The 57,671-nt window shown below is 30.6% G+C and carries 51 protein-coding genes and 1 riboswitch (2 of these 52 cut by a window edge); of the genes, 48 read left to right on the forward strand and 3 right to left on the reverse strand.

From position 1 onward, the window contains the following. The 27 genes from rplQ to BSD9I1_RS17365 all read left to right on the forward strand — a co-directional run. Positions 1 to 299 carry the 3' portion of a 50S ribosomal protein L17 gene (rplQ, locus tag BSD9I1_RS17235; protein WP_035306503.1) on the forward strand. It extends 43 nt beyond the left edge of the window, so the window shows 299 of its 342 coding nt (coding positions 44-342); the start codon falls outside the window, past its left edge; it ends in the stop codon at positions 297 to 299. A gap of 70 nt (positions 300 to 369) precedes the next feature. Then, positions 370 to 1,215, forward strand: coding sequence for an energy-coupling factor transporter ATPase (locus BSD9I1_RS17240; RefSeq protein WP_186431347.1), 846 nt, complete (start codon positions 370 to 372; stop codon positions 1,213 to 1,215). Continuing rightward, positions 1,200 to 2,054 carry an energy-coupling factor transporter ATPase gene (locus tag BSD9I1_RS17245; protein ID WP_035306510.1) on the forward strand — a complete coding sequence of 285 codons (855 nt, stop codon included), beginning with the start codon at positions 1,200 to 1,202 and terminating at the stop codon, positions 2,052 to 2,054. The genes BSD9I1_RS17240 and BSD9I1_RS17245 overlap by 16 nt, the downstream gene beginning before the upstream one ends. Before the next feature lie 23 nt (positions 2,055 to 2,077). Next, positions 2,078 to 2,881 carry an energy-coupling factor transporter transmembrane protein EcfT gene (locus BSD9I1_RS17250; RefSeq protein ID WP_035306513.1) on the forward strand — a complete coding sequence of 268 codons (804 nt, stop codon included), beginning with the start codon at positions 2,078 to 2,080 and terminating at the stop codon, positions 2,879 to 2,881. Further along, complete coding sequence (gene truA / locus BSD9I1_RS17255; RefSeq protein ID WP_186431623.1) at positions 2,881 to 3,618, forward strand: tRNA pseudouridine(38-40) synthase TruA; 738 nt, start codon at positions 2,881 to 2,883, stop codon at positions 3,616 to 3,618. The genes BSD9I1_RS17250 and truA overlap by 1 nt, the downstream gene beginning before the upstream one ends. A gap of 146 nt (positions 3,619 to 3,764) precedes the next feature. Next, the gene (rplM, locus tag BSD9I1_RS17260) at positions 3,765 to 4,199 is read left to right on the forward strand and encodes a 50S ribosomal protein L13 (RefSeq protein ID WP_035306515.1); all 435 of its coding nucleotides are present in this window, start codon (positions 3,765 to 3,767) and stop codon (positions 4,197 to 4,199) included. A gap of 30 nt (positions 4,200 to 4,229) precedes the next feature. Beyond that, positions 4,230 to 4,622 carry a 30S ribosomal protein S9 gene (gene rpsI, locus BSD9I1_RS17265; protein ID WP_035306517.1) on the forward strand — a complete coding sequence of 131 codons (393 nt, stop codon included), beginning with the start codon at positions 4,230 to 4,232 and terminating at the stop codon, positions 4,620 to 4,622. Positions 4,623 to 4,750: 128 nt separating this feature from the next. Further along, positions 4,751 to 5,461: an N-acetylmuramoyl-L-alanine amidase CwlD gene (cwlD, locus tag BSD9I1_RS17270; RefSeq protein ID WP_186431348.1), complete on the forward strand. Its 711-nt coding sequence runs from the start codon at positions 4,751 to 4,753 to the stop codon at positions 5,459 to 5,461. 270 nt (positions 5,462 to 5,731) lie between these two features. Then, positions 5,732 to 6,709, forward strand: a complete 978-nt coding sequence (locus BSD9I1_RS17275) for a GntR family transcriptional regulator (protein ID WP_186431349.1) — start codon at positions 5,732 to 5,734, stop codon at positions 6,707 to 6,709. 61 nt (positions 6,710 to 6,770) lie between these two features. Next, the gene (gene mamA / locus BSD9I1_RS17280; protein ID WP_035306523.1) at positions 6,771 to 7,184 is read left to right on the forward strand and encodes a methylaspartate mutase subunit S; all 414 of its coding nucleotides are present in this window, start codon (positions 6,771 to 6,773) and stop codon (positions 7,182 to 7,184) included. A 55-nt stretch (positions 7,185 to 7,239) separates the two neighbouring features. Then, positions 7,240 to 8,628, forward strand: a complete 1,389-nt coding sequence (gene glmL, locus BSD9I1_RS17285) for a methylaspartate mutase accessory protein GlmL (protein WP_207653916.1) — start codon at positions 7,240 to 7,242, stop codon at positions 8,626 to 8,628. Between the two features lie 15 nt (positions 8,629 to 8,643). Then, the gene (locus BSD9I1_RS17290) at positions 8,644 to 10,092 is read left to right on the forward strand and encodes a methylaspartate mutase subunit E (RefSeq protein WP_035306527.1); all 1,449 of its coding nucleotides are present in this window, start codon (positions 8,644 to 8,646) and stop codon (positions 10,090 to 10,092) included. Positions 10,093 to 10,237: 145 nt separating this feature from the next. Beyond that, on the forward strand, positions 10,238 to 11,479 hold the full coding sequence (locus BSD9I1_RS17295) for a methylaspartate ammonia-lyase (protein ID WP_035306529.1): 1,242 nt from the start codon (positions 10,238 to 10,240) through the stop codon (positions 11,477 to 11,479). Positions 11,480 to 11,630: 151 nt separating this feature from the next. Next, positions 11,631 to 12,473, forward strand: a complete 843-nt coding sequence (locus tag BSD9I1_RS17300; protein ID WP_186431351.1) for a fumarate hydratase — start codon at positions 11,631 to 11,633, stop codon at positions 12,471 to 12,473. Positions 12,474 to 12,486: 13 nt separating this feature from the next. After that, on the forward strand, positions 12,487 to 13,044 hold the full coding sequence (locus BSD9I1_RS17305) for a Fe-S-containing hydro-lyase (RefSeq protein ID WP_186431352.1): 558 nt from the start codon (positions 12,487 to 12,489) through the stop codon (positions 13,042 to 13,044). A gap of 78 nt (positions 13,045 to 13,122) precedes the next feature. Next, on the forward strand, positions 13,123 to 13,386 hold the full coding sequence (gene citD / locus BSD9I1_RS17310) for a citrate lyase acyl carrier protein (RefSeq protein WP_186431353.1): 264 nt from the start codon (positions 13,123 to 13,125) through the stop codon (positions 13,384 to 13,386). Between the two features lie 40 nt (positions 13,387 to 13,426). After that, on the forward strand, positions 13,427 to 14,302 hold the full coding sequence (locus tag BSD9I1_RS17315; protein WP_035306538.1) for a CoA ester lyase: 876 nt from the start codon (positions 13,427 to 13,429) through the stop codon (positions 14,300 to 14,302). Positions 14,303 to 14,345: 43 nt separating this feature from the next. Beyond that, entirely contained in the window at positions 14,346 to 15,887 is a 1,542-nt protein-coding gene (gene citF / locus BSD9I1_RS17320) for a citrate lyase subunit alpha (RefSeq protein ID WP_186431354.1), read from the forward strand. A gap of 104 nt (positions 15,888 to 15,991) precedes the next feature. Then, complete coding sequence (citC, locus tag BSD9I1_RS17325; protein ID WP_306345889.1) at positions 15,992 to 17,038, forward strand: [citrate (pro-3S)-lyase] ligase; 1,047 nt, start codon at positions 15,992 to 15,994, stop codon at positions 17,036 to 17,038. 1 nt (position 17,039) lies between these two features. Next, positions 17,040 to 17,567 carry a citrate lyase holo-[acyl-carrier protein] synthase gene (gene citX, locus BSD9I1_RS17330; RefSeq protein ID WP_186431355.1) on the forward strand — a complete coding sequence of 176 codons (528 nt, stop codon included), beginning with the start codon at positions 17,040 to 17,042 and terminating at the stop codon, positions 17,565 to 17,567. Next, positions 17,560 to 18,474, forward strand: a complete 915-nt coding sequence (gene citG / locus BSD9I1_RS17335) for a triphosphoribosyl-dephospho-CoA synthase CitG (protein ID WP_186431356.1) — start codon at positions 17,560 to 17,562, stop codon at positions 18,472 to 18,474. The genes citX and citG overlap by 8 nt, the downstream gene beginning before the upstream one ends. 185 nt (positions 18,475 to 18,659) lie before the next feature. Then, entirely contained in the window at positions 18,660 to 19,367 is a 708-nt protein-coding gene (locus tag BSD9I1_RS17340; RefSeq protein ID WP_186431357.1) for a tetratricopeptide repeat protein, read from the forward strand. 123 nt (positions 19,368 to 19,490) lie between these two features. Further along, positions 19,491 to 20,048, forward strand: a complete 558-nt coding sequence (locus BSD9I1_RS17345) for an RNA polymerase sigma factor (RefSeq protein ID WP_186431358.1) — start codon at positions 19,491 to 19,493, stop codon at positions 20,046 to 20,048. Then, on the forward strand, positions 20,045 to 21,064 hold the full coding sequence (locus BSD9I1_RS17350) for a DUF4652 domain-containing protein (protein WP_186431359.1): 1,020 nt from the start codon (positions 20,045 to 20,047) through the stop codon (positions 21,062 to 21,064). Before BSD9I1_RS17345 ends, BSD9I1_RS17350 begins: the two co-directional genes overlap by 4 nt. An 85-nt stretch (positions 21,065 to 21,149) precedes the next feature. Then, a complete protein-coding gene (locus BSD9I1_RS17355; RefSeq protein ID WP_186431360.1) occupies positions 21,150 to 22,415 on the forward strand; it encodes a hypothetical protein in 1,266 nt (421 codons plus the stop codon). 103 nt (positions 22,416 to 22,518) lie between these two features. After that, positions 22,519 to 22,836 carry a thioredoxin gene (trxA, locus tag BSD9I1_RS17360; protein WP_186431361.1) on the forward strand — a complete coding sequence of 106 codons (318 nt, stop codon included), beginning with the start codon at positions 22,519 to 22,521 and terminating at the stop codon, positions 22,834 to 22,836. 28 nt (positions 22,837 to 22,864) lie between these two features. Beyond that, the gene (locus BSD9I1_RS17365) at positions 22,865 to 23,728 is read left to right on the forward strand and encodes an NAD(P)/FAD-dependent oxidoreductase (RefSeq protein ID WP_186431362.1); all 864 of its coding nucleotides are present in this window, start codon (positions 22,865 to 22,867) and stop codon (positions 23,726 to 23,728) included. A 73-nt stretch (positions 23,729 to 23,801) separates the two neighbouring features. On the opposite strand, the gene BSD9I1_RS17370 is transcribed toward BSD9I1_RS17365, so the two are convergent. Then, positions 23,802 to 24,329: a cell wall hydrolase gene (locus tag BSD9I1_RS17370; protein WP_035306558.1), complete on the reverse strand. Its 528-nt coding sequence runs from the start codon at positions 24,327 to 24,329 to the stop codon at positions 23,802 to 23,804. 3 nt (positions 24,330 to 24,332) lie between these two features. Then, positions 24,333 to 24,456, reverse strand: a riboswitch (cyclic di-AMP (ydaO/yuaA leader). 27 nt (positions 24,457 to 24,483) lie between these two features. Continuing rightward, positions 24,484 to 25,476, reverse strand: a complete 993-nt coding sequence (locus BSD9I1_RS17375; protein ID WP_186431363.1) for a hypothetical protein — start codon at positions 25,474 to 25,476, stop codon at positions 24,484 to 24,486. Between the two features lie 163 nt (positions 25,477 to 25,639). Between BSD9I1_RS17375 and cdaA the strand changes: the two genes are divergently transcribed. The 19 genes from cdaA to BSD9I1_RS17470 all read left to right on the forward strand — a co-directional run bounded on the left by cdaA (position 25,640) and on the right by BSD9I1_RS17470 (position 53,832). Then, positions 25,640 to 26,488, forward strand: a complete 849-nt coding sequence (gene cdaA / locus BSD9I1_RS17380; RefSeq protein WP_186431364.1) for a diadenylate cyclase CdaA — start codon at positions 25,640 to 25,642, stop codon at positions 26,486 to 26,488. Then, entirely contained in the window at positions 26,458 to 27,678 is a 1,221-nt protein-coding gene (locus BSD9I1_RS17385) for a YbbR-like domain-containing protein (RefSeq protein ID WP_035306564.1), read from the forward strand. Before cdaA ends, BSD9I1_RS17385 begins: the two co-directional genes overlap by 31 nt. After that, positions 27,668 to 29,266 carry an NAD(P)/FAD-dependent oxidoreductase gene (locus BSD9I1_RS17390; protein WP_186431365.1) on the forward strand — a complete coding sequence of 533 codons (1,599 nt, stop codon included), beginning with the start codon at positions 27,668 to 27,670 and terminating at the stop codon, positions 29,264 to 29,266. Before BSD9I1_RS17385 ends, BSD9I1_RS17390 begins: the two co-directional genes overlap by 11 nt. Before the next feature lie 188 nt (positions 29,267 to 29,454). Next, a complete protein-coding gene (gene ptb, locus BSD9I1_RS17395; protein WP_035306567.1) occupies positions 29,455 to 30,366 on the forward strand; it encodes a phosphate butyryltransferase in 912 nt (303 codons plus the stop codon). 30 nt (positions 30,367 to 30,396) lie between these two features. After that, positions 30,397 to 31,476 carry a butyrate kinase gene (gene buk, locus BSD9I1_RS17400; RefSeq protein WP_186431366.1) on the forward strand — a complete coding sequence of 360 codons (1,080 nt, stop codon included), beginning with the start codon at positions 30,397 to 30,399 and terminating at the stop codon, positions 31,474 to 31,476. A gap of 182 nt (positions 31,477 to 31,658) precedes the next feature. Then, on the forward strand, positions 31,659 to 33,008 hold the full coding sequence (gene glmM, locus BSD9I1_RS17405; RefSeq protein WP_186431367.1) for a phosphoglucosamine mutase: 1,350 nt from the start codon (positions 31,659 to 31,661) through the stop codon (positions 33,006 to 33,008). Positions 33,009 to 33,527: 519 nt separating this feature from the next. Continuing rightward, entirely contained in the window at positions 33,528 to 35,360 is a 1,833-nt protein-coding gene (gene glmS / locus BSD9I1_RS17410) for a glutamine--fructose-6-phosphate transaminase (isomerizing) (RefSeq protein WP_186431368.1), read from the forward strand. 333 nt (positions 35,361 to 35,693) lie between these two features. Next, positions 35,694 to 36,074, forward strand: a complete 381-nt coding sequence (locus BSD9I1_RS17415) for a hypothetical protein (RefSeq protein WP_186431369.1) — start codon at positions 35,694 to 35,696, stop codon at positions 36,072 to 36,074. 794 nt (positions 36,075 to 36,868) lie between these two features. After that, positions 36,869 to 38,416, forward strand: a complete 1,548-nt coding sequence (locus tag BSD9I1_RS17420) for a TnsD family Tn7-like transposition protein (RefSeq protein ID WP_186431370.1) — start codon at positions 36,869 to 36,871, stop codon at positions 38,414 to 38,416. A gap of 246 nt (positions 38,417 to 38,662) precedes the next feature. After that, positions 38,663 to 39,508, forward strand: a complete 846-nt coding sequence (locus BSD9I1_RS17425) for a TnsA endonuclease N-terminal domain-containing protein (RefSeq protein WP_186431371.1) — start codon at positions 38,663 to 38,665, stop codon at positions 39,506 to 39,508. A gap of 70 nt (positions 39,509 to 39,578) precedes the next feature. Beyond that, positions 39,579 to 41,684: a Mu transposase C-terminal domain-containing protein gene (locus BSD9I1_RS17430; RefSeq protein ID WP_186431372.1), complete on the forward strand. Its 2,106-nt coding sequence runs from the start codon at positions 39,579 to 39,581 to the stop codon at positions 41,682 to 41,684. Between the two features lie 4 nt (positions 41,685 to 41,688). Beyond that, positions 41,689 to 43,314 (forward strand): ATP-binding protein, encoded by a 1,626-nt coding sequence (locus BSD9I1_RS17435; protein ID WP_186431373.1) that lies wholly within the window; start codon positions 41,689 to 41,691, stop codon positions 43,312 to 43,314. A gap of 10 nt (positions 43,315 to 43,324) precedes the next feature. Then, positions 43,325 to 45,235 carry a TnsD family Tn7-like transposition protein gene (locus BSD9I1_RS17440; RefSeq protein WP_186431374.1) on the forward strand — a complete coding sequence of 637 codons (1,911 nt, stop codon included), beginning with the start codon at positions 43,325 to 43,327 and terminating at the stop codon, positions 45,233 to 45,235. A gap of 169 nt (positions 45,236 to 45,404) precedes the next feature. Next, positions 45,405 to 45,662, forward strand: coding sequence for a TIGR04540 family protein (locus tag BSD9I1_RS17445; protein ID WP_186431375.1), 258 nt, complete (start codon positions 45,405 to 45,407; stop codon positions 45,660 to 45,662). Between the two features lie 33 nt (positions 45,663 to 45,695). After that, entirely contained in the window at positions 45,696 to 47,639 is a 1,944-nt protein-coding gene (locus tag BSD9I1_RS17450; protein ID WP_186431376.1) for a site-specific DNA-methyltransferase, read from the forward strand. A 17-nt stretch (positions 47,640 to 47,656) separates the two neighbouring features. Beyond that, a complete protein-coding gene (locus BSD9I1_RS17455) occupies positions 47,657 to 50,578 on the forward strand; it encodes a type III restriction-modification system endonuclease (protein WP_186431377.1) in 2,922 nt (973 codons plus the stop codon). A 71-nt stretch (positions 50,579 to 50,649) separates the two neighbouring features. Beyond that, positions 50,650 to 51,174 (forward strand): hypothetical protein, encoded by a 525-nt coding sequence (locus BSD9I1_RS17460; RefSeq protein ID WP_186431378.1) that lies wholly within the window; start codon positions 50,650 to 50,652, stop codon positions 51,172 to 51,174. Positions 51,175 to 51,193: 19 nt separating this feature from the next. Further along, positions 51,194 to 51,817: a hypothetical protein gene (locus BSD9I1_RS17465; RefSeq protein WP_186431379.1), complete on the forward strand. Its 624-nt coding sequence runs from the start codon at positions 51,194 to 51,196 to the stop codon at positions 51,815 to 51,817. A 47-nt stretch (positions 51,818 to 51,864) separates the two neighbouring features. Further along, positions 51,865 to 53,832 carry a P-loop NTPase fold protein gene (locus BSD9I1_RS17470; protein ID WP_186431380.1) on the forward strand — a complete coding sequence of 656 codons (1,968 nt, stop codon included), beginning with the start codon at positions 51,865 to 51,867 and terminating at the stop codon, positions 53,830 to 53,832. A gap of 39 nt (positions 53,833 to 53,871) precedes the next feature. Here the strand turns inward: BSD9I1_RS17470 and BSD9I1_RS17475 are convergent, their stop codons facing one another. Continuing rightward, positions 53,872 to 54,120, reverse strand: a complete 249-nt coding sequence (locus BSD9I1_RS17475; RefSeq protein ID WP_186431381.1) for a hypothetical protein — start codon at positions 54,118 to 54,120, stop codon at positions 53,872 to 53,874. A 653-nt stretch (positions 54,121 to 54,773) separates the two neighbouring features. On the opposite strand from BSD9I1_RS17475, the gene BSD9I1_RS17480 reads away from it, so the two are divergent. Continuing rightward, positions 54,774 to 57,362, forward strand: coding sequence for a YhgE/Pip domain-containing protein (locus BSD9I1_RS17480; protein WP_186431382.1), 2,589 nt, complete (start codon positions 54,774 to 54,776; stop codon positions 57,360 to 57,362). A 23-nt stretch (positions 57,363 to 57,385) separates the two neighbouring features. Beyond that, on the forward strand, positions 57,386 to 57,671 hold the 5' portion of the coding sequence (locus tag BSD9I1_RS17485; RefSeq protein WP_186431383.1) for a hypothetical protein. Its footprint extends 893 nt past the window's final position; the window shows 286 of its 1,179 coding nt (coding positions 1-286); it begins with the start codon at positions 57,386 to 57,388; its stop codon lies off the right edge, out of view.

Raw genomic sequence — 57,671 nt, forward strand, 5'->3', positions numbered from 1 at the left:
GAGCTATGCTTAGAAATCTAGTTACTAGTTTCTTAAAAACTGGGAAAATAGAAACTACAGAAACTAGAGCAAAAGAAGCAAAAAACTTAGCTGAAAAAATGATCACTCTAGGAAAAAGAGGAGATCTTCATGCAAGAAGACAGGCACTTGCATTTATAACAGAAGAAGAAGTAGTTACAAACTTATTTGAAAATATAGCTCCTAAATATGCTGAAAGAAACGGTGGATATACTAGAATGTATAAAGTAGGTCCAAGAAGAGGCGATGGAGCTGAAATTGTTATATTAGAATTAGTATAGCAGCTTAGGGGATTAAGGAAATAGCTTAGTCCCCGTTTTAATATTTTGTTAACCACTACGAGGTGTTTAAATGAAAACAAAAATGATTGAATGTAGGGACGTAGTGTATAAGTATGAGGAACATGGTGAGGAAAAGGTTAAGATTGCTGTGAATCACGTAAGTTTAGAAATAACTAGAGGTGAATTTGTAGTAGTTTTAGGAAGAAATGGTTCTGGAAAGTCTACTTTGGCAAAACATTTAAATGCACTTTTAATTCCTACAGAAGGCAAAGTATATGTAAATGACTTAGATACATCAGTAGCAGAAGATATATGGAGTATACGAAATGCAGCAGGAATGGTATTTCAAAATCCTGATAATCAAATAGTGGCTACTATAGTAGAAGAAGATGTTGCCTTTGGACCTGAAAATTTAGGGGTAGATCCTACTGAAATACGTAATAGAGTAGATGACTCTTTAAAAAGGGTAAACATGTATGAATATCGAAAACATGCACCTCATTTATTATCTGGTGGTCAAAAACAACGAATAGCTATTGCAGGAGTGTTAGCTATGATGCCAAAATGCATCATTTTTGATGAGCCTACAGCTATGTTAGATCCATCAGGAAGAAGAGAAGTAGTAAGGACTATAAAAGAACTAAATAAGAAATATGGCATTACTATTATACTTATTACTCACTATATGGAAGAAGCAGTAGAAGCTGATAGAATAATTGTTATGGATTCAGGAAAGGTAATTGAAGAAGGATCGCCTAGGGAGATTTTTAGTAAAGTGGAAACTATGAAGAAAACAGGCCTTGATGTACCTCAAGTGACAGAATTAGCTTATGAACTTCAAAAAGAGGGAATACATATTAATTCAGATATACTAACTATTGATGAGATGGTGAATGTGTTATGCCAATTAAAATAGAAAACTTGACTCATATATATATGAAGGGGACTCCTTTTGAAAAGGTGGCCTTAGATAATGTTTCTATAGAAATAAATAATGGAGAATTTATAGCCCTTATAGGGCATACTGGTTCTGGGAAATCCACTCTTATACAACATATTAATGGTTTACTTAAGCCTAGCTCAGGAAATATAGTTGTAGATGATGTTAATATTACTGCTAAGGGCGTTAAGCTATCAGATATAAGGAAAAAGGTTGGATTGGTATTTCAATACCCAGAATATCAATTATTTGAAGAAACTATAGAAAAGGATATAGCATTTGGTCCCAAAAACTTAGGATTAAATGATGAAGAAGTAGTAAAAAGGGTCAAAAGAGCAATGAATATAGTTGGATTAGATTATGAAACCTATAAAGATAAGTCTCCATTTGAATTAAGTGGAGGCCAAAAAAGAAGAGTTGCAATAGCAGGGGTTGTAGCTATGGAACCTAAGGTTCTTATATTAGATGAACCCACAGCAGGTCTTGACCCAAAAGGTAGAGATGATATATTAGGAAATATAAAGGAACTCCATAATGAATATAACATGACTATTATATTAGTTTCACATAGTATGGAGGATGTAGCAAAATTGGCTACTAGAATACTAGTGATGGATAAAGGAAAATGTATCTTAAATGGGACACCTTCTAAAATATTTAAGGAAATAAATACTTTAGAAAGTGTAGGGCTAGGAGTTCCACAGGTAACTTATTTAGTACAAAGATTAAGAGAAAAAGGCTTCGACATATCTGAAGATGTATTTACTGTAGAACAAGCTAAAACAGAGATCCTAAAGGCTTTGAAGAAAAACTAAATTTTATTGTTAGGAGAATAGCTATGATTAAAGATATTACTTTAGGACAATATATTCCAGGTGATTCTTTTGTTCATAAATTAGATCCGAGAACAAAAATCCTGATATCTTTAATATATATAATTGATTTATTTATAGTTAATAATTTTAAAGGGTATGCTTTTATAGTCTTATTTACTGGAGCAGCAGTAATAGTATCAAAAGTTCCCTTTAAATACATATATAAGGGACTAAAACCTATATTTATATTAATACTGATTACTGCTTTATTAAATATATTTATGACTAGTGGAGGAAGGATTGTTTTTAAGTGGCATTTTATAACTATATATGAGCAAGGATTAAGATTGGCAGCATTTATGGTTATAAGGCTAATATTTTTAATTATAGGAACTTCACTTCTTACTCTTACTACTTCACCAATAGAGCTCACGGATGGGATAGAAAAATTATTAAATCCTTTCAAGAAAATAGGGCTACCAGCTCATGAGCTAGCAATGATGATGACTATAGCTTTAAGATTCATTCCTACTTTAATGGATGAAACGGATAAGATAATGAAGGCCCAGATGGCAAGGGGAGCAGACTTTGAGTCGGGTAACATTATCCAAAGGGCAAAAAGTCTTATTCCTCTTTTAGTACCGTTATTCATAAGTTCTTTTAGAAGGGCGGATGAGCTAGCTATGGCAATGGAAGCACGATGCTATAGAGGTGGAGAGGGTAGAACTAGAATGAAGCAATTAAAATTTTCTAAAAGAGATGTAGTAGCTTGTATAGTTATTATGCTATTAGTAGCTACATCCGTAGGAAGTAGATTTTGGGTATGATTAAAAATATAAAACTTACTATTGAGTATAACGGAACTAGTTTTTATGGATGGCAAAAACAACCTAATGCTAGAACTGTACAAGGTACAATAGAAGAATGCATAGCTAAAGTTACTCAAGAAGAAGTAGAGGTTATAGGATGTAGCCGTACGGATTCAGGAGTGCATGCTAAAAGATTTGTATGTAATTTTGCTACTAGTAGCAAAATACCAAGCGAAAAATTTAGTTATGCAATTAATAGAATACTTCCACCTGAAATCATAATATTAGAATCTGAGGAAGTTACCTTAGATTTCCATGCACGATTTAGCTGTAAAGGAAAGCGGTATGTATATAGTATATTAAGTAGAACATGGCCATCTCCTATTAAAAGGGATTTTACATATCATGTTAAAGATGAATTAGATATAGATAAGATGAATGAAGCTGCAAGGTATCTTATTGGGCGACATGATTTTGCATCCTTTAGAAATTTAGGGAGCAGTGTTCAATCTACCGTAAGAACAATTACAGAATTAAACATTATAAAAAATAATGAATTAATTGAAATTAAAGTTGCAGGAGATGGATTTTTATATAATATGGTTAGAATTATAAGTGGTACTCTGTTAGATGTAGGACTTAATAGAAAAGAACCAAAAGATATTAAAGTCATATTAGAGTCTAGAGATAGAAGGAATGCAGGAAGATCATTGCCTGCAGCAGGGTTATGTCTAGATGAAGTATTTTATTATTAGCATAAAATTTATTGACACACCAGGTACATTGTATTATAATAAATAATGTTTGTATCTTAACATAATAGTATAAGAGATCCACTAGCCCCGGGTCTTTATATAGAACGCATATAGTTGAGTGTTTATTAGTTCAAGGAGGGAAAAGGATGAAATCATACGTTGCAAAACCAGAACAAGTTGAAAGAAAATGGTATATAGTTGATGCTGCTGGCAAACCATTAGGTAGAGTTGCTAGCCAAGTTGCTTCAATATTAAGAGGTAAGAATAAGCCAGTATTTACACCACATGTAGATACAGGAGATTTCGTTATAATAATCAATTCAGAAAAGGTAGTATTAACAGGAAAGAAATTAGATCAGAAGATGTTAAGACACCATTCTCTATATCCAGGTGGATTAAAGGAAACTCCATACAGAGAAGCTTTAGCTAAGAAACCTGAATTTGTATTTGAAGAAGCAGTTAGAAGAATGCTTCCAAAGGGAGTACTTGGAAGACAAATGCTTAGAAAATTAAAAGTATACAGAGGTTCAGAACATAATCATGAAGCTCAGAATCCAGAAGTACTTGAATTAAAATACTAATTGGTAGAGCTTATAGAAGGAGGAGTTAAAATGGCAAAGGTTCAGTATATCGGAACTGGTAGAAGAAAGAAATCTGTTGCAAGAGTAAGATTAGTACCAGGTGAAGGAAAAGTAATAGTTAATAAAAGAGATATAGAAAATTATTTTGGATTAGAAACATTAAGAGTTATAGTTAACCAACCATTAGTATTAACAGCTACTAAAGAAAAATTTGATGTAATTGTTAACGTTCATGGTGGTGGACTTACTGGTCAGGCAGGAGCTATAAGACATGGTATATCAAGAGCTTTATTAAAAGCTGATGAAAACTTAAAGCCTACATTAAAGGCAGAAGGATTCTTAACAAGAGATCCAAGAATGAAGGAAAGAAAGAAATACGGTCTTAAAAAGGCAAGAAGAGCTCCACAGTTCTCAAAGAGATAATATTTCACAAAAAGAGAGGAAACCCCTCTCTTTTTTTATTTTTAGAAATAATTACATAAAACATTTTATAATAAAAAAAATATATAAGGTAAAAACTATTATAGGATTAGAAAGGAGGGATAAAAGTATTGTTAAGACAACACAAAAAAATTTATTTTTTTTCCTTAATACTATTAACAATTATAGTGTGGAAATGCATACCAAATGTATTGGCAGAAAAGGAAATAACAAATGAAAAATCTTCAAGGGTAATTCTTTTAGATCCAGGACATGGAGGAATTGATGGAGGTGCTGTATCACCTACAGGAACTGTAGAAAAACATATAAACTTAGATATAAGTAATAAATTGAAAAGTGAGTTAGAAAAGCAAGGGTTTAAGGTGATAATGACCAGGGAAGAAGATAAAGGATTATATAGTGATATTGGGTCAGTAAGACAAAAGAAGAGAGAGGATCTTAGTAATAGGTCTAAAATGATAATGGAAAGTAACTGTGACGTTTTCGTGAGTATACATTTAAATATGTTTCCTCAAAGAAAGTATTATGGGGCTCAAGTTTGGTATGCCAGCAACGAGTCTAGCAGTAAACTAGCTAACATTATACAAAGTAATTTAAAGGCTTATATAGATAATGGAAATAACAGAATAGAAAAACCAGCTAAGGACGAATATAGAGTATTGAGAAATGTTGGAGAAGTCCCTGCTGTATTAATTGAATGTGGTTTTTTATCAAATGAAGTAGAGGAATCTAAACTTAAAACTGATATATATCAAGAAAAAATAGCTAAAGTAATTGCATTATCAATACAATCTTATTTTGAGAAGTTAGCTGATTCATAAATATATAGATTTAATACTTATATCGTAATTACAAAAATGATATAATATTAAAATGAAATTATGTATAAATTAATGTAAAATTATAAGGTTTTTAGTTGAAATTATAGTGAAATTTTTAATAAAAGTAACTAGTCTGATTATATTGTATATAAATAGACAAAAACTTAAAAAAATTTAATGTTTTTTAAAAAACATATTGATGTTAGATATCGGTTATGTTATTATTAATTTGGTTAATGGATTAGTCCATTAGTCAAATTACCTTTGGGAGTGATTATCATAGAAATCACGATAAATAAAGGGGATAAAGTACCTTTATATATACAAGTTAAAAAGCAAATAATGAATTTAATAAAAGATGGTACTCTCAAAGTAGGATATAAAATGCCCACAGAAAGACAGTTGTCTGAAGATTTGAAAGTAAGTAGGAATACCGTCAGTATGGCTTACAGGGAATTGGAGCAAGAAGGAGTTTTAAAATCCTATCAGGGAAAAGGAACTTTTGTTGAGGAAGAAGTCAAGCTGTGGAAGCATGAGGATGTAATAGAGAAAATAGGTAAATTTATTGATTTGGCTTTTGAAGAAGCAATTGAGACGGGAATAGATGCAGATGAGTTCTTAGGATTGGTTAATCAAAGGTTAGATGATAAAAAGAGACTTATGACTGAAATAAGCGGTGTTTATGTAGAATGCAATATAGAGCAAGCTAAAATATTTGCTAAACAGCTAAGTGAGAAAATATCTATAAACTTTGTGCCGATTACAGTAAACGATTTAAAATCCATGCAAGAGCAAACAGAAAAACTGTTAGAAAAATCACAAATGGTGATTACAACTTTTAATCATGTTAATGAAGTTATAAGACTTACAAAGGCTTATAATAAAAAAGTTTTTGGAGTAGCAATTGCTCCTAATTTGGAAACTATTGTGACAATCGCAAGGTTTTCCATTGAAACTAAATTTGCTTTTGTATGCATTACAGAAGAATTTAAATTTAAAGTAAGAAGAGCTTTAGAGAGTGCTGGTTTAGGGAATATATGCGTAGAATATACAAATTCTTTTGATAAGGATCAGCTAAACAAAATTATATCTAAATCAGATGTAGTGATTGCATCTCCAGGCAGATATAATGATGTGAAGAATCTCATAAAAGATGATAAACAAATAATTAATTTTTTATATAGCTTAGATGAGGGTACTGTAAAAGCATTAAAGTCTAAGATACTTGAAATTAGATACCTTAGATAAGTTATTAATAAGCTTACAATATATAATTTTATATATAAGAATTTTCTAGGAGGTTTTGAAAATGGAGAAAAAGACAATAGTTCTTGGAGTTATTGGTTCAGATTGCCATGCTGTAGGAAACAAAATATTAGATCATTCATTTACAGCAGCAGGCTTCAATGTTATTAACATAGGAGTTTTATCACCACAGGAAGATTTTATAAATGCAGCAATAGAAACTAAGGCAGATGCTATATTAGTTTCATCTCTTTATGGACAGGGAGAAATTGACTGTAAAGGATTAAGACAGAAATGTGATGAAGCAGGACTTAAAGGAATAACTTTATTCGTTGGTGGAAACATAGTTGTTGGAAAGCAGAACTGGCCAGATGTTGAACAGAGATTCTTAGACATGGGATTTGATAGAGTTTACCCACCAGGAACATCACCAGAAACTAGCATAGCTGATTTAAAAGAAGCATTAGGAATTAAATAATTAGTTAGTAAGCTATTTATATGTAGTCTTACGATTGATTTGGGAGTTGATGAAGGTGGATGCTTATTTATTATTGGATTTTGGTAGCACGTATACAAAGTTAACTGCTGTTGATATAGAAAATGAAGAAATACTAGCTACAGCTAAGGATATTACAACTGTAGAAAGTGATATAATGATTGGCTTTAATAAAGCTTATGATAGTCTTATGTCTCAATTAGAGGGTAAGGAAGTAAACTTTATTGAAAAGCTTGCATGTTCTTCAGCAGCTGGGGGCTTAAAGATGATTGCTATAGGTCTCGTACCAGAACTTACAGCTGAAGCGGCTAAAAGGGCAGCTTTAGGTGCAGGAGCAAGAGTATTAAATGTATATAGTTATGATTTAACTTCCAGGGAAATGGAAGAAATAAAGAATTCTAATTTAGATATAATACTTTTAGCAGGTGGTACTAACGGTGGTAACAAAGAGTGCATAATCCATAATGCCAAAATGATTGCAGAACATGGTATTAAACTTCCAGTGGTTGTAGCAGGAAATAAAGTAGCTAGTGATGAAATAGCTGAAATATTCGATAAAGCAGGTATATTATATAGAATCACTGAAAATGTAATGCCTAAACTTAATGTATTAAATGTAGAACCTGCAAGAGAAGAAATAAGACAAATATTTATGAAAAGAATAGTAGAAGCAAAAGGCATGAAAAGTGCTGAAGGCTTTATAAATGGGATATTAATGCCAACTCCTGCAGCAGTTTTAAAAGCAGCTAGAGTTCTAGCTGAAGGAACTGATAAGGAAGATGGATTAGGGGACATCGTGGTAGTAGATATTGGTGGAGCAACCACAGATATTCATTCTATCAGCGATGGTGAACCAACTAAGCCAGGAGTAACATTAAGAGGGTTACAGGAACCTTTTGCAAAGAGAACAGTAGAGGGAGACTTAGGTATGAGATATTCCGCAGTTTCTCTTTGGGAGGCAGCAGGTACTCGTAAGGTTCAAAAGTATCTCTGCGATGACAGTGTAGATGTAGAAGCTTCTTGTAGGCATAGGGCAGCTAACATAAGGATGGTTCCTCAAACTGAAGAAGAAATAAAGTTTGATGAGGCCATGGGAATGGTTGCTACTGATTTAGCTATGGAAAGACATGTTGGATATATTGAAAGCATGTATACTCCTATGGGTGTTGTATATAGTCAAATAGGAAAAGACCTTTTAAGGACTAAATACATGATAGGTACTGGAGGAGTATTAGTTCATAGTAAAAATGCAGCAGGTATATTAAAAGCAGGAGCATTTGATATGGCTGATCCAACGCACTTAAAACCTGAAAAACCTGATTTCTACTTAGATAAAACATATATACTTTCTGCAATGGGATTACTTGCAGAAAAAGAACCTGACATAGCAATTAGAATAATGAAAAAATATTTAGTTAAAGTTTGATAGGAGGGAATTTTCGTGGAACTTAGAAATAAAAGATGGACTGATGAACAGTTTTTTAGTGAAAGAGAAGAAGTTTTAAAACAGTGGCCAACTGGTAAAGACGTAGATTTACAAGAGGCTGTAGATTTCTTAAAGAAAGTACCAACAGAAAAGAATTTTGCTGACAAATTAGTTAGAGCAAAAGAAGCTGGAATGACAATGGCACAGCCAAGAGCAGGTGTTGCATTACTTGATGAGCACATAGCTTTATTACAGCATTTACAAAATGAAGGTGGAGCAGATTTCTTACCATCTACAATAGATGCTTACACTAGACAAAACAGATATGAAGAGTGTGAAATTGGTATACAGGAAAGCTTAAAAGCAGGAAGATCATTACTTAATGGATTCCCAGCTGTTAACCATGGAGTTGCAGGTTGTAGAAAAGTTCTAGAAGGAGTAAATATACCATTACAGGCTAGACACGGTACACCAGATGGAAGATTACTTGCTGAAATAACTCATGCAGGTGGATATACTTCCAATGAAGGTGGCGGTATTTCTTACAATATACCATATGCTAAATCTGTTTCAATAGAAAAAACATTATTAGATTGGCAGTATTGTGATAGACTTGTTGGTTTCTATGAAGAACAAGGAGTTCACATAAACAGAGAACCATTTGGACCATTAACAGGAACTTTAGTTCCACCATCAATGTCCAATGCAGTAGGAATTACAGAAGCTTTACTTGCTGCTGAGCAGGGAGTTAAGAACATAACTGTTGGATATGGTGAATGTGGAAACATGATCCAGGATATAGCTGCTTTAAGATGCTTAGAAGAACAGACAAATGAATACTTAAAAGCTTATGGATACAATGATGTATTTGTAACTACAGTATTCCATCAGTGGATGGGTGGATTCCCACAAGATGAATCCAAAGCATTTGGTGTTATAGTTACAGCTACAACAATAGCTGCACTAGCAGGAGCAACTAAAATAATAGTTAAAACTCCACACGAAGCTATTGGTATCCCAACTAAAGAAGCAAATGCTTCAGGTATCAAAGCTACAAAGATGGCATTAAACATGTTAGAAGGACAGAGAATGCCAATGTCCAAAGAATTAGAAGCAGAAATGAATCTAATCAAAGCTGAAACTAAGTGCATACTTGACAAAATGTTTGAACTTGGTAATGGTGACTTAGCAGTTGGTACTGTTAAAGCATTTGAAACTGGAGTAATGGATATTCCATTCGGACCAAGCAAATACAATGCAGGTAAGATGATGCCAGTTAGAGATAACTTAGGATGCGTAAGATACTTAGAATTTGGTAACATTCCATTTACTGAAGAAATAAAGAACTTCAACAGAGAAAAACTTCAGGAAAGAGCTAAAGTTGAAGGTAGAGATGTAAGCTTCCAGATGGTTATCGACGATATATTTGCAGTTGGTAAGGGAAGACTTATAGGAAGACCTTAATTAATATAATTAATCTCTTCTGATATATTATTAATATTGTTTATTACCACATTAGCTGTTGATAGTAATACTATCAACGGCGAATGTGGATTAAAATGCATAAAATATAAATAATAAAAAAAAATAAAAAGGACAGGTGAATATTATGAAAATTGTTGACGTAATCTGTACCCCAGGTTTAACTGGTTTCTACTTTGATGACCAGAGAGCAATAAAAAAGGGAGCAGGACATGATGGCTTTACTTACACTGGAGACACTGTAACAGAAGGATTTACTCAAGTAAGACAAAAAGGTGAATCAATTTCTGTTATGTTTATTCTTGAAGATGGTCAAGTTTCACACGGAGATTGTGCTGCTGTTCAGTATTCAGGAGCAGGCGGAAGAGATCCATTATTCTTAGCTCAAGATTTCATACCTGTTATAGAAAAAGAAATAGCTCCAAAATTAATTGGAAGAGAAATAACAAGCTTTAAAGCAATGGCTGAAGAGTTTGATAAAATGACTGTTAATGGCAATAGATTACATACTGCTATAAGATACGGTATATCTCAAGCTATACTTGATGCAGTAGCTAAAACACAAAAATTAACTATGGCTGAAGTTATAAGAAATGAATATAACCCAGGCGCAGAATTACTACCAGTTGCAGTATTTGCTCAATCTGGTGATGATAGATATGACAACGTTGATAAAATGATAATAAAAGAAGCAGATGTATTACCACATGCTTTAATAAATCACGTTGAAGAAAAATTAGGTGCTAAAGGAGAAAAACTTCTTGAGTACGTTAAATGGTTAAGAGACAGAATAATAAAATTAAGAGTTAGAGAAGACTACGCTCCAATATTCCACATCGACGTATATGGAACAATTGGCGCTGCATTCGATGTTAACATAAAAGCTATGGCTGATTACATCGAAACTTTAGCAGAAGCTGCTAACCCATTCCACTTAAGAATCGAAGGACCAATGGACGTTGAAGATAGACAAAAACAGATGGAAGCTATGAGAGACTTAAGAGCAGAATTAGACGGAAGAGGATTATCCGTAGAATTAGTTGCTGATGAATGGTGTAACACAGTTGAAGACGTTAAATTCTTCACTGATAACAAAGCTGGACACATGGTTCAGATCAAAACTCCAGACCTTGGTGGAGTTAACAATATAGCTGATGCTATAATGTACTGTAAAGCAAACGGTATGGGAGCATACTGTGGAGGAACTTGTAACGAAACTAACAGATCCGCAGAAGTTACTACTAACATAGGTATAGCTTGTGGAGCTAAACAAGTTCTTGCTAAACCAGGTATGGGCGTTGACGAAGGAATGATGATCGTTAAAAACGAAATGAACAGAGTTTTAGCTCTTGCTGGAAGAAGAAAATAATTCAATAAAACTATAAAAACTTAAAGATAGGAAAGGCGGTTTAATGTAAACTGCCTTTTCTACTATAATAGATTAATTTATAATATTTTGAAGGGAGGCATTTATCTAGCAAGTAATATAATAATTTACTTGTCTGGTAAATAATTGAGATATGAAAGAAGTACATGTTTCTGAAATTACAAAAAATATAAGACAAATGTGCATAGATGCTAACTACTATCTTCCAGAGGATGTTAAGAAAAAAATGGAAGAATACCATGAAAAAGAACAATGGGGAATGGCAAAAGGCATACTTGAAAAAATATTAACCAATATTGATATATCTAAAAATGAAGATAGACCAGCTTGTCAGGATACAGGAATGGCTTGCATATTTGTAGAAATGGGTCAAGATGTACATATTACGGGTGGAAATCTTGAAGATGCTATAAATGAAGGTGTAAGACAAGGATATGAAGAAGGATATTTAAGAAAATCTGTTGTAAATGATCCAATTGAAAGAATAAATACAAAAGATAATACTCCAGCTATAATATATTATGATATAGTACCTGGAGATAAGCTAAAAATAACTGTTGCTCCTAAGGGATTTGGTTCTGAAAACATGAGCCAATTAAAAATGTTAAAACCTGCTGATGGATTAAAGGGAGTAAAGGATTTCGTATTAAAAGTAGTTAAGGATGCAGGTCCAAACCCATGCCCACCAATCGTTGTAGGTATAGGTATAGGTGGAACTTTTGATAAAGCTGCAAATATGGCAAAAAAGGCATTAATGAGATCTTTAGATGAAGAGAATCCAAAGCCTTACTATGCAAACTTAGAAAAGGAATTACTAGAAGAAATCAATGCATTAGGAATAGGACCACAAGGGTTTGGTGGACTTACAACAGCTATTGCAGTTAATATAGAAAGCTATGCAACTCATATAGCAGGATTACCTGTAGCAGTAAATATAAACTGCCATGTTACAAGACATAAGAGTGTAGAGTTTTAGGGGGGAGAAATAAATGGATATAAGAATTACAACTCCATTAACAGCAGAAAAAGTTAAAGGCTTAAAGGCAGGAGACTCAGTACTTCTTACTGGAGTTATATATACTTCAAGAGATGCTGGACATAAAAGATTAGTAGATCTATTAGATAAAGGTGAAGAATTACCAGTTGATGTAAAAGATCAAATAATATATTATGTTGGACCAACACCTGCAAAACCAGGCCAGCCAATAGGTTCAGCAGGTCCAACTACAAGCTATAGAATGGATCCATATACTCCAAAACTTTTAGACGCAGGTTTAAAAGGAATGATTGGAAAAGGATTAAGATCACAAGAAGTTATCGATGCTATAAAGAGAAACACTGGTGTTTACTTTGCAGCAATCGGTGGAGCAGCAGCATTAATGGGAAGATCAGTTAAAAAGGCTGAAATAGTTACTTATGAAGATTTAGGTGCTGAAGCTTTAAGAAGATTAGAAGTAGAAGATTTACCAGTTGTTGTTGTTATAGATAGTGAAGGTAATAACTTATATGAAATGGGACAACAAGCATATTTAAATAGCTTAAAGTAGTTCAAATTAATAGTTAAAACTGAGGATTTTAAAAGTCTTCAGTTTTAACTGTTGGTTTTAGAAAGGAAGGTAAAAATAATGAAAATAAATAAGGTAGCTAAAGCTGGAACTTTGGAATCAAATGATGCTCTTATCATGATAATACCAAATGATAATACAGGAGTAGAAGTTGAAATAGAAAGTATAGTTATGAAGCAATTCGGAGAACAAATAAAGAAAGTTATATTAGAAAAGGCAACTGAACTAGAACTTGATGGAGTTAAAATACAGGTTCAAGATAAGGGAGCTCTTGATTACACATTAAAAGCAAGACTTGCAACTGCTGTATCAAGAGCACAATAATTCACAATATGCTTAAAAAAGAATTTGAGGTGAAGTTACTATGAAAAAATTAAGAAGAACTATGTTATTCATGCCTGGTAATAATCCTGGAATGCTTCAAAATGCCCCTATTTTAGGAGCAGATGCTGTTATTCTAGATTTAGAAGATGCTGTTAGCTTAACTGAAAAAGATGCAGCTAGAGAATTAGTTAAAGGAGCTATAAAGACAGTAGACTATTCAAAAGTTGAATTAGTAGTTAGAATAAATCCTTTAGATACTGAATTTGGACCAACAGATTTAGAAGCTATGGCAAGAGTTAAACCAGATACTATATTAGTACCAAAAGCAACAAGAGAACAGCTTATTGAAGCCGATGCAATAATTACTAAGATAGAAGAAGAAGAAGGATTTGAAAAGGGAAGCATTAACTTATTTGGTCTTATAGAAACTGCTTATGGATTAGAAACTGTATATGATGTTGCTACAGCTACTCCAAGACTTGTAGGACTACTTTTAGGAGCAGAAGATTTAACTTCAGACTTTGGAATAAAGAGAACTAAAGAAAGTGAAGAAATTTCCTATGCAAGAAATAGATTCTCAGCAGCTTGTAGAGCAGCAAGAATAGATGCTATAGATACACCATTTACTGATACAAACGATTACGAAGGATTAAGACTTGATACAATGAAGGCTAAATCAATAGGATTTACAGGAAAAGCTTCTATAAACCCAAGACAAGTAGATACTATTCACTCAGTATTTAATCCAACTGAAGCTGAAATTAAGTATGCAATAAGAGTTCTTGAAGCAAGAGATGAAGCTTTTGCAAAGGGTCTTGGAGTATTCTCCTTAGATGGAAAAATGATAGATGCACCTGTTATAAATAGAGCAATAACAACTGTTGAATTAGCTAAGAGATTAGGACTTATAAGATAATCTCAAGTTAAATGTAATATAAATAATAAAGCGAGGGATTAAGATGAAAAATGTGCTTGGTAGAGAACTACCAGATTATATAGAAGGTTATGGTGAAATAAAGCCATTTGAAGGCGCTTTTGAAAATTGTGGAGTAGTAGAAAAAAGATCAATGAAAGTTAAAAGCGTAATTCCAGGAGAAAACAAGGTATTAGCGAGCATTGAAGAAGCTTTAGACAAAGTAGAAATAAAAGATGGTATGACAATTTCCTTCCACCATCACTTAAGAAATGGTGACTTTGTTTTAAATATGGTAATGCATGCAATAGCTAAAAGAGGAATTAAGGATATAACTATTGCTGCAAGTTCCATATTCCCAATACATGAACCACTTGTAGAATATATGAAGAGTGGAGTTGTAACAGGAATATATGCAAACTATATGTCAGGTCCTGTAGCTCAAGCTATATCAAAGGGATACTTAAAGAAACCAGCCGTTATGATGACTCATGGTGGAAGACCAAGAGCTATGGAATGCGGAGACTTACATGTTGATGTAGCCTTTATTGCAGCTCCAACAGCTGATACATATGGTAACTTAAATGGAGTTCAAGGACCATCTGCTTGTGGTACTTTAGGATATGCTGTTACTGATGCGGAATATGCTGATAAAGTAGTAGCTATTACTGATAACTTAGTTCCATATCCAGCATGCCCTATAGATATCACACAAATATATGTAGATTATATTGTAAAAATTGATTCTATAGGAAATCCAGCAGGAATAGTTTCTGGAACAACAAAGGTAACTAAAGATCCTGTAGGACTTAAGATAGCAAAAATGGCAACTGAAGTTATAGAAGCATCAGGACTAATTAAAGATGGCTTATCATTCCAAACAGGTGCAGGTGGTACTTCCCTTGCAGTTGCAGCAGAATTAAAAGAAATAATGAAAGCTAAAGGTGTAGTAGGAAGCTTTGCAGCAGGTGGAATCACTGGATATATTGTAGAAATGTTTGAAGAAGGACTATTCAAAAACTTATTTGATGTACAGTGCTTTGATTTAAAAGCTATAGAATCCTATACTAAAAATCCAGGACACATGGCAATGTCAGCTTCCATGTATGGTAACCCACATAATAAAGGTGCAGTAGCAAATAACTTAGATGTTATGATACTAGGTGCTACAGAAATAGATACTAACTTTAATGTTAACGTAACAACTGGATCTGATGGAGTAATCATGGGTGGTTCAGGTGGACACAGTGATACTGCTGCAGGTTCAAAACTTGCTATTATAGTTACAAACCTTGTAAAAGCAAGATTACCAATTATCAAAGATAAAGTTACAACAGTTACAACTCCAGGTGAAAGCATAGATGTTTTAGTTACAGAAAGAGGAATTGCTGTAAATCCAAGAAGACAGGATTTAATAGAAAAATTAAAAGAAACTAATCTTCCTGTAATGACTATAGAAGAGTTAAAGGAAGTAGCTGAAAAAATGACAGGAAAACCTGAAGCAATAAAAACAACTGATGAAATTGTAGCTATAGTCGAATACAGAAATGGTACTGTAATTGATGTAGTTAAAAAACCTTTAGAATAATATAAAAATAAGGGCTGCATTTAGCAGTCCTTATTTTTTATTTAAAATTAATAGGGTATAATAATATATGACTAAATAAAAAACTGTAATAGGAGTAGATTTAAATGATATATGGTTTAAACTTACATAATATAAACTTGAAAAATGAAGAAGAAAGAAAAAGAGTATATAATTTTTTAGAAAGTTTTGGACTTAAGTTGGATGATGATGTAGATTATACTTTGGTTATGGAGATTGAAGGAGAGATAAAAGCAACTTGCTCAAAAGCAAAGAACATTTTTAAATGTTTTGCAGTTTCAGATGATTTAAGAGGCGAAAACGTTACATCTACACTTATCACATCACTAATAGATAAATCTTTTGAAGAAGGTATATATCATAACTTTATATTTACAAAGCCAGATAAGAAGGAAGTGTTTAAATCTCTTAGCTTTAAAGTATTATATGAAGCTCATGATGCAGTGTTTTTAGAATATGGAATATATGATATAAATAAATCTTTAAACAAAATTAAGGAAAAGTATAACATAGATGATTCAATAGAAAAAGGGGCATTGGTAATGAATTGTAACCCTTTTACTTTAGGGCATAGATATTTAATTGAAGAAGCCTCAAAGGTATGTAAAGAAGTGATTGTGTTTATAGTTGAAGAAGATAAATCCTTATTTCCATTTGAGTTTAGATATAATTTAGTTAAAGAAGGCACAAAGGATTTAGAAAATGTAAAAGTTATCCCTGGAGGAGAATATATAATATCCTCTGCTACATTCCCTACATATTTCATAAGGGAAGATGATACAAGGTCAAGGGCCCATGGAGAAATTGATGCAGGTATATTTGGGAAGTATTTTGGAGAAAAGTTTAATATTAAAAAAAGGTTTGTAGGAGAAGAGCCTTATGATGAGGTAACTCGTGCTTATAATGAAGCTTTGAAAAATACACTACCAAACCATGGCATAGAGCTTGTAGAAATAAGGAGGAAAGAACAAGGTGGAAGTTTTATTAGTGCTTCTAGGGTAAGAGAACTTATAAGAACTGATAGATTAGATGAAATAAAAGACTTAGTACCTGAAGTGACTTTTGAATTTTTAAAATCTGAAAAGGGGAAAGAGATAGGGGAGAAAATAAAAAACACCAAATCTCGACACTAAGATGAAAAATTATAATGCTTTAGATATTTTAAATGCACGAGAAGAAAGAGTTTACTTAATAGAAGAGCTTATAGAAAAATATTCACTATCAATTGTATGCTTAAGAATAAATTTTCCGGGAGAAATTAAGAATAATGATCTTACCTCTAATATATCGAAAGTATTAAGGGAAGAAATTTCTAATATTTTTAGGGATTATGTCTTATATGAGGATTTTAAGTTTACTGCTGAAGGCCCATTACTAATACTAGTAGTAAATGAGGATGCTTCGATTGTAAAGAAAAAAACTATAGAACTTGAAGAAAATCATTTACTTGGAAGGCTTGGAGATATAGATGTATACGATAAGGATGGGAATGGAATAAGTAGAAAAGACTTGGGATATCTATCAAGAAAATGCTTTATATGTAGTGATATGGCACAAAATTGTGTAAGAGCTCAAAAGCATTCAATAGATGAAGTAATAAAATTTATACAAGAAAGATACATAAAATATCTAAATAAAGAAGCGGAGAAAACAGATGACTAAGGATTTTAATATTCATGAAGCTGCATTTGATATAAGCAGTTTTGCAATACAATCAATGCTTTATGAAGTAGCCTGTGCTCCTTCACCAGGACTTGTATCTGTAATATCAACGGGTGCTCATAATGACATGGATCATTATACATTTATAGATAGCACTTGTGCCTTAATAAAATACTTGACTTTATGTGTAGAAGAGGGGTTTTCTTCTAAGAATTCAAGAGAATTATTAAAATATATTCGTCCTATAGGAATAGAGGGAGAAAAGCAGATGTTTAAAAAGACATCTGGAATAAATACGCATAAGGGTATGCTATTCTTAATGGGCATAGCATGCGTTGCTACAGGAAAGGCAATTCACGATAAAAGGCAATTTAGAGATATTCCTGAGATAATTAAAGATATGTGTGAAGGTTTAGTTGAAAGAGAACTTTATCCATTAAAAGAGGAAGTAAAAAAATATGAATCATTAGAGGAACTTTCTAGAAAAAGAAAGCTTTCATATGGTGAAAAACTATATCTTCTCTATAACACAGAAGGGATAAGAGGAGAAGTAGAAAGAGGACTTCCGATAATATTTAAATTTTCATTAGATTTTTACGAGGAAAATAATTGCTTAACTCAAAACGACAGATTAGTAAATACTCTCTTGGGAATAATGCAGTATTCAGAAGACTCTAATGTACTTCATAGACATTCTAAGGAGATACTTTCAGAAGTACAGGAAAGAGCAAGATATATAATAAGCATTGGTGGTATGAACACTGTAGGAGGAAAACAAGCAATAAGAGATTTAGATATAGATTTTACTAATAGAAGAATAAGCCCAGGAGGAAGTGCAGACCTACTGGCAGTTACTGTGTTTTTTTCACTGGTGAAAGAATACTTTGATACTAATAATTTAGAGTGAAATATTGTAAGTTTTACATAAGTAGATAGTCCCTAATCACTAGTCGCTAAGTGCTGTTAAACAGTTATATATAGCGGTTAGTGATTAGGGATTTTTGTTTTACCATTTAAATAATATTATTTTTAGTTTAAAATTAATATATCTGTTTTTGTATAAAGTAATTTTTTATGTTGGGAGGGTTAAGAATGTGGAATAAGTTATCATTAAAAAATAAAGTAATATTTTTTTCAGTGCTTTCTATTGTAAGTGTAGTCTTCATATTCAATGGAGAAATAAAAAATAAGAGGTATATAAGTGATAATAACACAAAAAAAATTGAGGTAGCTGATGATAAAGCTATTTTAAAAAGTGATAAAGAGTCAAGTGAAATTGATAAACAAGCTGATGAAGAAAAAGATAAGGAAAATAAAGAGTTGGAACAAATTTATCAAAAGGCTTATAAGGCTTTTTTTGATAATAAATATACTGAATCAATTAATTTGGCAAATGAAATCATTAAAAAAGACAGTAAACATTATAAATCATATAACATAAAGGGAATTGCACTAGCTTATAGCGGAAGTCTTGAAGAAGGAATGAAAAATATAAATAAGGCATTAGAAATAAGCCCTAACTACGGATATGCTTTGTTCAATAAAGCACTGACCTATGAATTGTACGATAAATATGATGAGGCTTTGAAATGGTATGATAAAAATTTAGAAGTTGAGAATTATATATGGAGTTATTATGGGAAAGCAAGTATTTATGGAAGAAAAGGTGACGTGAAAAACACAGTAAAATATCTTAAAATAGCAATTGAAATGGATAAGGTAGTAAAAGAAGAAGCAAGGGTAGAAAGAGATTTTGATAATGTTAGACAAAGTAAAGAGTTCCAGGAGTTAATAAAATAGAAAATAGCATAGGGGATTATGGTATAAGTTAATATAAAAATTAGCATTAGAAGATATAACTTAATAAAAATAGCTTCGTATAAATATATGAAAACATGTTTTTAGAAAGGAAGTAATAAGAAAGTGGATGAGGATTTAAGACTTGTAAAAGAAGTATTAAGAGGGAATTTAGATAGTTTTAATATAATAGTAAATAAATATGAACTCCCTATATTAAGGTTTATATATAATCTTATAAAAAATACACAAACTGCTGAAGATATAACTCAAGATGTATTTATAACGGTATATAATAAACTTTATCTTTACAAAAGTGAGTATAAGTTTTCTAACTGGATATTTCAAATAGCAAGAAATAAATGCATAGATTATATTAGAAAGAATAAGAAGACCGTAGAAGCTAACATAGATGAAATGAGGGAATTAGCATCCAAAGAAGCAACTCCACAGGATCTTTTAGAATTTAAAGAAATGAAAGAACAAGTAGAGAAGTTTTTATGCTCCCTAGAAGAAGTAGATAGGCAAATAGTACTATTAAGGTATTCAGGAGAAAATGCTACATTTCATGATATAGCGCAAATCATGAAAATCAGTGAATCCTCAGTAAAAAGAAGATATTATAATGCAAGAGAAAAGTTCAAAAAAAGTATTTCTATTCAGGAAAAGAGGTGTAGAGGATGAATTGCAGCACATTTTTAAAAAGATTAGATGACTATATAGAGGGTAGTTTAAGCATGGATATGGAAATTGCTATGGAAAAGCATATAGAAGAGTGCTCAAGTTGCAAAGCTTGTTATGAAGAAGAACTTAAGATAGAAAAAGCATTTAAGAGTGTAATTGAAAATAAGGATATAGTATTTAAAAGTTCAAGATCCTCTATAATGGATAGCATAGATAAGAATATGTATGAAAAAAAGATTAGTAAAAGGATGATATTATATTTTAAAAGATATAAATTTATATATAGCACTTGTGCAGCTTTACTAATTGGTTTTATTTCATTAGCTCCGTATATATCAAATAAGATGAATGAAACTTCAGGGCAAAAATTAGCTAAAGACATAGCTCCTAAGAATGCCATGTTAAGCAAAGCTGAACCTGAAAACTTTATGATAAAAAGTTCAGAGCAAGAAAATCAAATAAGAAAAGAAGTAGATACAGCGCTAATAAACCCAACAGTTTTCCTAGAGGAAAAGTATGCTTTCAAAATAAGCAGTTTAGAAACTAAGTCACTATCTAGTGACAATTGGAAGAATTCACCTGATAAAAAATTTAGTGCGGTAGTAGAAGGACAAAACGTAGATGGGACTGAAGAAGGAATACATCCTATAATACTCAGGGAAAATGCAACTAAGAAAATATATAAGCTTTCCTTTAAGGATGAATCCATTCAGTATGCTCCAAAGAAATTACAATGGTGGGATGATAAAAATTTACTTGTTACCATAGGATATGGCTTTGGAACAATAACTAAAGGAGGAGATTTATTTATTGTTAATATAGACACAGGTAACACATATTCAGTGTATAAAACTCAAGATGATAAAAGGGAAGTAACTGATGTAGAAAAGGTATTAAATAATGATGGGAGTATAAGTCTTAAGCTAAAAATAAATGTATATGAGGATGAAAATTACTTAGAATCTCATGTGGAAGAAAAAGTAATAGAAAACTTTAAAGTGCTATATGATAGATAGATGAAGGAGAGCCTAAAATTTAGGTTCTCTTTTTTAGTTATAATATGTATAATTTATGTGTGCATATAATACTAAGGAGGAACTTATGAAAAAGTCTAATAATTTATATACTAAGGCGATAAACAAATACAATAATGGATATATAGATAATGCTTTGGAATTATGTGAAAAAAGTATAGCTTTAAATATAAATAATGCAGCTGCAATTAATTTAAAGGGACTTTTACTTTATTTCAAGGGGGACTTAGATAATTCAAGAAGACTTTGGGAAATGAATGCCCAAATAAATAGAGATAAGATAGCAAGTAGATATTTAGAGGATACACTAAAGGATAAAGAAAGATTTAATTTATATAAGGAAGCCCTAGAACTTATAAATAATTTAAACATTAATGAGGCTTACTCAAAATTAAAAAAGTGCGCTGAGAGTGATTTTAATTCCATAAGTGTAAACAATTATTTAGCTTTATGCTGTATAAAAAAAGGTAATTATGATATGGGATTGCAATATTTAAGTAAAGTAATACAAATGGACAAGAAGAATAGCTTTGCTCTAATGCAGAAAAAATCTGTAAAAAAGTATGTAAATAATAATTCAATTTCTAAATATAAAGTAGCTGTAATATTGTGTATTGTGGTTGTTACATTGGGATCTGCAATATTATTGAGATTTTTTAATAGTGATAATAAGCTATTATCTTATAAACAGGATAAAATAAAAATTAGTGAAAATAAAAGTTATAAATCAAAGGAAATTGAAGCAAAAGAAAATATTGAACCAAATAACAATAATGGTAATAACATAGTAAAGGAAACTCAATTAAAGGAAGAGAAGTTTTCACAAAGCCAATTAAAAGAACTTATTAATAAAAAAGACTTTGAAAATTTACTAAAATATACAGAAAAGTGGAATAATAAAGAGCTATCTATTAATGATAAAGCTCTATACAGTAAAGCTAGAGATTTATTAGAAAATGAAGGGGCACAATATTTCTATAACAAGGGACATGAATATCTAAAAAGTAATAAGTATAAAGAAGCTAAGTACTTTTTAGAAAGAGCTCAAAGCGTGGGTTCTAAGGCATACTTTTTACCAGATACTTTATATATGCTTGGGATTGTTCATGAAAATATGGAGGATATAGAAAAATCAATATATTATTATAGCCTTTATCATAGCAAATATCCAAATGGCGTTTATGAAGATGTAACCTTATATAAATTGGCATTATTATATAAAGATGTGGATATCAATAAGTCAAAAGGCTATGCGTCTATGTTAACTAATAGATTTAAGGATTCTATGTATAATAACTCCATTATAAAAGAAATACTAAATATGAAAAAATAAATCTATAACTAATAATTATTATTAAATAGTATTGACTTGGCTAAAAAAGTGATATAAAATTATAATATATAATACCCTTTGGGGGTATGTGGGAGGAATAAGTATGGTAAAAGAAATAAAAGACAACAACTTTCAAGATGAGGTTTTAAAATCAGATATTATAACTGTAGTAGATTTTTGGGCACCTTGGTGTGGTCCTTGTAAAATGCTTGGACCTGTAATAGACGAAATATCTAAAGAGTTAAAAAATAAGGCTAAGTTTGTAAAGATAAATGTAGATGAGAATCCAACAGTTTCAAGCCAATATAGAATAGAAAGCATACCAACAGTGCTTGTATTCAAGGGTGGAAAAATAGTTGAAAACTTAGTTGGATTTAGACCAAAGCAAGCAATAAAAATGGCTATTGAGAGAAATTTTTAATAATATATGATAAAAAGAGGTGTAGTAAATGACTAAAAGATATGATATGGCTATAATAGGAAGCGGACCAGCGGGACTTTCTGCAGCTATAAATGCTAAGATAAGAAATAAGCAGTTTATTATATTTGGAACTGAGAATCTAAGTAATAAGCTGATTAAAGCACCTAAGGTAAATAATTATTTAGGGTTTTATGATGTAACTGGAAAAGAACTTAAAGATAACTTTAAGAATCATTTAAACTCAATGGACATACAGATAACAACTGAAAAAATTACAGCAGTTTATGGAATGGGGGATTATTTTGCAGTAATGGCTAATGATAAGACTTATGAAGCTACTACTGTGATAATCGCAACAGGAATGGAATTTACAAAACCATTAAAAGGTGAAGAAGAGTTACTTGGAAGAGGAGTAGGGTATTGTGCTACATGCGATGCACCCTTATATAAGGGAAAGGTTGTAACTATTATAGGATATAATAGAGAAGCAGAAGAAGAAGCCAATTTTGTAAGTGAGTTAGCTTCTAAGGTAAACTATGTACCTATGTACAAGGCGCAATACGATTTGAAAAATAGCATTGAATTAATAGAAGATAATCCTGTTGAAATACAAGGAGAAGCTAAAGTAGAAAAGCTTATTCTAAAGACTTCTCAATTAGAAACAGATGGATTATTTGTGTTAAAGGACAGTGTATCGCCATCACAGTTAGTACCAGGACTTGAAATGGAAAATGGGCATATAAAAGTTGATAGAGAAATGAAGACAAATATACCAGGATGCTTTGCAGCAGGAGATTGTGCAGGAAAGCCGTATCAGTATCTAAAATCTGCTGGAGAAGGCCAAGTAGCAGCATTAAATGCTGTTTCATATATCGATTCATTAAAAAAATAAGTTTATAATCAATGATTTAAAGCCTATGAGAAACTTCTCATAGGCTAAGCTTATTTAAGTTAGTGTAGTAAAATTATTTTACTACAAAGAATACATGATTACCTATAACCTTTTTATTACTTTTATCGATATTTTTCATCCAACCACAGGTAGCTATTTTGGGGTTATAAAAAAATACAGCTTTATTTGTAGGATCTTTACCCTTTAATGCATCAGTAACTGCATTAAAGCTATCTTTATCAGGAGTTAATTTGATAACTCCATTTTTCACACAAGAAAATGCGTAAGGTTGTTTTATTACACCTGACACAGATTTAGGGAAACCAGGATTTTTTACTCTGTTTAAGATTACAGATGCCACAGCAATTTTACCCTCATAAGGCTCGCCGCGACTTTCTGCATAAACTACTTGAGCCATTAGATATATATCTTCACTAGTTATATAAATTTTACTTTTATTTTCTCCAAAAACTTCTACTGCAATACTTTGATCATTAAATAAGTCACAATCTATATCAGGTTGAGGCATAGCAGCCAAACTTGTGGTACTGGACAATAATAAAAGATAAGAAGTTAAAATTATACTGATTATCTTTTTCATATGTATTTCGCTCCTTTTACCGACGGGGTTAGCTGACGGATTAGGTAAAGGTTAACCTTCATAGTAAATATGATTCACCCCAAAACTTGGTTCCCCCGTGTTTTTTTTACTTAGGCTAATGATATTGTGCCCGAAAAATCATAAAAAATACATATTAATTTATAGTATCTTCTTTAAATTTTTCATAAGATTCTACAAAAGAATTAAAGTTATTATTTAGTGTGTTATAGGATGCTTCTGTTTCATTATAAGTAGAAGTTACTTCTTTAGTATAATTAGATGTTTCTTTTTGGTTTTGATAGGAAATAACATCTAATTTAAAACTTTGTATATATGAAATATAGTTATTTAAAGTAGTTAAAAATAATTCATATATATATACAGAGTTAGAAGGTACAGTTAGTTTAGAGAACTCAGTCTTTATCCCTTGAACTTGTTCTACATTTGAATCAACTATTTCCATCAATGAATCTAAACTAAGGTTCTTGTTTAATCTATCCACGTAATCATTATAATTCATTTTAATATCTATAAATGAACTTAAAATTTCATCCATAGAATCAATAAATTCTTTATATTGTGCAGTATTAATTTCATTAGTTTTTCTAATTCTAATAAGGTCCTCTATATAAGAGATACAATTATTTATATAAGTTTTACTTTTATCAGTTAATGAAATACTTAATCTATTAGTATGGAAAAGTGAATAGTGGTAAAGACATTTATTATTAAGATTTTTTAACGTTATTAAGGCCTTGTCCATATCTCCTCCTTGAGGATTAGCAAATATAGCAACAAGTTGTTCGTATATATGTATATTATAATTTAAACCTTGTAATAAGTTGCTATATTCGTTAGCGTTTATAGTATTTGCTTCTATATTATTTAAGTTATTTTTAACTTCTTTTAATTCCTTTACTATGATTGGGAGTTCTTCTCTTGATTTTTCTATATCTATGCTCTGTTCTTTTATTAAATTCCAAGTTTTATTATTAGTATTATTAATAGATGTTATACTAATGTGTAATACTTTTTTAGGGCTATCTTTAGTAAAATTTTTTAATAATGAATAGGTGTTAAGTATATTACCTATAATTAGTAATAGGGCAAATGCTATTATGCCTATAATAAGCTTTTTGTTTTTCATTTTAATCCCCCCTTCTAGTTATAATATTCATTACAATTTAATAAAATTACTTCTAAAAAATTTTATTAATAATTTAATAAATTTTACTTAATAAATTATAAAAATTACTAAGTATAGTGTATAATTATTAATGTAATTAAAGAAATAAGGAGGTGAAGAGGCTTTGGAGATATTACAGGTGATGGTAAACTCAATAAAAAATATAAATGTGTCTTCTATACTAGACATTTTGGCGGTATCATATCTATTTTATAAAGCATATATGTTGATCAGAGAAACTAGAGCAGAGCAACTTTTAAAGGGAATTATACTTATAATAATATTTATTCCCATAAGTAAAGTATTAAGACTTGAAATGCTGTATTGGATTTTAAGTAATACAATTACAATAGGGGTGCTTTCTTTTATTATCATATTTCAGCCCGAAATTCGTAGGGCTCTAGAACATATAGGAAGAAGTGCTTTTACTGATAAACATATTTTACAAGATGAGGAAGCAATGGCAAAGGTAATAGAGGAAATAGTTAATGCTGTAGAAAGCTTATCTAGAGAAAAAACAGGAGCATTAATAGTAATTGAAAGATTGACAGGGCTCGGTGAAATTATAAATACAGGAACTAAATTAGATTCACTAGTATCTTCAGCTCTCCTAGAAAACATATTTGTGGTAAATACTCCTCTTCATGATGGAGCAACTATAATAAGAAACGATAGAATAATTTCTTCGGGATGCTTTTTACCACTTACAAGTAATAATGAATTAAATAGGGCACTGGGAACAAGGCATAGGGCAGCACTTGGCATATCCGAGAACTCAGATGCAATAATTATAGTAGTTTCAGAAGAAACAGGAACAATATCTTTGGCTGTTAATGGCAACTTAACTAGGAATTACGATAAGGCAAGACTTAAGGATATACTTATGAGAATAATTAAAAAGACTCAAAGTAAAAAATTAAATTTTAAAGAGCGGGTGGTAGCATGGATGAGAGAAACAAAAAAGAGCAGCTAATTATAAAAATATGCTGTCTTATTGCTGCTTTTGGATTATGGTTATATACTACCAACGTATTAAATCCTATAAGAACTTATAAAAAAAGTATTCCAGTAGTTTTAATGAATGCAGATGCAATAGGACAATCAAATTTAACTCTAATTCCTGGACAAAATCCTTCTATAACACTAACATTAAAGGGAACTGCAAATGACGTATATTCTGTTACAGAAAATCAATTTAAAGTAGTAATTGATTTAGGTGCCTATGTGCTAAAAAAAGGAGAAAATATTATTCCTGTAGAGCTTAAAGAAATTCCAAACAATATTAAAGTAGTAAATACTGAAAACCTATGGGCAAAGGTTGAGATAGATGAACTTGAAGAAAAAGTAGTGCCTATTAAGACAGATATAGAAGGTAAAGCAAAAGAAGGATATTATGCCTTAAAAACAAATATAAATGAAAACTCTGCTAGAATAACGGGAGCAGCTAGATATGTTGAAAAAGTAGATGCGGTAGTTGCAAAGTATAATATAAGTAATAGAACTTCGGACTTGCAGCAATCAGTTTCATTAAAACCTGTAGATAAAAACAATAATGTTGTAGATTATGTAAAAGTAGAACCTTCATATGTGAATGTTAAGGTTCCAATAAAGAAAATAAAAAGCATTCCTATAACAGTTAAAACAACAGGAGAATTAGCAGATAGAATTTTAAATAGTATTATTTCTATTCCTAGCTCTATAGAGATAGCTGGAGAAGATGCCCTTATAAATTCTATTACATCTTTAAATACTGAAACAATAGACTTATCTACATCATCTAAAGATGAAATTGATATAAAATTAATAGTACCCGAAGGAGTTACTCTTATAAATAATAATGGATATGTAAAGGTTAAAATAACTTCAAATAATATTTTACAAAAGAGCATATCATCAACGATTAAATTTATTAATAAAAGTGAAGACTATGATGTAACGTCAGATATTTCACAGGTTAATATTATAATAAAGGGTACAGGAGATATTTTGAACAATATAACGACCATAGAAAGTTATATAGATTTAAATTCTTTAAAGGAAGGTACACATTCTCTTCCTATAGGTGTAAATATACCAAGTAACGTTAGTTTAGTTTCAGTGACTCCAAGTAATATAAATGTAACTATAAAGAAAAAGGTGGTAGAAACTATAAATGGCAATTAAGATAAATAACATAGCACTAGACATAGATGAAGATATATCGGTTTTAAAATCTAAAGTAGCTAAAAAATTGAGACTTCCAGAAAAATATATAAAAGATTTTAAAATATTAAAAGAGTCTATTGATGCAAGGAAAAAAAATCTTATTAAGATTAATTATGCTGTAGAGATTGCTTGTGATGATGAAGAAAAGGTAGTTTTAAAAGCAAATGATAAAGATGTAAAAATAGAAGAACAAAATTATGAGGAGAATTTTCCCTTTGGAGAAAAAAAATTAAGCCACAGACCGGTAATTATAGGCATGGGGCCAGCAGGGATGTTTGCTGGCCTTTTATTATCGCAAAAGGGGTATAATCCTATAATAGTGGAAAGAGGAGAAGCGGTAGAAGAAAGAACTAAATCCATTGATAAGTTTTGGAAAGAGGGAATACTCGCGGAAAGTTCTAATGTTCAATTTGGTGAAGGGGGGGCAGGAACTTTTTCTGATGGAAAGCTAACTACTAGAATAAAGGATACAAGATGTGACTTTATTTTAGAAGAGTTTATAAGGTGTGGTGCACCAGAGGAAATAAAGTATATGGGAAAACCTCATATTGGTACTGATATATTAAAAGAAGTTGTAAAAAATATTAGAAAAGAAATAATAAGACTTGGGGGAGAAGTTTACTTTAATCATCAAATGCAAGATCTTATTATTAAAGATGGTAGCTTAAAAGCTATAGTAGCTAATGATAAAGAAATACCTTGTGAAGTTGCAGTGCTTTCTATAGGTCATAGTGCAAGAGATACCTATGAGCTTCTACATAATAAAAACATATTTTTAGAGCCTAAACCATTTGCAATAGGAGTGAGGGCAGAGCATGTTCAATCATTTATTGATGAAAATCAATATGGAAAATATGCAGGGCATCCAAGGCTCAGGGCAGCCGATTATAGGCTTGCATATACAAGTAACAAGACAGGAAGAGGAGTATATAGCTTTTGCATGTGTCCTGGAGGATATGTTGTAGCGGCTTCATCAGAGGAAAATAAAATTGTGACTAATGGAATGAGTTATCATAAAAGAGATGGCAAAAATGCTAATTCAGCAATAGTTGTATCTGTAAGCCCAGAGGATTTTGAAGGAAGCAGCCCATTAAGAGGAATGGAATTTCAAAGACATTATGAAAGTTTAGCATACAAAACCACAAATAGTTATATGGCACCAGTTCAGCTTTTAGGAGATTTTATGGAAGATGAGATAAGTAAGGGTATAGGCAAGGTAGAGCCTACATATAAACCTGGATATGAGTTTTCAGACTTAAGAAAATGTCTACCATCCTATGTAATAGAATCCTTAAAGGATGGTTTCATAAACTTTGATAAGAAGATAAAAGGTTTTGGAGATAAGGACACAGTGCTTACAGGAATAGAAACTAGAACTTCTGCTCCAGTAAGAATTACAAGAAATGAAGACCTACAGAGTATTTCACTGAAGGGACTTTATCCAGCAGGAGAAGGAGCAGGATATGCAGGCGGGATTATATCTGCAGCAGTAGATGGATTAAGAGTAGCAGAAAGTATAATGAAGGAATGGGCACCTATAGTATAATTAAAAGCTTTGATTTAAATAGTAGGTATAATCTACTTAGGTAAATCAAAGCTAAAAATTTAATAACTTAATTTTCTGAAAAACAGTGATTTTATGAAAATATTTGATACAATAAACATGAGATATTATAACAGTTTAGATAGTTAAAAATTTATCAATCATAAATAATTTTAAAGAGGTGTATTTCAATGATTAGAAGTTTTGATGAAGTTTTACAAAAGCTTAAAAGTCTTGAAACTAAAAAAGTAGCAGTAGCTGTAGCGCAAGATGAGCCAGTTCTTGAAGCGGTTAGAGACGCAAAGAAGAATGGTATTGCGGATGCTATATTAGTAGGTCACAAAGCAGAAATAGAAAAGATAGCGGACAAAATAGGAATGGATTTAAGCAACTTTGAAATAATAGACGAGCCAAACGTTGCAAAAGCATCCTTAAAGGCTGTAGAATTAGTATCTACAGGAAAAGCAGATATGTTAATGAAAGGTTTAGTTGATACAGCAACTTTCTTAAGATCTGTTTTAAATAAAGAAATTGGACTTAGAACAGGAAAAACTATGTCCCACGTAGCAGTTTTTCAAACAGAAAAATTTGACAGATTATTATTATTAACAGATGTTGCATTTAATACATATCCTGAACTTAAGGAGAAAGTTGATATAATACATAATGCTGCTTCAGTTGCACATGCTCTTGGAATAGAAAAGCCTAAAGTTGCAGCAGTATGCGCTGTAGAAGTTGTAAATCCAAAGATGCCTGAAACTATAGATGCTTCTTTACTTGCAAAGATGAGCGATAGAGGACAGATTAAGGGATGCGTTGTAGATGGACCTTTCGCACTTGACAATGCATTATCTGAAGAAGCTGCAAAACATAAGAAGGTTACAGGAGAAGTAGCAGGTAAGGCAGATGTATTATTACTTCCAAATATCCATGCAGGTAACATAATGTATAAGACTTTAACTTATACAACTGATTCTAAAAATGGATGCTTACTTGTAGGAACAACTGCACCAGTTGTATTAACTTCTAGAAATGACAGCCATGAAACAAAGATGTATTCAATAGCTCTTGCAGCATTAGTAGCTGACAATATGAAGAAATAATTTATAATTATAATATATGGAGGTAACAAAATGTCATACAAATTATTGATAATAAACCCAGGTTCTACTTCTACAAAAATAGGTGTATTTGAAGACGAAAACTTATTATTTGAAGAAACTTTAAGACATTCTTCAGAGGAAATAGGAAGATATGAAACAGTATATGATCAGTTTCATTTCAGACAAGAAGTTATATTAAATGTACTAAAAGAAAAGGGATTTGATATAACTACTTTAAGTGCAGTAGTAGGAAGAGGCGGACTTTTAAAACCTATCGAAGGAGGCACATATGCTGTAAATGATGCTATGCTTCATGATCTTAAAGTAAGCGTACGTGGACAGCATGCTTCAAACTTAGGTGGAATAATTGCAAATGAAATTGCTAATTCACTTAATATACCATCATTTATAGTAGATCCAGTTGTTGTAGATGAACTTCAAGATGTAGCAAGAATTTCTGGTATGCCAGAAATAGAAAGAACTAGTATATTCCATGCTTTAAATCAAAAGGCTGTTGCAAGAAAATATGCTAAAGAACACGGAAAAGATTATGCAGATGTAAACTTAATAGTAGCTCACATGGGTGGTGGTTCATCTGTTGGAGCACATAAAAATGGAAGAATCATTGATGTAAATAATGCATTAGATGGAGAAGGTCCATTTTCACCAGAAAGAAGTGGCGGAGTTCCAATAGGAGATCTAGTAAGACTTTGTTACTCAGGAAAATATACTTTACCAGAAATGATTAAAAAGATAAATGGAAAAGGTGGTACAGTAGCATACCTTGGAACAAATGACTTTAGGGATGTTGAAAATAAGGGATTAGAAGGCGGCGAAGAATATAAGGAATATAGACTTATATTAGATGCATTTATATATCAAATGGGTAAAGAAATAGGAAAATGTGCAGCTGTTTTAGCTGGTAAAATAGACGCTATAATATTAACTGGAGGAATTGCTTACAGTAAATATGTGGTAGCTGAAATTAAAAAGATGGTTGAATTTATGGCTCCTGTAGTACCATATCCTGGAGAAGATGAATTATTAGCATTAGCTCAAGGAGCAATAAGAGTACTATCTGGAGAAGAAAAAGCAAAAGAATATAAATAATTATATATGATTATAGAGGTCTGGCGGTAAGCGCCAGACCTTTACTTTTGTCGAATTAACCAACAGGCATTTTGTTGAGATAATATATAAATTGTATTATAATAGGTCTATATGTTTGAATTTTAACAATAAAATTGCATAAACTTATATTACATAAAACATAGAAAAGAGAGGTATTATCTATGGATAGAATGTTTGGAACGGATGGAGTAAGAGGCATAGCAAACCAAGAGCTTACATCAAGACTTGCATACGATTTAGGAAGAGCAGGTGCACATATATTAACAGAAGGTACTCACAAGCCTAAAATTTTAGTAGGGATGGATACAAGAATATCAGGACATATGCTTGAAAGCGCATTAGTAGCAGGCATACTCTCTGTAGGAGCTGAGGCAGTTTGCGTAGGGATCGTACCAACTCCAGCTATAGCATATTTAACAAGAAAATATGGAGCAGATGCAGGGGTAGTAATTTCAGCATCTCATAATCCAGTTGAATATAATGGAATAAAGTTTTTTAACAAAAATGGATATAAACTTTCTGATGATTTAGAAGACAAGATACAAGCAGTAATAGAAGGAGACTTTGAAGGAGTAACTTCACCTATAGGAGAAAATATAGGAAGAAAGATTGTTGAAGAAGCGGCTATTGAAGATTATATAGAATTTGCAAAGTCTACTATAGATACAGACCTAAAGGGATTAAAGGTTGCACTAGATTGTGCAAATGGAGCGGCTTATGAAACAGCAGTTCAAACCTTTAGGGCATTAGGAGCAGAAGTAGTAGTTATAAATAATGATCCCGATGGATTCAATATAAATAAAAACTGTGGATCTACTCATCCTGAAGAGCTAATGGATTACGTTGTAAAAAAAGGATGTGACCTAGGATTAGCTTTTGACGGGGATGCAGATAGATGTTTAGCAGTAGATGAAAATGGGGAATTAATAAATGGAGATTTTATAATGTCCATTTGTGCTAAATATATGAAGGATACAGGAAAACTAGATAAGGATACTATAGTTATAACTGTTATGAGTAATCTAGGCATGCACATAGCCATGAAAAGAGAAGGCATCAATTTTATAACTACTAAGGTAGGAGATAGATACGTGCTTGAAGAAATGGTTAAGGATGGGTATAAAATTGGAGGAGAACAATCAGGACATATTATTTTCTTAGATTATAATACAACTGGAGATGGGCTTATTACAGGACTTCAATTATCTGCTATTATAAAAAATACTGGTAAGAAGTTATCTGAGCTTGCTTCTGTAATGAAAGAACTTCCTCAAGTACTTGTAAATGCAAAGATACCTAATGATAAAAAAGATATATATATAACAGATGAAGAAATAGCATCAGAAATTAAAGGTATAGAAGATAAAATGAAAGGCAACGGAAGGGTTCTTATAAGACCATCAGGAACAGAGCCGTTAGTGAGAGTAATGCTTGAAGGAGAAAATCAATCTGAAATAGATGAAATAGCACATTCCTTAGCTAAATTAATAGAACAGAAGGCAAATGAATAGCTAAAAGTATATATAGTGAACATCTTATAATAAAAAAGATGTTCACTAAAATTATTTCTGAAGTTTTTATTAAATTTTTATTTACCATTGACCAAATTCAATATAAAAAATATAATGAATTAGATGCCTCTTTATTAAAGAGGACAAAAGGGGTGATAATTAAGTAGAAAATTTTGGATGATTTAAATTTAAAGCGCCAGGACTTAAGTGAAGCTCTAAATCTGTGATTTAGTCAGCTGAACTTACTCCTCAGTATGAGGAGTTTCCTTACGGATTTTAAAGGAAACTCCGCTGTTGCGGAGTAAGCGACCATCGACAAATCGAAGATTTGGGATGTCTGCTTAAGTTGACGAGGATGGGGAGTATCGAATCTTCGGCGGGTGCCCCACGGTATCGCACTACCGTTAACGGCTCATAAAATCTAAAAGTGATTTTAGGCACAAAATGAGCCAGGTGTTAAAAACTTTCATATACCTAAGGTATATAATATTAAATTAAATTTGAAAGGAAGAATAAATTATGTGCGGAATAGTAGGTTATATAGGTAAAAGACAGGCGTCTTCACTTTTAGTTGAAGGGCTTTCAAAATTAGAATATAGGGGATATGATTCAGCGGGTGTTGCTATAATGGACACCGATAGTGATGATATCAATGTAGTAAAATGCAAAGGAAGACTTGCAAATTTAGAAGCAAAGTTAAATAATACTCCATTAGACGGAACACTTGGAATTGGGCATACAAGATGGGCTACTCATGGTGAGCCATCTGACTTAAATTCTCATCCTCATAGTAATTCAGATGAGACTATAAGTGTTGTTCACAATGGTATAATTGAAAATTATATAAATTTAAGAGAATGGTTAACTTCTAAGGGATATAAGTTCTTATCTGAAACAGATACGGAAGTTATACCTCATTTAGTAGATTACTACTATAAAGGGGACTTATTAGATGCAGTTATGAAGGCAGTTTCTAAAATGGAAGGAAGCTATGCTATAGGTGTTGTATGTAGTAAAGAACCTGATAAGCTTGTAGCAGTAAGAAAAGACAGCCCACTTATTGTAGGACTTGGAAAAGATGAGTGCTTTATTGCTTCTGATATACCAGCAGTATTAAATCATACAAGAGATATTTATCTTTTAAATGATAAAGAATTTGTTTTAATGACAAGAGATGGCATAAAGCTATTTACAGAAGACAAGGAAGAAATAAAAAAGGATATATATCATGTAACATGGAATGCTGATGCTGCTGAAAAGGGCGGATATGAAGATTTCATGCTAAAGGAAATTCATGAGCAACCAAAGGTTATAAAGGATACTATGACATCAAGAGTTATGCCTGGAAAACCAATTACCCTTGATGATATAACGATAACTCATGATCAGATAGAAAATATATCAAAGATTTATATAGTAGCATGCGGAACTGCTTATCATGCAGGAGTAGTTGGAAAATATGTTATAGAAAAGTTAGCAAGAATACCAGTTGAAATAGATATAGCTTCAGAATTTAGATATAGAAATCCTATCATAGATGAAAAGACATTAATGATAGTTATAAGCCAATCTGGTGAAACAGCAGATACTTTAGCAGCATTAAGAGAAGCTAGAATTCGCGGAGCAAGAGTTATTGCTGTAACTAATGTAGTAGGAAGTTCAGTTTCAAGAGAAGCAGATGATGTATTATATACTTGGGCAGGACCAGAAATTGCAGTTGCATCAACAAAGGCTTATGAAACTCAGCTTATAGCTATGTATATAATTGCTTTATACTTTGCTCAGCATAAGAAAACTTTAAGTGAAGAAGAGTTAGAAAGCTTAAAGGAAGAAATGCTTACACTACCTGAAAAAGCAGAAGAGTGCTTAAAGCATAAAGAAGTAATACAAAAATTTGCAGCAAAGACATACATGCATAAAGATATGTTCTTCTTAGGAAGAGGGCTTGACTATGCGGTAGCTATGGAAGGATCCTTAAAGCTTAAGGAAATATCCTATATACACTCAGAAGCATATGCAGGTGGAGAATTAAAGCACGGTCCAATAGCTTTAATAGAAGATGGAACTATAGTTGTTGCACTAGCAACTCAAGATGATTTATTTGATAAGATGGTAAGCAACGTAAAGGAAGTTAAAACAAGAGGAGCGAGTGTCCTTGGAGTAGCATTCGAAGGAAATGAAAGTATAGAAAAAACAGTGGATTCAGCAATTTATTTACCAAGAATAAATCCATTATTTGCGCCATTACTTTCAGTAATACCTCTTCAATTATTCTCTTATTACTCAGCAGTACAAAAGGGATGCGACGTTGATAAGCCAAGAAATTTAGCAAAATCAGTTACAGTAGAATAGGTTTTAGATAAATATTAATAATTGTTGTTGCAAAATAAAATTAACGGAAACTAAATAAAATAAATGGGAACTAAATAAAATTAACGGAAACTGAATAAAATTAACGGAAACTGGGATTAAGAATATATATTCAGTCGATTGAATAAATATTCGGTTCTAAGTGAATAAACCGTAAGAGTGCAAGATGAAGATTATTATAATCTTCATCTTGCACTCTTTTATTTTTATTAAAAAGCAGGGTGCTCTATGGAGTTTAATTAAAAGGATTCAAGGAATTTCTATCAAATTAAATGTATAGAATATAAAAATGAATAAAGGAGTGATTTGAAGAATATGAATTTGATATTGAATAAACTAACGGTGTTTGGTGCGGAAGAGGATGTAAGTGAAGTTATGAATTTTATAAAAGTAGAAAAGAGCGAACAAAACCCAGAAATATATGGGGTTGGTAGTATTGATTTTAATAAAATTGCTCACAAGTCGCAATGGAGAACTAAACGAAATGCAATTAATGCAACAGACATAGGAAGTTCACATAACGAAATTTACTTTTATACAGAATGTACTACTGCTGTGATGCTGATTAAAAGTTTATCATCGACTTTTTCCAAAGTAGTTTTTGATTATCTATATAATAGTGAAGAGCTTGATACAACAATTAGAATAAGGATTGCTAATGGTAAACTATCGGAATTTGAACTATGTGAAGATTAAGAGTAAAGGAGAAAAAATGAAGTGGAGAAAGAAGCATTTGTTTTAGGCAAATACTTCTTTTATACTAACAATGAGGCAGATGTTATAGAACGCTTATTTTATGAAAAATTAGGCTATGTTTAAATAAACATAGGATTTTAAGTATTTATAGAATAGGATAAAACCGCACTCATTATTTTTGTCTTATGTCATCAATTGCAGATTATTACGAGAATTGATAAATAAGTTTTAGCTACCTCCTATCAATTTTGGACATAATTGATTCTACCAGGCCTCTGATTGTATAAATTCCGTAAATTGTTAGTAATACCATACAAATTACTGATACTATAGGTACGATTAAATCTTTCATTTGTTCACTTCCTTCCATTAGGTAATGTTTAAATAAGTCAAAGTATTTAGAGACTATGCATCTGACATAATACATATTGCCAATAAGGAGTTCAAATATAAAACCACATCTCCTTTTTTAGAAAAAGTGTCAATAAAAAAAGTTGGTGTAAACTGTAGTCAATGATTAATTTGACTAACACTACACCAACTTTAAATAAAGATGAAATTTTTTATATTTATGTTTTTCTTGAATAAATTTTTTGTACAGATACATAAGAACTCCTCCAATTAAATTTTAGTATATTAGCTTATATTATATCCTCAATTCACAGTAGTTATACAAAGATTGATAAAATTTAAAAAATAATTAGTGCATATACCAAGATATACCACGAATTAAGTTTATAAACCCTGGGAAAATAATCTTATCATACTAACTTATAGGGTAAGAGGTAATATGTATGTTGAGATTTTTTCCTATGCCATATCCAGATGAAAGTATATACAGTGTATTTGTACGATATGATAAAATGACAGGAAACAATAATTATTTTATAACAATTAAAGAGTTAATGGGAGATATGTATGCGACAGTGACATATACTTTAGCAAATAGATTAGATTTTCTATGTAGTGAACTTCCAAAGTGTGCAGAATATACACCTGAACTCTTTATTGAAAATAATATGATATTGCCTTTTTATAAACCATTTATACCTTTAAATAGGTATGAAAAGGCTATTAAAAATATTAAACAAGGACAGTTAACATCTGTTAAATCAAGCTTAGGAATGACAGCAGGTTCTATATTTAAAACTATAGGAATTAATTATTGTCCACAATGTATTGCTCATGATAGAAAAACATATGGAGAAGCATATTTACATAGGATACATCAATTAGAAGGAAATTTTATTTGTGTTAAGCATAAATGTCTATTGGAAACATTTGAACCAGAGATTACTTCAACAAATACAGTTTTTCAGGATATTGAAAAACTAACTCTTAATTTTTCTAATGAAAATATTAAAAATGGGATAAAGAATGAAGTTTTCCTTCTTTCATCAGATATTGAATTCTTATTTAACAATATTAGTATATTTCCTGATATTGATATGATAAGAAATAAATATACCTGTATGTTATATGATAAAGGGTATAGTTCAGCATCTGGGTTAATAAATCAAGTTAAGTTACATGAAGAGTTTTTAAGGTATTATTCTACTGGATTTTTAATAAAATTACAATCTAATATAAGAATAGAAGATGAAAATAGTTGGATTAGAATAATTACCAGAAAAAAGCAGAAGACAGTACATCCAATTAGGCACTTAATATTTATTAGATTTTTATTTGGAAGCTTAAATAACTTCTTGGAGTATAGCAAGATAACTATACCTAAGCCTACGTTAAAGAAATTAGAAGTTAGCAATAAAAGCAATTGTTATAGAGCCTACTTAGAAGTTCCATATAAAAAGGCTATTACTGAGCTAATCAAAAATGAGCCGCACTTGTCACGGAGGCAAATTAAACAACGTTTAAGCAATCAGTACAGGTGGCTATATACGCATGAACGAGATTGGTTAGAGAAGATTTTACCTGATGCCAAGAAACATAAAGAGTTTTACAAAAATGATAGAGTAGACTGGAAACAAAGAGATATAGAAATGTACAATAAAATTAAGATAGCTATTTATAAGATACTAAATGATACTAAAGTTAATAGGGTAACTGTGACATATATTGCACAGATTATTGGATATAAGGCATTAGGCAGAAATTTAGAAAAGCTACCCAAAAGCAATAAACTAATAGAAGAAAATATAGAGAAATTAGACGACTTTCATAGAAGAAAGATTAAGAATATAATAAAACAATTAGTTGCAGAAGATAATGATTTAAAAAGATATGTGATATTGGCTAAAGCTTGTATACCGAGAAAATATTATAATTGTTACGATTATTATATAGAATCAACTATTGAAGAAGAAACAAAAAATAAAGAATAAAGAAATAATAAGAAGTTCCTCAGCTCAATGAGGAGCTTTTTTATTAAAAAAATCTATAAAAATTATAACTAATAAAGTAAAGAGCTTTGACTATAAACAACAAATTTTAACAAAATTACATTGACTATAATTTATGAAATATAAGGAAAATAAAGATAATATAGCAATAAATGAAATAAAATGTATAAAATAATTTAAGGCGGAAACAATAGGCTATATAGATTGTTTGGATAAGGGAGGCTGTATATGTCAAAACGTAAAAGAGATTTTAATGATGTAATTATTGAAAATAGGATAAAAGAAGGTAGGGGGAAGGGAGAGGGAAAGGAGTATAAACCATGGATTACTGTTAGAGATATACCATCTAAAGGAATTAGTTCAGAAATTTTAGGGTGGAAGACAAATAGGATACATCATTTACTATCAAAATTAGAATCTAAATATTTTTTTGTTTTAGAGTGGTCTCCTATAGTAACTGATATAAGAGAACAATTCCCTTTACTTAATGAAAATGGAAGTTCCAATGAAACATTAAGAATTGCAGAAGATATAGGAGTTAAACATCCAACTATACCAATAACAGGGACTAATAATATTTTGACAACGGATTTTGTTATAACACTAAATATAAAAAATGAAATTATAACAGTAGCAAGAACAATAAAATACGAAAAAGATTTGTCTGATATAAGAACTCTTGAAAAATTAGAAATAGAAAGATTGTATTGGGAGAGACGAAATGTTGACTGGAAGATAGTAACAGATAAAGATGTGAATGGAATACTATCATACAATGTGGAGTTAATTCATAATTATCTAAACTTAAATGGATTAAATTTAGATAATACTAAAATTTTATTTATTGAGAACAGCCTAAGAGATGAATTATCTAATAATACAATAGGTTTTGCAAATTTATCACAAAAGGTTGATAAAGTAATAGGAGAAAAGCCAGGGACTTCATTAGCTATAATTAAACATCTAATAGCTAATAAAATTTGGGAATTAGATATGAATGAAAAAATTAACACAGAGCTTCCTATAAAAATTGTTCGATTTAATGAGTTTCTAAAGAAGAAGGGTGTGATTTAATATTATTACGATTAATTCCGTCATTAAATATAATGATGAAAACTATAGTGATACTATATTAAAAAGAGTTTTGTGGATAAGTAGAGAAACTGATACTGTTATTCTGTATAGATTAAATAAGAAGGGAGAATTACCAATCTGTGAAAAACTTAGCTACATTGAGGAATTATTATCTTCATCACAAATAATAGAAGTAGAGTACAATTCCATGAAAAGAATTAATTATAAGAATATAAGCGAAAGTAGTATCCAAATCTTAGAGAAAAGATGGAATATAATAAAAGATATAGTGTTATGTGAGCCAGATATTTATTTTGGTGAGGAAAGGGGGAGTTTGATTAATAAAGTAATAATTGAGTATGGTTGTGCAAAAAAGACTGTATATGAATACCTAAGACTATATTGGGAAAATGGAAAAATGAAATATGCACTATTACCTAATATATATAAACGTGGTGGAAAGGGAAAAGATAAAATCCCAGGAGATAAAAAAAGAGGAAGACCTCTAAAATATACAATTGTTACTCAAGTTACTGAGAATTATGATAATCTAAATAATTCAATAACACAATCAGGAATAAATATCACAGATGAAATAAAACAGAAAATTGAAAAAGGGTTTAAAAAGTTTTATGCTAATCAAAATAAAATAACATATGTACAAGCTTATCAAAAGACACTTGAAAGATATTTTGTTAGGGGATATTATACAAACGAAAATGGAGATAAAATACCCATCATAGATATGGATAATATCCCTTCTATAACTCAATTTAAGTATTGGGGAAATAAGTTATTCACTTTAAAGGAGTTAAATATTTTAAGAGAAGGTGAACGGAAAAATGAATTACAAAAGAGGGCTGTATTAGGAGAAACAACCATAGAGTCGTTTGCTCCAGGGAGAAGATTTCAGATTGACGCTACTATTGCAGATATATATTTGGTAAGCAGATTAAATTCTAATTATATAATTGGCAGGCCAGTTGTATATATGGTGATTGATGTTTTTTCAAGAATGATTGTTGGTTTTTATGTTGGGGTTGAAGGTCCAAGTTGGATGGGGGCTATGATGGCTCTTTATAATACAACAAGAAATAAAGTTGAACTTTGTAAAGAATTTGGAGTAAACATCCAGGAAGAAGCGTGGGAGTGTAGTTATCTTCCAGACTCATTAACTGTAGATAGAGGGGAAATGGAAAGTAAAAAGCCCCTAAACTTAGTTCAGAACTTAGGAGTGAGAATTGATATTCTTCCACCATACCGGGCTGATTGGAAAGGCATAGTAGAGCAAAACTTTAGGCGAATTAATAATAAGACACTTCATTGGCTTGAAGGAACAGTTAAAAGTGAGTTCAGAATTAGAGGAGAAAAGGATTATAGATTAGGTGCATCACTTAATTTAGAAGAATTCACGAAGATTATTATTTACAGTATATTGTATTTTAATAATAGGTATATGGATTACTACAATAGAGATGAACAAATGATTCGTGACAACGTAAATTCTACACCTAAAAACCTATGGAAATGGGGGATACAAAACAGAAGTGGTTTATTGAAAAGTTATCCAGAGGATATAATAAAATTTAACCTAATGCCATCAACAAGTTGCTCTATTAGTTATAAAGGATTGATGTTTCAAAAGAGAAAATATAGTAGTAGTGAGGCTGTAAGTTCAGGAATTTTTGAGCGTGCAAAACAGAAAGGAAGAATAAAAGTAAAAATATCCTATGATCCAAGAAATATGGATTATATTTATGTACATACAAATGATGGATTTACTAAATATAATTTAGTTGATAACAGTAAAAAGTTTTTATATTATGAAGAGATTGCTTGTATTAACGAAATTGAAGAACAAGAAAAAGAATATTATAAAAAAATTGATATACAAAATACTGCTGAGTTAAATGAAAGTATTGATATAATAGCAAAACAAGCTAAAGATAGATTTGAGGACGCAAAAGAATCTAAAAGCAAAAGAATTAAAAATATAAACATTAATAGAAAAATGGAAAAAGAATTAAATAGAGATGAAGAAGCGTGGGAATTAGAAAAGAAGGAGAGTAATGTGGCAAAAGTAATTAGTATTAATGATGATATAGATGAAGACGAATATGTACCAGCACCTCAATATTCAAATCTATTAAAGTTTGATTTAGATAAGGAGAAATAGGAGAATGGAAATAAGTTCAAAAAAGTTTGTTCAAGCTAAGTATACTAATCAAAAGATAAGCATATACCAAGATAACCCATACATAGAAGCTCTTCCAGATATAATTGATAATCCTGAAAAATTAGCAGAATTACTTAGTAGGTATCCGTATTTTAATAATAAGGATTTAGATTTGCCACCGTTATATAGAGTTCAATTAGTTAGAAATATTGAAAGCTATTACAAGCCATTATCTATGCACTTTAATATTGAACAAGTTATTTCAAGAATGATTAGGTTTGGATATTTACATAGAAATTCTTATAAAAAAGGTGAAAAAATTGTTTCAAGTGGTCAAAAATATGAAATAGAAGAAACATCTTTATCTACTTCACCAGAACTATCTATAATTGGAATAAGCGGAATTGGAAAAACAACATTGCTAAAGGCTATATTGTCTACTTATCCTAAGGTAATATTACATACAAATTATAAAGGTGATAGGACTGTTAGATATCAAATAACTTGGTTAATGGTTCAAACACCATCGAATGGTTCTCCAAAAGGTTTATGCTTAAACCTATTATCCCAGATAGATGAAATTTTTGGTGAGAATATGTATTATAGGAAAGGTGCAACAAAAAGAGTTGCCGAACTTCCAGAGTATGTAAGGCGGGTAGTTGAACAACATTCTGTGGGAGTGATAGTATTTGATGAATTACAAAATTTAAGAGGACTTGGAACAAAGAAGGAAGAAGAACTTTTAAATTTTTTCGTAGAACTTTCAAATACTATATCTGTACCAATTGTCTTAGTAGGCACTTTAAAAGCACTACCATTATTTAATAGTGAATTTAGAAATGCAAGAAGAATTTGTGGTGAAGGTAGTATTATATGGAATAGAATATCTAAGAATAATGAATGGAGAGCTTTTGTCCAAGGATTATTTAAATATCAGTGGACAAAAAAACGTGTTGAATTAAATGATGGATTATTAGATTTACTGTATGATAAGTCCCAAGGTATTACTGATATTGTTGTAAAATTATTTATATTTTCGCAATACAGAGCTATTTTAAGTGGAGTTGAAAAAATAACTAAAGGTATTATTAAATCGGTTGCAAAAGATTATTTAAAACCAATACAACCAATGCTTGATGCACTAAAAAGAGGAAATGAAGGAGAATTATCGCAATATGAGGACATTTACTTAAAAAAAGAAGATTGGGATGAATTCGAGAAGAGAGAAAAAGAAAAAGCTATGTTATATGAAAACCTTCAAGTTGGCAATGAGGAATTTCAAAATAAAGATGAATATAATAAAAAATCTAAAATTACATCTATAACTTCCTGGCTTATTCAGGCAGGATTCAATAAAAATGAAAGTGAAGAAGTAGCAAATCAGATAGTACGTAATTTAGGAGCAGATAAAGAGATAAATATTTTAAATAGGTATGCTTATGAAATGATTACAAGTAAAGATACAATTACTAAGGAAAATGTTCAAAGTAAGAGTTTTAAAAAAGATAAAGTTGCTAAAAAAGATGGATTAACCTCTATATATGAAGAGGCTAAAGCAAAAAAACAACCTATTTATGAATTGTTAAAAAAGTATAATTATATAGCTGAAATAAATGAATTTATTGTATAGGAGAAGAAAGTTGATTAGGTATTTTCCGAATATTTTCACTGATGAATTACTTTATAGTGCATTTTGTAGGTACTATGAAGATACAGAACAAGAAAGTCACAAAACTGCTTTAAAAGAATTATTATCTAAAGGCAATCCACTGGCTATTATTCAGTTTCCAAGTAACATTGAACTTTTTATAGAACAATTTAACGGTATAAGTTACTACAGTGCAGAGGATATTATTTTTAAATTTACTATGTTACCATTATGCTATCCTTTTTTAGATGTTGAGCGACAGGAATATGCTATCAATAATATGAAGGGCAACAATGGTAAAGGAATTTATATGAAGTTAGGTATTATGGCGAGTAACTTAAAAGCTCTTAGATTTTTAAAGTATTGTCCTGAATGTTTAAAAGAGGATAAAGGGAAGTATGGAGAAGTATACTGGCACAGAAGTCATAATGTAGTAGGAGTACATTTATGTCACAAACACAATAGGGTATTAGAACAATTTTGCCATATTTGTAATACACCTATTGCAACAAAGAATAAGTTTAAGCTTACGCCTTTAAGGACTGAATGTGATAATGGGCATGATATTACAAATCAGGGATTAATAGTAAAAAATAGAATTCGTTACGTGGAAGAACATAAAAAGATCTCTAAAGCTGTAGAATTTTTATTAAATTCAGATTTAAGGAGCTTTAATATAGAAAAGGTATTCAATAGATATATTAATTTATTAGGACAAAAAGGTTTTTTGACTATATCAGGTAGATTTAAAATGAAAGAATTGAAAGAACAATTTCTTAATTATTATAAAGAAGGGTTTTTACAAGACCTTAACCTTAGCATTGATTTATATTCTAACTGTAGTTGGTTAGAAGAACTATTACATAAGAGAAAAAAGATGACACATCCCATAAAACACATCTTACTTATCAATTTTTTAGTTGATGATTTTAAGGAGTTTTTCTACGGTGGAGATAAAGACTTAAACCTTTTCGGAGTAGGTCCATGGCCTTGTTTAAATCCAGTTGCAGAACACTTTAAACAGTCTGTAGTTTCAAAGTGTATTATTACAAAGTGTACTCATACTAAGAAACCAGTAGGGACATTTATATGTGATTGTGGGTTTATATATTCAAGAAAGGGACCAGATACTGAACCATGTCATAGATATAAAATAGGCACAATTAAAAAGTTTGGTCATGTATGGGAAGAAAAGCTAAAAAATGTATTGAATGAAGGTGGTAGCTTACGCTCTATGGCTAAAAAAATGAAGGTAGACCCAATGACAGTGAAAAAATATTCAGCAATTTTGAAAGATGACAATACAAGTAATAACACCACCTTTCAAAGAACTAATGTTAATTTTAAAATAAGCGAAAAGTATGCTAATAATATTAAAAGCTTCATGTCAACACATGAAAAAAAGATAACAAGAACTGAGTTAAGAAAAGTATTTCAGAAGGAGTATATATGGCTGTATAGACATAATAATGATTTACTACAAGAAATATTGCCTCCTAATTCGATTAGAAACAAAACTAATAATGTAAGGGTTAATTGGGATGAGAGAGATATAAATATTTGCGGGGCTATTAGTAGTGATATAGAGAAACTGTTAAGATTAGATAAAATTGTTAGAATAACATTAAGCAAAGTAGGAACTGATACAGGAACTTTATCAATTTTAGAACAGCATTTAAATAAGTTACCTAAGACTAAGGAAATAATAGAACAATTTAAAGAGAGCATTGAAGATTTCCAGATTAGAAGAGTTAGAAAGGTAGTTAATGATTTAATAAAAAATGGAGATGATATTTCAGAATGGAAGATTTATAGGAAGGCAGGAATAAGGAAAGATTGTAGTGAGAAGGTTAAGAACGAAATACAGCTAAGTATTAGTAATAGTTTTAAGAATATCATGTAGAATTAGACTAATCCTAATGCTTAATGGATTATATAAATAAGAAAGACATATTTAAAACTCTGTAGTATTTAATTATATTATAGAGTTTTTCATTGTATTGCTTTTATCAAAAAGTAAGAATAAAATATAAATTAGGTAAAAATAGAATTACTAATAGAGAGGTGGGCTTTTGAATATAAAGTTATTCTATAAAACTCAGAGAGAAATTGCTCACGTATTAAATCAAATTGTTGACCAGTATTGGGAAAATAATTTAAACGAAAAGGAATTGATTAGTTATATAAGTTCAATCTATAGAAATAACACAGGTAAGGTTAAAAAAGGAAGCAATTATACGTCAATCTTACAGCAGATATGTGGAAAGAGAAGGTTAGAGGTTATTAATAAAATATTAGAGATGAATAAAGAAACTAATAAAGAAAAGTGATACAACACCTAAATTCTTTAAAGGAGAGAAAGTATGCTTAAAGATATAATTGAAAAGAATGAAAATGTCGCTATAAATCAGAGGCAAATAGATATACTAAAAAGACATTTTCCTTCATGTTTTACCAATGAAGGGAATTTTGATGTAAAAAAGTTAGAACAAGTATTAAATGAAAATGAAGTAGATATTACAAAAGAAGGATATGAACTAAATTTCTTAGGGAAGTCTTACGCAAAGTTATTAACAGCACTCGAAAGTGAGACTGTAATAAAACCTGATTTAGAGCATAATAGTAAAGAAGAAAATAAGAGCAGTGAAAATATTTATATTACAGGTGATAACCTTGACTCTATTAAGCATTTGTTAAAATCATATGCAGGAAATATAAAATGTATATACATAGACCCTCCTTATAATACAGGTAGTGACGGGTTTGCTTATATGGATAATTTTAAGTTCACTCCTGAGCAATTATCAGAAAAGATAGGTATTTCAGAAGAAGAAGCTCAAAGAATATTAAATATGACATCCAGAGGTTCTGCTTCTCATTCAGCATGGCTTACATTTATGTATCCTCGCTTATACCTTTCGAGAGATTTGCTATCAGACGATGGTATTATATTTATATCAATTGATGATAACGAACTGGCAAATTTAAAATTATTATGTGATGAGATTTTTGGTGAACAAAACTTATTAAGCAATTTGATTTGGAAAACAGACGGTAATTTCGATAACCAGGCAAAAATTAAGAATTGCCATGAGTCAATTGTAGCTTATGCAAAAAACATACAGTGTTTTCCTGCACCTCCTGTCATAGACACCAATATTCCAGATACAAGTAAATTATATAAAGATGTAATAAGAAACACGGTTGTAAAAAATGGTCCTAAAAATCCTATTTCAAGTATTATAATTCCCAAGGGATTTCCCGCTGAAATTCAAAAAGGAATTATTGAAAATAGAGAAGGCTTTTGGCCTCAATATAATGTTAGTATTATTATTGAAGAATATAAAACACAGAATGAAGTGATTGCAACTACAGGATGGGGTTCAAAAGATTTATTAGAAAGTTTTATTAATGAGGGATACAAAAAAGTTTATGATACTAAAGGACAGGAATGTGAATTTATCTTAACTAAGACTGGAACTATAGAAGTTATCAAAAAAAGACTTGAAGACCAAAGCCACGTAATATCAGTGTTAACAAATTTAAGTAGTACGCAAAGTGCAGGTTCCCAATTAAAGGAAATGGGGATTCCTTTTTCATATCCTAAACCTGTGGAACTTATAAAATATCTTATTCAAATGAACACAGGAAATGATTTTACAATTTTAGATTTTTTCTCTGGTTCTGCAACAACAGCACATGCGATAATGCAATTAAACGCTGAGGATGGTGGTAATCGAAAATATATTATGGTTCAAATCCCAGAAAAGTGTAAGGAAGATGGGGAGGCTTATAAAGTTGGGTATAGAACTATAAATCAAATTGGAATTGATAGAATTAAACTGGCCTCAGAAAAGATAAAGAATGAAATAGATAAAGATATTGATTACGGATTTAAAATATATGAACTTGTTTCCTCACAAGAGCAAACTCTGGATAAAATTCTTGCTTTTGATCCAGATAAATTAGTTGAAGATATTTCAATACTAAAAGAGTTTGGAAGTGAAGCAGTGTTAATAACATGGAAGGTGCAAGATGGTTATGGATTTAACGCACAGCTTAAAGAAATAAATTTAAGTGAGTATACAGCATATCAATGTGATAATACACTATACTTTATTAATCCTAATATTACAACACAGGCTATCAAAATACTAATAGAAAAATACCAAAATGATAGTAGCTTTTTCCCTAATAGAATTATACTATTTGGTTATTCTTTTAATTTTACTCAATTAAGCCAGTTGAGAGATAACCTAAAACAATTGGCAGGTTGTAGAAAAATAGATGTTATTACACGATATTAGAGAGGAGGTAATAAAAAATGAGCATTATTCTTCAAGCAGGATTACCTCACCAGGAAAAAGCAATACAATACATTAATGATGTTTTTGAAGGGGTTAATATATTTAGAACTGCAAATAATTTTGAGAATAATAGAATTGACTTAAATTCACCTATTCTATTAAAGAATATCAAGAAGTTACAAGAGAAAATTCATCCAAGTATGAGAAATAATAATAACCTTAGTGATTATCTTAGCATTGATATTAAAATGGAAACAGGTACGGGAAAGACTTATGTTTATACAAAGATGATGTATGAGCTTCATAAGAATTATGGATTCAATAAATTTATTATATTAGTGCCAACTACTCCTATAAAAGCAGGTACAGGTCAATTTATTAAAGCTACTTATGTTAAAAATCACTTTATAGACCAGTATAATAATTCAGAGATTGAATTACATGTATTAAACCCACAGAAGAAAAAGAAAGGAAGAGAGTATTTTCCTTCTTCCGTAAGTGAGTTTGTAAAAGGCTCAAAGCTTGTAACAAATAAAATACATGTATTACTTGTTAATAGTCAAATGCTTACATCTAAGACTATGCAAAAAGAATATGATCAATCTTTTGAAGGCTTTTCAAAACCATTGGAGTCTTTAAAAGGTACAGCTCCAATTGTTATAATTGATGAACCACATAGATTTGATAAAAATAACAAGACATTTAAGTTTTTGATAGATAATATAAAGCCTCAGTGTATAGTGCGTTATGGAGCTACCTTTCCAGATACTAAGAAGGGCAAGGATTATCATAATCTAATATACAATTTGGGTTCATGTGAGTCTTTCAACCAAATGCTTGTAAAAGGTGTAGCTGTTGAATATCTTTCAAGTGTTTCTGAAAAAGAGGCTAAAGTTAAATTAACTTCTATAACTAAAAATCCTTTTACTGCTCACTTTCAGTTAGATAAGTTACAAAAGCTTAGCACTATTAGCTTGGTGAAAAATGACTCTCTTTCCGCTATTGATGAAGAGTTTAGAGGAGTTGAAATTCAGGCTATTTCAAACACAGAGGTTTTGCTTACAAATGGACTTATATTGAGAACTGGTGACGCTATATATCCCTCTGCTTTTGGTGTAACTTATCAAGAACTTATGTTAAGTTTAGCATTAACAAGACATTTTGAAACCGAAAGAAAAAACTTTTTAAGAAAGAATAAGATAAAATCGTTGGCATTATTCTTTATTGATAGCATACACTCCTATCGTGGCGATAATAATGATGGACATTTAAAATTATCTTTTGAGAAAATACTTTCGGGGCAGATAGAAAATGAAATAGCAGAGTTAGATAAGCTTATAGTTAAGGGATATGACTATAAGGAATATAAGCAATATCTACAGGCTTCATTAAATGACATTGGAGCAACACATGCAGGTTACTTTTCACAGGATAATGCAACCAGTGATGAAGAGATTATGGAAGAAATAAATGAAATACTTAATGAAAAGGAAAAATTATTAGCTATAAGAAACGAAGATGGTAGTTTTAATACAAGAAGATTTATATTTTCAAAGTGGACACTTAGAGAAGGTTGGGATAATCCTAATGTGTTTACAATAGCAAAGCTTCGTTCCAGTGGTAGTGAAATAAGTAAACTTCAAGAGATAGGTAGAGGATTACGTTTGCCAGTTGATGAATATGGAAATAGAATATCTGATGAACAGTTTTATTTAAATTATATAATTGACTACTCGGAAAAAGGTTTTGCTGATAGACTTATAAGGGAGATAAATGGAGATACTCCTGAGACATTTAAGTTAAGAGAAGATATTGTGAAGCAAGTCGCAGAGTCTTTGGGGTATACTTACGATAAGTTTAAAGGTGGATTGATGTTTAAAGATTATATTGATAATGACTTAAACATTAATGAAGATAAAAGACAGGAAATGTTTGCAGAATACCCTCAGCTTTCAAGTGGCTTACAAAAGGATAAAGTTGTCAATAAGAATAAAAAAGAAACTGGGGAAGTTAGAATAAGAGCTAATGTATATAAAGAACTTGCTGATTTATGGGAGAAATTAAATGAAAAGTATTTTATAACTTATGACAATATAACTGATGATGAACTTATAGAAGAAGTATATAATATTTTCAAAAAGGATGTGGGAAGTATCCTTACAGTAAAGAGTATTAGAGAAGAAACAGAGCAATATGGTGAAAAGATTTCTAAGAGAGATGGTTCAGGAACAATTCTACAGATAGATAACAATTTGCCATATAATGTTTTCTTAAATAAAATCTATGAGCAAACTAATTTACCAATAAAAATTATTCATAGTGCTTTAGTAAAGTATTCAAAAGAAGTTAAACTGGCAGATAGCTTTTTTAACGAAGCAACTGTAGGGAACTTTGTTACTGAGTTCTTTGAAAGAAAACAGGAGTTATTAATGGCAAGGTTTAGTTATCAGAAGATTACAGCTCCTATACACCCTACAGCACTTACAGATGAAAATGGAGCTATAAAAGAGGTTATTGCACAAGGAAGATTAGGAAAAATAACAGATAATTCAGTAGTTCCAGAGAGATATTTATATGATATTTGTGCATTTGATTCGCCACTTGAAAAAGATAATATAATAGTTGATAATATTAAAGAAATTATGGTTTTTGGGAAAATACCAAACAAAAGTATTAGAATTCCAACTGTAGTAGGTGAGTCATATAGCCCAGATTTTATGTATGTAATTGAAAGATCTGATGGAACAAAACAGTTAAATTTAGTTATTGAAACAAAAGGTAAAGATAATGTAAGTGACCTTATGGGCAAAGAAAAATATAAAATACAGTGTGCGGAAAAGTTTTTTGAGCTTATGAAACTTAATGGCTATGATGTTGTATTTAAGAGACAGCTTAATAATAATAATGTTAAAGCTATTGTTGAAAAAGTTTTAGCTTAAGAATAAGTATATAAACCGCTTTTAAGGCGGTTTATGACTATTGTTTTAATTAATATAGGGAGAATAGATTTATGAGATTTATATACTTATCAACTACAAAGGAAAAAGAATACGAAACAAAAGAAAGCACAATAAATTCATTCAAGGATTATTTAAGGGGCTCGTATAAGAAGTTCCATATAAGTGATGGTAAAATTGATAAAAATAAATTTGAAGTTAATGAAGATATATTTTTTCTCAGGGCTGAAAAAGTATTAGGATATTATACTTATAAAGTAATAGCATACTGCAAATCCAGGTCAGATATTAAAAAAACAGAGGAAAACGACTTGGATTTATATCCATACTATTTTGAAATAAACCCAAACAGTTTAAGGATATTTGTAGATGGGATTGATATAAAATATTTTCAGAATTTCGTTAATGATGCAAGTAATGGTATAAAAAAAGTAAATTTCACTGGCTCAATAAAAGGAAACCAATTTAATGGACCTACATCATGGATATACTTTGATAAAACAGATTCAGCTAAAATAATGGAATGGTTCAGAACAGTGATAATTGAAGAAAATATTCAAGTGATATGTAACCTATGATAGTTGAGAGGTGAAAATAATGCAAAATATTATAGTATGGTGTGCTGACGTAGGCTCAATAAAAAATAAAAGATTTGGATGGTGTAGAGCTGAATTAGGAACAGATGAAGGGCTTAGGTGTGGTATTAGTATTGAAGATTTTGCCATAGGTATAGCACAGGACTTATCAAATGGTTATAAAATTGCATTGGGATTTGAATGTCCTTTGTTTGTTCCTATTACAGATAACCCCATATATTTAACGAGCGGAAGGATAGGAGAAGGAGATAGACCTTGGAGTGCAGGGGCGGGTTGCGGTTCTTTAGCTACGGGACTAACTGAATGTGCATGGATATTGGCGAAGGTTAAGGACTCAGTTAAAAGTGAAATAAAGATAACATTCTCATGGGAAGAGTTCATTTCTAATTCCTTAAACCTATTTATTTGGGAGGCTTTTATTACTAAGAAATCGAAATCTGCAACGCATGATGGAGACGCACAGGTTGCTGTAAATGCTTTTATAAAACACTATCCTAACATTGTACAAGCTAATACCATTAGGGTAGATAACCCATATAACTTGATCGCGGCCGCTATATTAAGAGTAGGTATTTCCGAAAATATTAAACTATTAAAGCAATCGTGTATAGTAATTAAGGGATAATTAGAATATGAGTTTGAAATATTTAGGTATAAAAAGGTGGAGTACTAATGGATAACTTAACTGCAAGTATATTAGAGTATATAACTAAAAAGGATACTGATTATGCAATAATGATTGATGGAGATTGGGGAAGTGGAAAGACCTACTACTGGGACAATATAGTTAAAACTCAAATTGAGAATGTTAAAGTTGGAGGCAAAAATTATAAAACAATTTATATCTCCTTGTATGGCGTGGCAAGCTTAGACGAAATAAGTAAAAATATCTTTGTTCAGTCTTATACGCAAAAATATGGATGGTTTAGAAAGCTAAGAAAAAATAAAGTTATTAATAAAATACCAGAAATAGGTAAGATAGCTTTAAATGGAGCAGGACTATTGGGTTTATCTGTTGGTGATATTAATATTGATTTTTCAAAATTAACTTCATTTGGAAATATAGTATTGTGTTTTGATGATTTGGAGAGAGCAAATATTGAAGTATCAGAGGTACTTGGATATATTAATAATTTTGTAGAACATGACCATATTAAAACAATTATCATTGCAAATGAGAGGGAAATATCTGATAAATTAATTAAGCAAAATTTTGAAGCTAAGGCAATGACAGCAATTACCTTATTAGATAAGAGGAATGCTTTTAATGAAAATAACGATGTGTTTATGTCTAATAAGAAAAATGTAAGGGTAAGTCCAGAGATAATTATGGAGACTATTAGAGATACATTTGAAAGTAGTAATGAATATAAGAGAATTAAAGAAAAACTGGTTGGAAAGACATTCTTATATAAACCTAATTGTGAAAATATTATTGACAGTCTTATTGAGAACAGGGATAAAAAACTCTATGAGTTCTTAATGACAAACCATAAATTAATAATCGATACCTTTAATTTTAGTAATACAGGTAATTATAGAATACTTAGGCAAGCACTGAATGACTTTGATAGTATGTTTTCAGAAATAAATAAACATTATTTGAGTGTTAGTAATATAATTATGCAAACTCTTTTGATATTTACTTTAGCTCTTTCTTTAGAAACAAAATCGGGAAGATTGGATCCCAATATATTTAGAAGTATAAAATCAAGTCTTCAATATCAATCAGAAGTTTATGAGATGATGATGACAAGAAAAAAAAATGATTCAGAGATAGTAAACTTTAATAATAAATACTTTGGTGGTGTTTTTTTTAGAAAGGTTTTCTTTAAATTTGCTGAGGTTTATATAAGTACAGGTATTTTAGATAAGGAACTAATGTATAATGAAATTGATAGTTTAATAAGTGAAGCAGATACAAATAACATACCTCACTATAAGAAATTGTTTTACAATCCATATTGGGAGCTTAGTGACAGTGAATTTGACAAATCACTGGAACAAACATATTTAGATATAAAGAACGGAGATATATATTTTGTGTGTTACTTTAGGGGATATGTAACTTTTGTTTTAATGGAAAGACAAGGATTATTAAAAGAATATATGTTAGATTTTAAGCAAGTATTTTTAGACGGTCTGGAACTGGCTAAAAATAAGAATAGAGCATCAAAAGATTTGAGCATGGAATTTTTAGTTTCTGATGATGGCTCACTTTTAGAAGATGAAACCCTAAATACTATTAAAAGTAGAATTATTGAAATAAATAAACAAATACGAGAAGAGGAGAATAAGGTAGAAATTGAGGGGTTATTTAGTGTTTTAAAACAAGATGTAATAGAATTTGAGAGGATTGTGAAGAAAAGATTTTACATTTCTCCAATATTTTATTGCTATGACGTAAGTGAAATTTTAAATATTATTTTAAATATGCAGAATGGAGAAATAGTTTATTTTAGAAACTTTATTAAGGATAGATACAGAATTAATAATGAAAATTTACGAGAAGATTTTCACAATCTTAGGAGTTTAAAAAGACAACTTGATAAACATACAAACAACAAGCCAAATACTCTAAGTATTTCGAACATAAGAGAATTAAGCAAAACAATTAATGAGATTTGTAGTGAACATTAATTGAAAGAGACCAATTTAAAGGTCTCTTTTATAAATCATTCATTTGTTATATCTTTTATATAAGTAATTCATAGCCTTCTCTACTCGTTCATAATCATCACTACCTTGTGGATATGACGGACTTCTTCTTCCTGAAACTTTACCATTGTAAACCATCTGTATTTTGAATACGGGTACATCTTTATTCCATTTTTCTTTACCAAAAGCAATCCTATATGCAGTGTTTGCTGGGTGGGGTTCACTTGCTTTGACTAAAATATAGTCATCAGCTCTAAATATCTTTAACATAATAACACCTCCTAAAGCAATTGTATACCTTTTACAAACAAAGGTGAAATTTCAGGTGGGTGTGATTTTACAAGTATTTTCTGTAGGTTATATAAGAAGTTTATATTATATTTTGCTATAAAAGTATATAACGAAAGTCCTATACTTTTATAATGTTACTTATCAACGCTTTTAGAGCCAGATGTAACGAACGGTATCTATAGCGTCTTTACTCCTATACAATGTATAAGTATTCAAATCACAATATCAGTTTCCATATTTATTATTTATAATAATGACGATAAAATGAAACGGAGCGTAGAGTAGTTTCCGATATTATTATTTTTTATTGCAAAAATGTCTACCAAATAATCAGGGGTTAAGATACTTTTGAGTTTCCGTTTTTTTTATTTGTGAACAATTGTTGTTTAATTTAAATGTCATTTTATATAAGTAATATTGCTTAAAAATAAGCAATATTGCATGTAGGAAATGACATTTTTTTATTGCCAAAAAGAGGTGCCTTTATGAAGAATATCATCCGCAATTAGAAAGATAGTTATAGATGACTTTAATTCTTCTATTTTATATTTTGACATTAAGAATTTTTAGTATTATAATATTATACTGATGAGTATAAAAAACTTTGTTCTAATATAGAAAGGTATATTATTATGAAAGTAAGTATAAAAAAGATAACTAAGATGTATAAGATGGATTTAAAAAAAATTAGAGCCAGCTGGGCAACTATGATTATTGTAATGGGACTAGCTATATTACCGTCCTTATATGCATGGGTTAACATATATGCATCTTGGGATCCTTATTCTAATACTAAAGGCATAAAGGTGGGTATAGTAAACAACGATGTTGGAGGAAACATAAAAGGAATTGAATTTAATATTGGCAATGAGATAACGAAGATGCTTAAAGAAAATAAAAAATTAGGGTGGACATTCTATAAGGATGCAGATGAGGGAATTAAAAAGGCTGAAGAAGGAGAAGTATATGCAACCATAATAATACCGAGTGATTTTTCTTTAGAAATGAGCACACTGTTGGATAAAAAGCCTGTAAAGCCTAGCCTTGAATATTATGTAAATCAAAAAATTAATGCAATTGCCCCTAAGATGACTGATTCTGGTGCTTCAACTTTACAAAAAGAAATAAGTCAATCCTTTATAGAGACGGTTACTAAGAAGTTGTTTGAAATACTAAATAAAGCAGGAGTTAAAATAGACGAAAATTACGATAAAATAGAAAAATATAAGGGCACATTATATGCGATAAATGATAATTATCCAAACATAAATAAGACTTTAGACAAATTAATTGAAAAATCGGAGGGAACCTTTGTAAATATAGATAAGACTTCGGACAATATTACATTTATTCAAAATACTTTAAATAAAACTATACAGCTTAACGAGGACCTTAGCAAAAACTTAACTAACAAAAGCAATAAAATTGAAGATGTATCCCATGATGTAAAAGAAAATTTATCTATTATGGAAAATACTTTTTCAAAAATATCAACTACTACGGATGACCTTAGCAATAAACTCTCCATATATAAACCTGATATGCTAGCAGATATAGATGATGCAATATCAGAAGCTAATAGGCTTAGTGATGAAATGAAAGAAGTATCCAAGGACTTAGCTGATTTAGGTGAAGATGCACCTAAAGATTTAAGAGAACAATCTGATAAAATCATAAAAGACTTAAAAACTTACCAGGATCTTCTTAACACTTTAAAAAATTCTATATTATCTATAAGTGATAATAGTATAGATTTGTTAGATTCGGTAGTTGATTTAAATGACTCTATTTTAAAGGAATTTAAAGATGTTAATGATAAAATAGATAAGATATTAAAACCTGTAGATAATTTGCTGGACAGAGAAACTTTTTCAACAATCAGAAATAAGCTGAAAAATGTAGAAGATGATCTTTACGACGTTAGTAAGACAATAAAAAGAATAAGGAATACTTTGAAATATACTTCTAATGAAATAGAAAGTAGTGTTGATAGTATAAATGCTCAAATAGATGATATAAAAGGTTTAATACAAAGAAGTTCAAAAGAAATTGGTGATACAACCTCAGAAAAGGCATCTAAAGTATCTTCCGATTTCAAAAGAATAAGTGAAAATTTGGATAAGCTTAAAGGGCAGCTTACTACACTTAAAAGTAATCTTGCTAATAACAATAATGTTGAAAACATGCTTCCAGAAATATCAAAATTGACTCTTAATATATCAAATGACTTGAGCAAACTCAGCAATAGTCTTAATAGTGATATTGTACCTCAAGTTCAGGAAGCTCTACAAAAGGGAGCAGAGGGGGCTCTTGATTTAAACACTATGATTAAAAATATGAAGGATGATATGAACTTTTTAAAGGATTTTCTTTCGGACATATCATCACAAGGGAAAATAGCTGTAAAAGACATAAAAGATTTTCAAAAGCGAAATAAAGATATAGAAAAAAGAATTAGTGACATTACATCCAAAGTAAAGGCCTTTGACAATGAAGTAGATGTGAAAGATATTATGAGATTGCTTAAAACTGATGGGGATACAGAAGGGGATTTCTTAGCGCTTCCGGTTAATTTAAAAACCCATAACCTATTCCCAGTGGCAAACTATGGTGCTGGATTAACTCCTTTTTATACTACTCTTAGCTTATGGGTAGGTGCACTGCTTTTATCTGCTTTATTAAGTGTTAAATTTCATAATGGAGATTTTAGCTTTAATCCAAGAGAAGAGTACTTTGGCAAATACTTGCTATTTGTTTCTGTAGCTATAGTACAAGCGTTGATAGTTTCTATAGGAGATATATTTGTATTAGGTGTAAAAGTTCAATTTCCTATGCTTTTTATAGGTTTAGCAGTATATCAAAGTATAATATTTACCACTATAGTATATACATTGGTATCTTTGTTTAACAATGTTGGTAAGGCTATTGGAATTGTATTTTTAGTTTTTCAATTGGCTGGTTCTGGTGGAACATTCCCTATACAAGTCACTCCTAACTTATTCCAAAAAATACATTATGTGCTACCATTTACTTATGGCATAAGTGCTATGAGGGAGGCCCTTGCAGGAGTAACATATTCAACTTTATCAAAAGATATAATTGTATTATCTGTATTTTTCTTGATGTTTTTGGTGCTTGGATACATTTTGAAGTTAAGAACAACCAAACTATTTTCAAAATTAACACCTATGCTTAATGATTCAGGGGTTATTGGACACTAATATTATGGGGGGCCAAGGGTAATTTGAAAAGATTTAGAGTTTTTATTAGTGCATTTTCTATTATATTTCTCTTTGTTCTAATAGCTAGAAAATATTCTTACGATAGTGTAGTCTTATATAAGGCTTTTAACAAGACTGAAAAGGTTAATTCAATGAAAAGTGATACAGATATAATTTTAAGGGTTTCTGGAGAGAATATGACAGAAAAAGAGAAGGAAGACTTTCAAAGCCTTCTCCCAATGTTAAGCATGTTAAAATTATCGCTAGACACCAATTCTGCGGAAAATGACAAAAACACCGGCATGAGAA

The sequence above is a fragment of the Clostridium sp. BSD9I1 genome (assembly GCF_900185645.1).
GTDB lineage: Bacteria > Bacillota > Clostridia > Clostridiales > Clostridiaceae > Clostridium_AK.

Bases quoted from the DNA above. Each gene is read 5' to 3' on its own strand.
- rplM (WP_035306515.1), top strand. From the start codon at position 3,765: ATGAAATCATACGTTGCAAAACCAGAACAAGTTGAAAGAAAATGGTAT.
- trxA (WP_186431361.1), top strand. From the start codon at position 22,519: ATGGTAAAAGAAATAAAAGACAACAACTTTCAAGATGAGGTTTTAAAA.
- rpsI (WP_035306517.1), top strand. From the start codon at position 4,230: ATGGCAAAGGTTCAGTATATCGGAACTGGTAGAAGAAAGAAATCTGTT.
- BSD9I1_RS17370 (WP_035306558.1), bottom strand. From the start codon at position 24,329: ATGAAAAAGATAATCAGTATAATTTTAACTTCTTATCTTTTATTATTG.
- glmM (WP_186431367.1), top strand. From the start codon at position 31,659: ATGGATAGAATGTTTGGAACGGATGGAGTAAGAGGCATAGCAAACCAA.
- BSD9I1_RS17390 (WP_186431365.1), top strand. From the start codon at position 27,668: ATGGCAATTAAGATAAATAACATAGCACTAGACATAGATGAAGATATA.
- BSD9I1_RS17365 (WP_186431362.1), top strand. From the start codon at position 22,865: ATGACTAAAAGATATGATATGGCTATAATAGGAAGCGGACCAGCGGGA.
- BSD9I1_RS17470 (WP_186431380.1), top strand. From the start codon at position 51,865: ATGGATAACTTAACTGCAAGTATATTAGAGTATATAACTAAAAAGGAT.
- BSD9I1_RS17420 (WP_186431370.1), top strand. From the start codon at position 36,869: ATGTTGAGATTTTTTCCTATGCCATATCCAGATGAAAGTATATACAGT.
- BSD9I1_RS17245 (WP_035306510.1), top strand. From the start codon at position 1,200: ATGCCAATTAAAATAGAAAACTTGACTCATATATATATGAAGGGGACT.
- ptb (WP_035306567.1), top strand. From the start codon at position 29,455: ATGATTAGAAGTTTTGATGAAGTTTTACAAAAGCTTAAAAGTCTTGAA.
- BSD9I1_RS17415 (WP_186431369.1), top strand. From the start codon at position 35,694: ATGAATTTGATATTGAATAAACTAACGGTGTTTGGTGCGGAAGAGGAT.
- BSD9I1_RS17480 (WP_186431382.1), top strand. From the start codon at position 54,774: ATGAAAGTAAGTATAAAAAAGATAACTAAGATGTATAAGATGGATTTA.
- glmS (WP_186431368.1), top strand. From the start codon at position 33,528: ATGTGCGGAATAGTAGGTTATATAGGTAAAAGACAGGCGTCTTCACTT.
- BSD9I1_RS17385 (WP_035306564.1), top strand. From the start codon at position 26,458: ATGGATGAGAGAAACAAAAAAGAGCAGCTAATTATAAAAATATGCTGT.
- BSD9I1_RS17475 (WP_186431381.1), bottom strand. From the start codon at position 54,120: ATGTTAAAGATATTTAGAGCTGATGACTATATTTTAGTCAAAGCAAGT.
- BSD9I1_RS17465 (WP_186431379.1), top strand. From the start codon at position 51,194: ATGCAAAATATTATAGTATGGTGTGCTGACGTAGGCTCAATAAAAAAT.
- BSD9I1_RS17300 (WP_186431351.1), top strand. From the start codon at position 11,631: ATGAAAGAAGTACATGTTTCTGAAATTACAAAAAATATAAGACAAATG.
- BSD9I1_RS17295 (WP_035306529.1), top strand. From the start codon at position 10,238: ATGAAAATTGTTGACGTAATCTGTACCCCAGGTTTAACTGGTTTCTAC.
- BSD9I1_RS17460 (WP_186431378.1), top strand. From the start codon at position 50,650: ATGAGATTTATATACTTATCAACTACAAAGGAAAAAGAATACGAAACA.
- BSD9I1_RS17250 (WP_035306513.1), top strand. From the start codon at position 2,078: ATGATTAAAGATATTACTTTAGGACAATATATTCCAGGTGATTCTTTT.
- BSD9I1_RS17340 (WP_186431357.1), top strand. From the start codon at position 18,660: ATGTGGAATAAGTTATCATTAAAAAATAAAGTAATATTTTTTTCAGTG.
- citF (WP_186431354.1), top strand. From the start codon at position 14,346: ATGAAAAATGTGCTTGGTAGAGAACTACCAGATTATATAGAAGGTTAT.
- BSD9I1_RS17240 (WP_186431347.1), top strand. From the start codon at position 370: ATGAAAACAAAAATGATTGAATGTAGGGACGTAGTGTATAAGTATGAG.
- citD (WP_186431353.1), top strand. From the start codon at position 13,123: ATGAAAATAAATAAGGTAGCTAAAGCTGGAACTTTGGAATCAAATGAT.
- BSD9I1_RS17315 (WP_035306538.1), top strand. From the start codon at position 13,427: ATGAAAAAATTAAGAAGAACTATGTTATTCATGCCTGGTAATAATCCT.
- mamA (WP_035306523.1), top strand. From the start codon at position 6,771: ATGGAGAAAAAGACAATAGTTCTTGGAGTTATTGGTTCAGATTGCCAT.
- BSD9I1_RS17350 (WP_186431359.1), top strand. From the start codon at position 20,045: ATGAATTGCAGCACATTTTTAAAAAGATTAGATGACTATATAGAGGGT.
- BSD9I1_RS17450 (WP_186431376.1), top strand. From the start codon at position 45,696: ATGCTTAAAGATATAATTGAAAAGAATGAAAATGTCGCTATAAATCAG.
- BSD9I1_RS17455 (WP_186431377.1), top strand. From the start codon at position 47,657: ATGAGCATTATTCTTCAAGCAGGATTACCTCACCAGGAAAAAGCAATA.
- citX (WP_186431355.1), top strand. From the start codon at position 17,040: ATGAAAAATTATAATGCTTTAGATATTTTAAATGCACGAGAAGAAAGA.
- BSD9I1_RS17305 (WP_186431352.1), top strand. From the start codon at position 12,487: ATGGATATAAGAATTACAACTCCATTAACAGCAGAAAAAGTTAAAGGC.
- BSD9I1_RS17355 (WP_186431360.1), top strand. From the start codon at position 21,150: ATGAAAAAGTCTAATAATTTATATACTAAGGCGATAAACAAATACAAT.
- BSD9I1_RS17375 (WP_186431363.1), bottom strand. From the start codon at position 25,476: ATGAAAAACAAAAAGCTTATTATAGGCATAATAGCATTTGCCCTATTA.
- citC (WP_306345889.1), top strand. From the start codon at position 15,992: ATGATATATGGTTTAAACTTACATAATATAAACTTGAAAAATGAAGAA.
- citG (WP_186431356.1), top strand. From the start codon at position 17,560: ATGACTAAGGATTTTAATATTCATGAAGCTGCATTTGATATAAGCAGT.
- BSD9I1_RS17425 (WP_186431371.1), top strand. From the start codon at position 38,663: ATGTCAAAACGTAAAAGAGATTTTAATGATGTAATTATTGAAAATAGG.
- BSD9I1_RS17435 (WP_186431373.1), top strand. From the start codon at position 41,689: ATGGAAATAAGTTCAAAAAAGTTTGTTCAAGCTAAGTATACTAATCAA.
- buk (WP_186431366.1), top strand. From the start codon at position 30,397: ATGTCATACAAATTATTGATAATAAACCCAGGTTCTACTTCTACAAAA.